The sequence below is a fragment of the Thalassobacterium maritimum genome (assembly GCF_031127805.1).
GTDB lineage: Bacteria > Verrucomicrobiota > Verrucomicrobiia > Opitutales > Coraliomargaritaceae > Thalassobacterium > Thalassobacterium maritimum.
In genome coordinates, this window is the sequence record NZ_JARXHW010000039.1 from 1 (window position 1) to 41,837 (window position 41,837).

Annotated in this window: 33 protein-coding genes and 1 tRNA gene; 17 read left to right on the forward strand and 17 right to left on the reverse strand. The window is 53.0% G+C overall.

From position 1 onward, the window contains the following. Positions 1 to 173: 173 nt before the first annotated feature. On the forward strand, positions 174 to 947 hold the full coding sequence (locus tag QEH52_RS14440) for a M90 family metallopeptidase (RefSeq protein ID WP_308951377.1): 774 nt from the start codon (positions 174 to 176) through the stop codon (positions 945 to 947). Between the two features lie 135 nt (positions 948 to 1,082). Here the strand turns inward: QEH52_RS14440 and QEH52_RS14445 are convergent, their stop codons facing one another. After that, positions 1,083 to 1,520 (reverse strand): YHS domain-containing (seleno)protein, encoded by a 438-nt coding sequence (locus QEH52_RS14445; RefSeq protein ID WP_308951378.1) that lies wholly within the window; start codon positions 1,518 to 1,520, stop codon positions 1,083 to 1,085. Between the two features lie 159 nt (positions 1,521 to 1,679). On the opposite strand from QEH52_RS14445, the gene QEH52_RS14450 reads away from it, so the two are divergent. Together QEH52_RS14450 and glsA are read left to right on the forward strand one after the other, a co-directional pair. Further along, positions 1,680 to 2,246, forward strand: coding sequence for a TetR/AcrR family transcriptional regulator (locus tag QEH52_RS14450; protein WP_308951380.1), 567 nt, complete (start codon positions 1,680 to 1,682; stop codon positions 2,244 to 2,246). 83 nt (positions 2,247 to 2,329) lie between these two features. After that, positions 2,330 to 3,436: a glutaminase A gene (gene glsA, locus QEH52_RS14455; protein ID WP_308951381.1), complete on the forward strand. Its 1,107-nt coding sequence runs from the start codon at positions 2,330 to 2,332 to the stop codon at positions 3,434 to 3,436. Positions 3,437 to 3,587: 151 nt separating this feature from the next. Here glsA and QEH52_RS14460 read toward each other — a convergent pair whose 3' ends face one another. Beyond that, entirely contained in the window at positions 3,588 to 4,082 is a 495-nt protein-coding gene (locus tag QEH52_RS14460) for a GAF domain-containing protein (RefSeq protein ID WP_308951382.1), read from the reverse strand. 68 nt (positions 4,083 to 4,150) lie between these two features. After that, positions 4,151 to 5,059 carry a helix-turn-helix transcriptional regulator gene (locus QEH52_RS14465; RefSeq protein ID WP_308951384.1) on the reverse strand — a complete coding sequence of 303 codons (909 nt, stop codon included), beginning with the start codon at positions 5,057 to 5,059 and terminating at the stop codon, positions 4,151 to 4,153. A gap of 70 nt (positions 5,060 to 5,129) precedes the next feature. Between QEH52_RS14465 and nagB the strand changes: the two genes are divergently transcribed. From nagB to QEH52_RS14485, 4 genes are all read left to right on the forward strand, one after another. Beyond that, positions 5,130 to 7,040 carry a glucosamine-6-phosphate deaminase gene (gene nagB, locus QEH52_RS14470; RefSeq protein WP_308951385.1) on the forward strand — a complete coding sequence of 637 codons (1,911 nt, stop codon included), beginning with the start codon at positions 5,130 to 5,132 and terminating at the stop codon, positions 7,038 to 7,040. Continuing rightward, entirely contained in the window at positions 7,016 to 8,443 is a 1,428-nt protein-coding gene (locus tag QEH52_RS14475) for a hypothetical protein (protein ID WP_308951387.1), read from the forward strand. The genes nagB and QEH52_RS14475 overlap by 25 nt, the downstream gene beginning before the upstream one ends. Positions 8,444 to 8,493: 50 nt before the next feature. After that, positions 8,494 to 9,342: a PIG-L deacetylase family protein gene (locus tag QEH52_RS14480; protein ID WP_308951389.1), complete on the forward strand. Its 849-nt coding sequence runs from the start codon at positions 8,494 to 8,496 to the stop codon at positions 9,340 to 9,342. 86 nt (positions 9,343 to 9,428) lie between these two features. Then, positions 9,429 to 10,499 (forward strand): hypothetical protein, encoded by a 1,071-nt coding sequence (locus tag QEH52_RS14485; RefSeq protein ID WP_308951390.1) that lies wholly within the window; start codon positions 9,429 to 9,431, stop codon positions 10,497 to 10,499. A gap of 4 nt (positions 10,500 to 10,503) precedes the next feature. On the opposite strand, the gene QEH52_RS14490 is transcribed toward QEH52_RS14485, so the two are convergent. Further along, on the reverse strand, positions 10,504 to 11,262 hold the full coding sequence (locus QEH52_RS14490; RefSeq protein ID WP_308951391.1) for an alpha/beta hydrolase: 759 nt from the start codon (positions 11,260 to 11,262) through the stop codon (positions 10,504 to 10,506). 164 nt (positions 11,263 to 11,426) lie between these two features. On the opposite strand from QEH52_RS14490, the gene QEH52_RS14495 reads away from it, so the two are divergent. From QEH52_RS14495 to QEH52_RS14505, 3 genes are all read left to right on the forward strand, one after another. Continuing rightward, positions 11,427 to 13,484: a sodium:solute symporter family protein gene (locus tag QEH52_RS14495; RefSeq protein WP_308951393.1), complete on the forward strand. Its 2,058-nt coding sequence runs from the start codon at positions 11,427 to 11,429 to the stop codon at positions 13,482 to 13,484. Between the two features lie 74 nt (positions 13,485 to 13,558). Beyond that, complete coding sequence (locus QEH52_RS14500; protein ID WP_308951394.1) at positions 13,559 to 14,191, forward strand: carbohydrate-binding family 9-like protein; 633 nt, start codon at positions 13,559 to 13,561, stop codon at positions 14,189 to 14,191. 8 nt (positions 14,192 to 14,199) lie between these two features. Next, a complete protein-coding gene (locus tag QEH52_RS14505) occupies positions 14,200 to 16,296 on the forward strand; it encodes a glycoside hydrolase family 52 protein (RefSeq protein ID WP_308951396.1) in 2,097 nt (698 codons plus the stop codon). Positions 16,297 to 16,470: 174 nt separating this feature from the next. Here QEH52_RS14505 and QEH52_RS14510 read toward each other — a convergent pair whose 3' ends face one another. Continuing rightward, a complete protein-coding gene (locus QEH52_RS14510) occupies positions 16,471 to 17,199 on the reverse strand; it encodes a PEP-CTERM sorting domain-containing protein (protein WP_308951397.1) in 729 nt (242 codons plus the stop codon). A gap of 130 nt (positions 17,200 to 17,329) precedes the next feature. Further along, positions 17,330 to 18,622 carry a Gfo/Idh/MocA family protein gene (locus QEH52_RS14515; protein ID WP_308951398.1) on the reverse strand — a complete coding sequence of 431 codons (1,293 nt, stop codon included), beginning with the start codon at positions 18,620 to 18,622 and terminating at the stop codon, positions 17,330 to 17,332. Positions 18,623 to 18,854: 232 nt separating this feature from the next. On the opposite strand from QEH52_RS14515, the gene QEH52_RS14520 reads away from it, so the two are divergent. Together QEH52_RS14520 and QEH52_RS14525 are read left to right on the forward strand one after the other, a co-directional pair. Next, positions 18,855 to 21,155 carry a sodium:solute symporter family transporter gene (locus tag QEH52_RS14520; RefSeq protein WP_308951399.1) on the forward strand — a complete coding sequence of 767 codons (2,301 nt, stop codon included), beginning with the start codon at positions 18,855 to 18,857 and terminating at the stop codon, positions 21,153 to 21,155. A gap of 12 nt (positions 21,156 to 21,167) precedes the next feature. After that, positions 21,168 to 22,784, forward strand: coding sequence for a beta-N-acetylhexosaminidase (locus QEH52_RS14525; RefSeq protein ID WP_308951400.1), 1,617 nt, complete (start codon positions 21,168 to 21,170; stop codon positions 22,782 to 22,784). 18 nt (positions 22,785 to 22,802) lie between these two features. On the opposite strand, the gene QEH52_RS14530 is transcribed toward QEH52_RS14525, so the two are convergent. The 3 genes from QEH52_RS14530 to QEH52_RS14540 all read right to left on the reverse strand — a co-directional run bounded on the left by QEH52_RS14530 (position 22,803) and on the right by QEH52_RS14540 (position 26,325). Continuing rightward, a complete protein-coding gene (locus tag QEH52_RS14530; RefSeq protein ID WP_308951401.1) occupies positions 22,803 to 24,449 on the reverse strand; it encodes a family 78 glycoside hydrolase catalytic domain in 1,647 nt (548 codons plus the stop codon). Positions 24,450 to 24,475: 26 nt separating this feature from the next. Further along, entirely contained in the window at positions 24,476 to 25,786 is a 1,311-nt protein-coding gene (locus tag QEH52_RS14535) for a sulfatase family protein (RefSeq protein ID WP_308951403.1), read from the reverse strand. 110 nt (positions 25,787 to 25,896) lie between these two features. After that, on the reverse strand, positions 25,897 to 26,325 hold the full coding sequence (locus tag QEH52_RS14540; protein WP_308951404.1) for a hypothetical protein: 429 nt from the start codon (positions 26,323 to 26,325) through the stop codon (positions 25,897 to 25,899). Positions 26,326 to 26,621: 296 nt separating this feature from the next. On the opposite strand from QEH52_RS14540, the gene QEH52_RS14545 reads away from it, so the two are divergent. The 4 genes from QEH52_RS14545 to ruvX all read left to right on the forward strand — a co-directional run bounded on the left by QEH52_RS14545 (position 26,622) and on the right by ruvX (position 30,187). Continuing rightward, the gene (locus QEH52_RS14545; RefSeq protein ID WP_308951405.1) at positions 26,622 to 27,437 is read left to right on the forward strand and encodes an alpha/beta hydrolase; all 816 of its coding nucleotides are present in this window, start codon (positions 26,622 to 26,624) and stop codon (positions 27,435 to 27,437) included. A 152-nt stretch (positions 27,438 to 27,589) separates the two neighbouring features. Then, positions 27,590 to 28,516, forward strand: a complete 927-nt coding sequence (locus tag QEH52_RS14550) for a nucleoside hydrolase (RefSeq protein WP_308951406.1) — start codon at positions 27,590 to 27,592, stop codon at positions 28,514 to 28,516. Positions 28,517 to 28,577: 61 nt separating this feature from the next. Continuing rightward, positions 28,578 to 29,669 (forward strand): mannose-1-phosphate guanylyltransferase, encoded by a 1,092-nt coding sequence (locus tag QEH52_RS14555; protein ID WP_308951408.1) that lies wholly within the window; start codon positions 28,578 to 28,580, stop codon positions 29,667 to 29,669. A 95-nt stretch (positions 29,670 to 29,764) separates the two neighbouring features. Next, a complete protein-coding gene (ruvX, locus tag QEH52_RS14560) occupies positions 29,765 to 30,187 on the forward strand; it encodes a Holliday junction resolvase RuvX (RefSeq protein WP_308951410.1) in 423 nt (140 codons plus the stop codon). 87 nt (positions 30,188 to 30,274) lie between these two features. On the opposite strand, the gene der is transcribed toward ruvX, so the two are convergent. The 8 genes from der to QEH52_RS14600 all read right to left on the reverse strand — a co-directional run bounded on the left by der (position 30,275) and on the right by QEH52_RS14600 (position 41,550). Continuing rightward, on the reverse strand, positions 30,275 to 31,849 hold the full coding sequence (der, locus tag QEH52_RS14565; RefSeq protein ID WP_308951412.1) for a ribosome biogenesis GTPase Der: 1,575 nt from the start codon (positions 31,847 to 31,849) through the stop codon (positions 30,275 to 30,277). 122 nt (positions 31,850 to 31,971) lie between these two features. Continuing rightward, positions 31,972 to 33,153, reverse strand: coding sequence for an aminotransferase class I/II-fold pyridoxal phosphate-dependent enzyme (locus tag QEH52_RS14570; RefSeq protein WP_308951413.1), 1,182 nt, complete (start codon positions 33,151 to 33,153; stop codon positions 31,972 to 31,974). Continuing rightward, complete coding sequence (locus tag QEH52_RS14575) at positions 33,153 to 33,635, reverse strand: Lrp/AsnC family transcriptional regulator (RefSeq protein ID WP_308951415.1); 483 nt, start codon at positions 33,633 to 33,635, stop codon at positions 33,153 to 33,155. The genes QEH52_RS14570 and QEH52_RS14575 overlap by 1 nt, the downstream gene beginning before the upstream one ends. Positions 33,636 to 33,792: 157 nt before the next feature. Further along, positions 33,793 to 36,477 (reverse strand): response regulator, encoded by a 2,685-nt coding sequence (locus QEH52_RS14580; protein WP_308951417.1) that lies wholly within the window; start codon positions 36,475 to 36,477, stop codon positions 33,793 to 33,795. A gap of 283 nt (positions 36,478 to 36,760) precedes the next feature. Further along, positions 36,761 to 37,651: an alpha/beta fold hydrolase gene (locus QEH52_RS14585; RefSeq protein ID WP_308951418.1), complete on the reverse strand. Its 891-nt coding sequence runs from the start codon at positions 37,649 to 37,651 to the stop codon at positions 36,761 to 36,763. Then, positions 37,648 to 38,688, reverse strand: coding sequence for a 3-oxoacyl-ACP synthase III (locus QEH52_RS14590; protein WP_308951420.1), 1,041 nt, complete (start codon positions 38,686 to 38,688; stop codon positions 37,648 to 37,650). The genes QEH52_RS14585 and QEH52_RS14590 overlap by 4 nt, the downstream gene beginning before the upstream one ends. A gap of 62 nt (positions 38,689 to 38,750) precedes the next feature. After that, complete coding sequence (locus tag QEH52_RS14595) at positions 38,751 to 39,632, reverse strand: YitT family protein (RefSeq protein WP_308951422.1); 882 nt, start codon at positions 39,630 to 39,632, stop codon at positions 38,751 to 38,753. 10 nt (positions 39,633 to 39,642) lie between these two features. Beyond that, the gene (locus QEH52_RS14600; RefSeq protein WP_308951423.1) at positions 39,643 to 41,550 is read right to left on the reverse strand and encodes a hypothetical protein; all 1,908 of its coding nucleotides are present in this window, start codon (positions 41,548 to 41,550) and stop codon (positions 39,643 to 39,645) included. A gap of 206 nt (positions 41,551 to 41,756) precedes the next feature. Here QEH52_RS14600 and QEH52_RS14605 point away from each other — a divergent pair. Continuing rightward, positions 41,757 to 41,837 (forward strand) — tRNA-Leu (locus QEH52_RS14605).

The following is a 41,837-nucleotide window of genomic DNA, read 5'->3' on the forward strand; positions in this document are numbered from 1 at the left end:
AATGCGGAAAGCCACCAAAGTGAATATATGAAAAAAAAACAAAAAACTCAAAAATATGACTTGACCAAATAATTACCATAGAAGCCTCGGTTCTTCGAACCGGGGTTCTGGCATTAAAACGAACGACTTTTTAATTCGCATTGGGCGGCAAAGTTTTATTCAGTCTGGCTCTCATGAGCCTGTTAGAAAAACTCCAAGACTTCTTCACCGACGCCCCAGCCGAAATCGTTTTTAAGGACGAGTGGATCGCCTACCTGCAAACGAATCTGCCACTCTACAACCAGCTTCCTCAGGAATTACGTGAACGCCTGCATCAAAAAATGGGTCAATTTGTAGCCAGCACTTTCTTCGAAGGCTGCAATGGACTGGAACTGGACGATGAAATGATCCTAACTGTGTCCGCACAAGCATGTATCCTGGTTCTCAACCACGAGGAGCGCCCTTACCCCGAGCTCAATACCGTGCTGCTCTATCCGAGCGCATTTACCACGACTTCAGAAACCGTGGGCCCGGGCGGCACCATCCTTAGCCGCGAGGTCAAATGCTTAGGCGAGTCCTGGGCCAATGGCACCGTTATACTGGCGTGGGACTCGGTCCGACGTGGAGCTGAAAATATCTACGACGGGCATAACGTCACTTTCCACGAATTTGCGCATCAACTCGACTCGCGCGATGGTGATACCGACGGCGTCCCTCTACTGCCGAGTCAAGAGGCCTACCAGACCTGGGCCAACGTCTTGGGCGAGCATTGTAATACATTCATCGACCGGGTCCGCCGCCGTAAAAAGACCCTACTCGATCCCTACGGCGCCACCAATCCTGCCGAGTATTTTGCGGTCGCCACGGAGACCTTTTTTGAAAAACCACGCCAACTAAAAAAGAAACAGCCCGAGCTCTACCAAGAATTGCAGTCTTTCTATCAACTGGATCCTGCTAGTTGGTTCTAAACAGTTGCCACGCTGTTAAAAAGAAAATCACCACCCCATCAACCGCAACTACACTTGCGATAGACGAGATGATGACCCAATTATAAGATGCTTGGTGGACGAATCATCCAAAGCATCTAGCTCACCTCAAACATGCTACATGAGCTTCGACCAATTAGCGTCGGCTTTCTCAATATTAGCCTGCTTATCGGCGGCCCACTTGACTTTCACTTCGCTGTTATAATTTAAGTAAAGTTGACCATCGACCACATCATATACGGTGGGGTCGGTTTCTAATTTCTTTCCAATCGCCACGCCGTATGCACAGTAGCCGTCGTAGGCGGGTAGATACTTTTCCGGGTTTGCCTCAAACATCGCGAGATTCGCCTCGTTCGCGAAGATATAAACGCTCCCGTGATACTTAGACATCAGCGATTTAGAGCCATGCACCGGACCACTCATTTGTTGATAACTCACAAGGTCGTAACCACCGACCGCGGGTGCGTGTTGGCTCGGACTTTTAGCGGCAAAACTAACTGTCGCGGTTGCGATTAAAAGGACTGCAAGTTGCAAGAGATTTTTGAATGATTTCATATGTGTTCTTTTTTCTATTTTTATAAATCAGAGCAGAAGTATACCGATCTGTATACATTGGAGCGGAGATGTAATTATTTATTCCGACGATTTTATATAAATTGGAACAAAACACTGCCATCGCCCCACAACACATTCTAAATAAACAAGTTAAAAAAAATGGAATTAATCGAAAAAAGAGATCAAATCCTCGCTGCGGCGAATCGCTTATTTGAAATGCATGGCTTTCATGCCACGGGCGTCGACCTCTTAGCATCCGAAGCGGGCGTCACTAAGCGCACACTGTATAAGCATTTCGGCTCTAAGGAGGGCCTGATCGAAGAAGTGCTGCGCTCTCATCACACTAAGATGATGGAACGTCTGCGCAGTGAAGTTCTAAACACCCCCTCCACCGGCGATGCCAAACTCTTGGCTTGCTTCGAGCTGTATCGAGACTGGTTTTCCAGCCTCAACTTCTCTGGATGTATCTTCATCAAGACTCTCAATGAGTTTAATGTTTGCGCCCCTCAGTTATCATTCATTGCCCGCGAGTCGAAAGAAGCGATGGGCCATTTCCTATTCGAACTCGCAGAACTCGCCGGCGCCAGCGAGCCCAGACAACTCGCGGACCAATTACAATTGTTGCTAGAAGGCAGTATTGTCCTCGCCCAAGCTGGCCGAGGTCCTGAAATCATCGATACGGCCAAAGCGATGGCTCAAACGCTGATAACAGAAGCCCAGTCGTAAGATTAGGCAGCCATCCAATGATGCACGAGCTCTTGTGCCAATTTTATCTTCGCCTCATGCAGCAAGTTTGTTTGAGTGCGGCTATGAAATGTCCCTCAAATACGCCGCCTCGCCCAGCACACAATTGGAAGTCATATTGGAAACAATTGAGCGCATGCATCCTCCTGCCTCTACTAAGTGCACAGACCAGTCTCGCGTTCGAGGGAATTGCCGCCACGACACAGACAACTCGCCCGAGTTCGGAAGTCAGCGAGCAACTCGAACTGCAAGAGGTGGTCGATGCTGCCTACGCCAAATACAAGGATCTAGAAGAAGGTGCCAACGCAGATTATATTCCGATCCTCGCCACAGTGCCCAGTGATTTGTTTGGCGTCGTGATTGCCACTAAGGACGGGCAAGTCTTTTCCGCTGGGGACATCGATTACAAATTCTCAATACAATCCGTATCCAAGCCATTTACTGCAGCCCTGGTCATGCAACAAATGGGCCCGCAAGCCCTATTGGATAAGATCGGCGTCGAGCCCACGGGCTTGCCCTTCAATTCTAAGATGGCGTTAGAGCTCTACGAGCAACGCTCCGCCAACCCCCTAGTCAACGCGGGTGCGATCGCAGCCGTAAGCCTCATTCAGGCCGATTCGGAAAGCGACCGCTGGGCTCAAATCAAAGAGAATCTCGAAGATTTCGCCGGCACGCAATTGTCCTTATTGGACGAAGTCTATCAATCCGAATATGAGACTGCATGGAGTAATCGTGGCATCGCCAATCTGCTCTATAATTATAATCGCCTCTATTCGGATCCCGAGGAAGCCTTGCGCGTCTATACCCAACAATGCTCAGTGGGAGTCAGTACCCAAGACCTCGCGATCATGGGCGCCACTTTGGCGAATGCAGGCACCCATCCTCTCACCGGAAAACTCGTCCTCGACCGTAAGCATGTGCCTGAACTGTTGGCACTAATGGCCACCGCAGGCTTTTACGATGAGTCGGGGGCATGGATGTATAGCGCAGGCCTGCCGGCCAAGACCGGAGTCGGCGGAGGCATCGTGGCCATCGTCCCTGGTAAACTTGCAATTGCTGCCTTTTCACCACGCGTCAACCAAGCGGGCAATTCGATTAAAGCGATGAAGGCGATCCGCTTTATCGCAGGCGAGCTGGGCGTGGGCCTCTATGGTGCGAATCCAGAAGATTAAGGCGTCTTTCGAATTAAGTAAATCTTCATGCACTCTCATCTGCATGCACACACAAAACACACAGATAAAGTTGCCCCACAATAAATGAGTCAGCCTCCTTCAGTGCGGTGTCCACAGAGTCTCCACAGGAAATTCACCAATCTAAAAACACCTAGGAATCTCTAGGGCCGAAAGGGGCAAATGTGTCACCGGTATCTCCAAGTTTTGGAGCATCCATCGCTGCCAGCCATTCACTTACGGTTGCTGCATAAGCTTCGACAAGCGCACGATCCCGATCTGTAAACGCGGCATGTAATTTAGAGGAACTAAAATTGACCGTGCCCCACACGCGTCCCTTATGCATGATAGGTGTGCCAAGGTATGCTTCCAGTGGAAGCTCTAAATACAGTGGGTGCAAACGCATACCAGCGATGCCATCGATACTCGTAATCGCTAGCGTTTCTTGAGACTCGTAGACTGCCCGGCAATAGGTCTTCTCCAGTGGAAAGATCGCGTTATCCACCAGTTCTCCCATCTCACTATTGATTGCAATGACTTTATAAAGACCGTTGTAAATATGACTCACAATCCCAACGGGCAAATCTAAGCGCTCCACCCCCTCGTCCAGTAGACTATGACAAGATTTCCGTAATTGTTGGTGCAGCATAATAACCTCCTAATACGCAGAAAGAATGAGCAATCATTTGCCGAATGGCGATACATTTCCGACTAGAATTAACTCAATTCAGTGCTCTGCTCATAGCGACCTTCACGCACCTGTCGACACAGCTCACGTGGTGTCCGGCCTGCCATGCGTCGAATGAAACGGGTAAATACTGGCTGCGAATTGAAACCACTCAACTCCGCCACATCTGCCAAACTGCATTTCGCATCACGCATCAGGGAAATCGCGGTTTGAAACTGATATTGACTACGATACGCACGCAGTGAAAGCCCCATCTGCCGCTCGAAGCGTTCACGTAAATGACGCTCCGAAAAACCTGCGCGCTGGGCGACTTCTTCAAAGGTCCACCCCTCTCGAACGGAACGTTTGATCAAGGACTCGACCTGCGCAATCCAGCCATGGCCCGTCGTCGCCCCCTCCAACTCCTGCTGAGGCAAGCGCAACGTAGTCACATGTAGACGAGCCAATAAACGATCTAAAGTAGGAATTAATTCGACCCGACTGGCGCCCTGCTCACTTGACCATAAATTGGCGACTTCCCCCCACAACTGATGCGTTTGCAAATCAGGCTGCAGACGACGGTAACTCAAATCAGCCAAGGCGGGCTGTCCTTGCTCTAATTCAAAGGTGATGAATAACCAGCGTAAGGGATCCGACTCGATCTCAATATAGTGGTGGAATTGGTACGGCGTCACTAACAAGGCATCTCCCACATCGAGTTGATAATTTTGTCCATCCACACTCACTATACCCGAGCTCTTTAAGACCCGCATCAACACATAGCGGTGGTGCATACGATTGGCCACATGCTGTTGCTGTAAGGATTTCCAAGTCAATCGCTCAAACACGATCACATTGCTGCAAATGATGCGGTTCGGCAGATCCGTCCCTTCGTAGTAATTTTTGGGATCACTAATTTGTGACGGGAATACATCCGAAATCTGTCCAATAAAGGCCATCGCCGAAATAGTCAAAAATTACTCCGATTTAAGCAAGTATTTTAAATAATAAAAATCATACTATAGCCCCATGACACAGCTTGTATCTGAACTCACCCAACTCGAACGCATCCCCACCCAAATCTACGAAAATGCAGACGCGGCCTGCCAGACGGTCGCCAACGCGATCACCGACCTGATCAACGAGCGCAACGCCGCAGGCAAGCCGACCGTGCTGGGGCTTGCGACTGGCTCCACTCCAGTGCGTCTCTATCGCGAACTGATTCGCCGCCACCAACAGGAGGGGCTCTCTTTTGCCAATGTGATCACCTTTAACTTAGATGAATATTACGGCCTAGCCGGCGATCATCCTGAGAGCTACCGCAAGTTCATGCAAGACCAGCTCTTCGACCATGTCGACCTCAAGCCGGAGAACACTCATGTGCCCGACGGCCTCGTCGATCGCGACGCAGTGTTCCAATCCTGCAAAGAGTATGAAGCCGCCATCGCCGACGCTGGCGGCATCGATATCCAAATCCTCGGCATCGGACGCACGGGCCACATCGGTTTTAATGAGCCGGGTTCCGGCCCCGAAACTTTGACCCGCTTAGTCACGCTCGATAATTTAACCCGCCGCGACGCCGCACGCGACTTCCTGGGCGAAGAAAATGTGCCACGTCACGCCATCACCATGGGCGTCGGCACGATCTTAGCCGCCCACCAGCTATTCTTACTGGCATGGGGCGAAGGCAAAGCCTCCATTATGGCGCAAACCGTCGAAGGTGAGCAGACCGAAACCATTCCAGCCACCTTCCTGCAACAACACGATAACTGTACCTTTTGCATCGATCGCTCCGCCGCGAGCCAACTTACGCGTCAATGCCACCCTTGGCTGGTCGGCCGCATCGAATGGACCGAAGAGACGACTCGCAAAGCGGTGCTCTGGCTGGCCCAAAAGACTGGCAAATCACTGCTCAAACTCGTCGACGAAGACTATACTGAAAACGGCATGTCCGACCTACTGGTCGAACAAGGCCCCGCTTACGATTTAAATATCCGTCTCTTTAACGTCACCCAACACACCATTACTGGCTGGCCGGGTGGCAAACCCAACGCCGACGACAGCCACCGCCCCGAACGCGCGACTCCGTATCCCAAGCGTTCTTTGATCTTAAGTCCCGAGCCTCTCGACGATGTTTACTGCCTGGGCGGCACTATTAATCGCCTCAAACAACACGGCAATCAAGTTACCATCGCATACCAAACTTCAGGTAACTTAGCGGTGCCCGATACAGAGGTCCGCAGTGCCATTGAGCTGATGATTGAACTCGGCACAGACCGCATAGGCGAAGCCGATCTGAGTTACGCCACCACCGTGGAAACGCAGCTGAATGAGAAAGGAAGCTTCGGAGCCGACACCAGCGAGATACGTCAATTGAAGGGGCTCATTCGCCGCAGCGAAGCGCGCTCTTCGGCTCGCACTTTAAGTATCGACACCGACAACCTACACTTCATGGACCTGCCCTTCTATGAGCAAGGCCGCTACCGCCGCTTCGTCGCGAGCGAGGCAGACGTCAACAAAATGTGCGAATTGCTCAACAAAGTGCAACCACACCAAATCTTCGCAACTGGCTTTGGACACGATCCACTCTCTGTGCCTGCCTTGTGTTTTGAAATTCTGCGTGCAGCGCTCAAGCAATGCGCCGATACCGAATGGTTTAAGGACTGCAATGTCTGGCTTTACAAGGGACCGGCCGATGAGTGGGAAGCACACGAAATCGATATGGCTGTGCCCCTCTCGCCCGATGAATTCGAAAATAAGATTCAAGGCATCTACCAACACCAGACACAACGCAGCCAAAGCCCTGGCCGCTCCAGTAAGAAGAGCAGCAACACTTGGGACCTCGCTCGCGAGATCAACTGCGGCACCGCCGAGGTTTACGATGCGCTGGGACTCGCTGAATACGAAGCCATCGAATGCTTCAAACGTTACACACACTAGAAAACCATCCGATGATCGAAATCAATCCACTTTGTAAGCCGCCACTCGACCCAGAATTTGCACCCGCGGTGCTGTGGAATCGCGCCTATTTAAAGGCCGCCGACGCAGCAGCCGATAGCCGCCCAGTGCGCATCGCAATCGACCGCCCGGAAGGACACACCTGGGTCTACACAACGACCCTGCTGCCCGCCACCGAAGCGCATGCAGCCGACACACTTAAATACTGCGAGCGCACCGTCAAATTTCTACTCTGGGCCTGGGGAGGCTCACAGGTGCGCATCAGCAACGCCCCCGAAGTGGTCGAGAAGCTGCAAGCAATTTATTCCGCTGACGGCGCACGACAGTTTGATTACGATTTCATGGGCAAGACCTGTTTCGATCAAGACTTCTGTATCCAAAATGCTGATGCATCCGAAATACAAGAAGCGCTCCCTCCCGCCACCGGAGGAGTCGGTTCACTCAAAGGCAATCGGCTAGGATTCGACCTCGGCGGCAGCGACCGTAAATGCGCGGCCATGATCAATGGCGAAGTTGTCTTCTCTGAAGAGATTAAATGGAGCCCTTACTTTGAGAGCGATCCCGCCTATCATCGCGCAGGCATTCAGGACAGCCTCAAGCGCGCGGCAGCGCACCTTCCCTCTGTCGATGCCATCGGCGGCAGCGCCGCAGGCATTTATATCAACAACGTGCCCCGCGTCGGCTCGCTCTACCGTGGCATCAGCGCAAAAGACTTCAAGGAGTCTATTCGCCCACTCTTCTACGAGCTTAAGGCCGAATGGAACGACATCCCTTTCGAACTGGCCAACGATGGCGACGTCACGGCGATGGCCGGCGCCATGGCGATCGACGATAGCGCCGTGCTCGGCATTTCCATGGGCACCAGCCTCGCGGCGGGTTACATCAATCCACAAGGCTCCGTCACCGGCTGGATCAACGAGCTCGCCTTCGTGCCCGTCGATTACCGCGAAGGCGTGGCCACCGATGAATGGAGCGGCGACGACGGCTGTGGCGTGCAGTATTTCTCACAGCAAGCAGTCGGTCGTCTGCTACCACTCTCCGGCATCACTGTCAGCCCAGATCTAGGCCTGCCCGAGCAGCTCGAAGTAGTGCAAACTAAAATGACTGCAGGCGACGAGCGCGCCCTCGCCATCTATCAAAGCATTGGCATCTATTTCGGCTATACCATCGCGCACTTTGCCGATTTTTACAGTTTCCGCCACCTACTTTTCCTCGGACGCGTCAGTTCCGGGCAGGGCGGCGACATCATTATGCAAGAAGCACGCCGCGTGCTGGACCTCGAATTCCCCGAGCTGTCCAAGACGCTCCAATTTCAAACACCCGACGAAAAGACCAAGCGCCACGGCCAAGCCATTGCAGCGGCCACTTTACCCAAAATCGACTAGGCCGGCCGCGCCCTTCACATAAAAAAACCACCCAAATATCGCAAGCAGACATGAAGCTACAGTTCTCCCAGCAAGGATCCGATCTCTACATCCCCGACGCCAACGACGACGCACTCGCCCGCACCACGCACCTCGGTGTCGGCGCTCACCAAGACGACTTGGAGTTTATGGCCATGCACGGCATCATTGAATGCTACGAAAAGAACGACCAATGGTTCGGCGGGGTCACTTGCACCAATGGTGCCGGCAGCGCGCGCACGGGTGAGTTTGCCCACGTGACCGACGAAGAGATGCAGGCCATTCGCGCCGAAGAACAACGCGAGGCCGCACGCGTCGGGCAATATAGCTTCATGGCACAACTCCACCTATCGAGTGCCGGCATCAAAGATCCCGACAACCACGACATCGAAAACGATCTGGTAAAAATCCTCAGCGCCGCACAGCCCGAAGTCGTTTACACCCACAACTTAGCAGACAAACACAGCACTCACATCGCCGTGGCGGCCTCTTTAATCAAAGCCATCCGCCGCCTGCCACAAGAGCTGCGCCCCAAGCAATTAATCGGCTGCGAAGTTTGGCGCAACCTCGACTGGTTGCCCGATGACAAGAAGCTCATCATGGACCTCAGCGCACGCACCGAACTCGCCGCTCAATTAAACGGCCTCTTCGTATCTCAAATCAGCGGCGGCAAGCGCTACGATCTGGCGGTCGAAGGACGACGCCGTGCCAACGCCACCTTCTTCGACAGCCACTCCATCGACGCCTCTCAGAGCGTCGCCTTCGGAGTCGACCTGACTCCTCTAATTGAAGACGACAGCCTCTCCCCCGAAGCCTACATTTTGAGCTTCCTAGAAGACTTCAAACAAGACGTACAAAAACAAGTCAGCACATACTTCTAGGCCGTCAGCGGTCGCGTGAACCGTATATAAAAAATGTGTGAAATGAGTATCTGGCACTAAAACCGCTAGGTTGTTGATCATATTCAATGACCAGCGACCCTCATCCACTCTACTGCCTAATACTCACCTTACTATTTGGACAGGTTTCACTGACAAGTCAGCTCACGGCAGGACAAGCGCAAGCGCCGCAAGTGCCGCAAGCGCCGCAAGTGCCGCAAGCGCCGCAATTATTGTCATCGTCGCAATGGCCTAAATCCGTCAGCTACGCCTCAGACATATACGTCGAAATCGTCCAGCAAGCTCCAGGCCCCGGGGGCAGTCTCTATCGCAGCAACCACTTCGAACTCATTTCGGATCATCCCTTGTCTATACCTGCGCTCTGCGATGTGCTGCGCGTTTTGGAAGCTAGCTATGCCAGCTACCAGCAACTACCACTTGGATTCGGCTATACTACTAGCGGCGAACGCCATCGCGTGAAATTGATCGAGCGCGCACACCATTATATCCAGCACGGGGGCATCATGGGCTCGGGCGGCGTCTACCTCTCTGACAGCCGAGAGGCACTCGTTCACATCGATAGCTTGGGTATCAAACAATCGGCCGACGGAAGCATACAATCCATCGAAAACTTAGGCATTATTACGCACGAGGTCATCCATCAATTACAACACGACTGGTTGGAGATATTACCAACTTGGCTAATCGAAGGCATGGCGGTCTATATGGAGTCGGTCCCCTGTCAGGATGGCACTTTTCAATTTCAAGACATGCACTTCCGAGCGGAAAAACACCTCCGCCGCTGCAGCGAAAACCACTATTGGATTACAGACATCGAGCATTTGATGACCATCACGCGCGATGAATGGAACCAAAACTTTGAAGCCTCGGCCTCTTCCAATGAGCAGTATTACGTATCCGCATTTCTGCTAACCTATTACTTCTTACACCTAAGCGATGATGTCAGCGGCCAACATTTGCGTCGCTATATCGAGTCATGGCAACAGGATCGCAATCATGCTGCAAACTCGCAAAGGGCCCTGACGCAACTGATGCAGGGCCAAAGCTACCAAGAACTACAGGCAAGTCTCATCGCAGCTTACGCGCGGCAGGGCCTTGAACTCACGCCCTACCATGGAATGTCGCTGCAGGAGCTATAAGCGACTAGCTAGCCGTGCGTGGCAACCAGTCCAGCACTTCACGAATCATACGGTCCCAATAGGACCATTCGTGGTCACCCGGACCCTCCACATACTTGAGTGGAATTTCGTTCTCTGAGCACTGCCGGGCAAAGGCGCGGCTTTGCTCTAGTATAAAGTCATCGTATCCACAACAAGCAAACAAGCGTGGCAGATCGACGCCTGCTTGCTTGGCACGCTGCAATTGCGTCAACAAATCCACATCAGTGCCGCGTAAATTTTTATACGCCTCGCCAAACACCCAGCGCATCCAGCTAATTCTCTCAGGCTCTGTAGAACTAGAGAAAGCCGCCGCATCCAGCGAGCCCGAAAGGCTGGCTGCCGCTGCATAACGCTCGGGGTAACGCAGCGCACTGCGCATGGCACCATAGCCCCCCATCGAAAGGCCTGCAATAAAGTTATCCTCGCGGGCCTCGGACAAAGGAAAGAACGAGCGCATGACTTGTGGCAGCTCATGATCTATATAGTCCGCGTAGCGCAGGCCTTCGTGCATATTTTGATAGTAGCTCAGCCCTGCTGCAGGCATGACTACAGCCAGACTATGCTCGGCAGCATAGCGCTCGATCGCTGTTTGTCGCATCCATGCGCTATGATCATCGGTGCGCCCGTGTAAGAGCCACAAAGTGGAGTGCAACTGCTTGTTTGCCGTTTGAGGCAGCAACACATTCACGCTGACACCCATGCTTAAAGTTTCGGAGGCGAAGTCACATTGAATAAAGGCCATAATCAAGATCAGGTTTAAGCCCACAACTGCGACGACCTAGAGCAATCGAGTCAAGCGACGATCTAAGTAATCGCTCACGATACAGCAGCGCCACAACGCCAGAGCCCTATTTGCAACAGTATAAGATTTGCGCTTACAGGGGGCTCAAAGGCAACATGTTAGCAATGTTACCTTTAGCCCTGACTAACTTAAGTGCAATCGACCTCGGTATCGTAGGCGTCATCCTCGCCGTAGTGGTCGGCGCTGCCATTTATACCCGTCGCTATACCCGCAGCGTCGCCGACTTCTTGTCAGCCAATCGCTGCGCCGGGCGCTACTTACTCACTTTGGCCTCTGGCATGTCGGGACTCGGAGCTATCACCATCGTCGCGCAATGGGAACAGGTCTATCAGGCAGGCTTCTCGGCAGGCTTCTGGGGGCAAATGATGGCGCCACTCGGACTGATCCTCGCGCTCTCTGGCTGGATCATCTACCGCTACCGAGAAACTCGCTCCATGACATTGGCGCAGCTGATGGAAAAGCGCTACAGCCGCAAGTTTCGCGTCTTCTCTGGTTCACTTTGCTGGATCAGCGGTATCTTAAACTTCGGGATCTTCCCTGCAGTGACTGCGCGCTTCTTCATCTACTTCCTGGACCTGCCGGTGCACACGTTCGATGTGCCGGGGCTCGGCTTGAGCTTAAACCTAACCCTGGGAGTGGTCATGGCCATCGAACTGCTGTTTGCAGTGATGATCGCCTTAAGTGGCGGACAAATTTCCGTGATGGTGACCGACTTTATTCAAGGTCAGTTGAGCAATATCATCTTCCTCGCGCTTCTGGTCACCATGCTGGTGCTCTTCCCTTGGGAGGTGATTGTAGAAACTCTTAAACAAGCACCCGAGGGACAGTCGAAGCTCAATCCTTTCGATATCGGTCGCCTGCCCGACTTTAATATCGGCTTCTTCATGATGATGCTCTTCATCACGATTTACAACTTCATGGTGTGGCAAGGCACACAGGGCTATAATAGCTCTGCCATTAATCCACACGAAGCCAAAATGGCCGGCATCCTGGCCCAATTCCGCTCCGGGGTTACTTATTTGCTCATCCCACTCGCCGCGATCTGCGCCTACGTGCTGATGAATGCGCCGATTCACGAAGCTGCCACACTAGCCACTCAAGCGACCTTAGATGGCTTGGGCGACCCTCAACTGGCCAAGCAATTGACCACCACTGTCGCGCTTTCAAATGTATTACCGGTCGGCATCATGGGCTTATTTGCTTCGGTCATGATCATGGCCGCCGTGAGCACAGACACCACTTACCTCCACTCTTGGGGCAGCATTTTCATCCAAGATGTATTGATGCCGTGGCGCAGTTTACGAGGCCACCAAGACCGCTTAACACCAGAACTGCACTTACGCTGGCTCAAGCGCTCCATCATCGGAGTCGCCATCTTTGGCTGGTGCTTCAGCATGCTATTCCCACTCAAGGAATTCATCCTAATGTATTTCCAAGTCACGGGCGCAATCTTCCTCGGCGGCGGCGGCGCAGTGCTAATCGGCGCGCTCTACTGGAAGCGCGGCACCACCTCGGGCGCCTGGGCTGCAATGATCACTGGCTCCTCACTGGCAGTGAGTGGCGTGTTGATCAACAATGTGCTCTGGCCCAAAGTCCTGCCCTCTATCAAGGAAAGCTACGCGGGCACGGAATGGATCACCAACCTACCGGAAACTTTTTGGCTCAATGGTATGCAACTCGGCTTCTTGTCTTCGCTGACTGCGATCGCAGCCTACATTATTGTATCTCTGATGGCCCCGGATCCTGAGATCGAGATGGACGAGTTGCTACACCGCGGAAAATTCTCCGGCGTGGATCCAGAAGGGCCCGACCACGTAGCGCCCCCACGCACAGGCTTAGCGGCGCTGGGCTTTACCAAAGAATTCACTAAGAGCGACAAATTCGTCTACGTGCTGCAACTGGCCTGGGTGGCCTTCTTCTTCCTGTCATTCGTCATCATCTGCATCTGGCAACTGTTTGACAAATGGTCGGAAGATTGGTGGGCCAACTGGTGGTATTTCAATCTAATCTTTACCGGCATCGCGGGTGCCATCACCACGGTATGGTTCCTCATCTGCGGCACGCTCGACCTCAAGCGCTTATTTCACCGTCTCAAGACCATCCAACGCGATGCAAACGATGACGGCACCGTTGACAATCACCTAACCGAAAAATCCTCATGAGCCAAATGAAACGCCCGCTATGCTCCTTAATAGCGCTCAGCGCTTGCTCACTTTTCACAGCCTGCACAAAGACGATGACAGATTCATCCCCCGCCACCACGAGCACTCTCTTACTGCCCGCCAAACATGTCGAACGCTTCGAACTGGCACAGCCTTGGTTTGAAGAAAACGAAAGCCAATTCCGCCAGGGCTCCGTCGAACTGCAGTGGACACCGCACGCACTGCTCGTGCATGCCAAACTCGAGGACGAACAAATCTACACCAGCTCCGACGCCGACAATCAGCATATGTGGGAGCTCGGCGACGTATTTGAAGTCTTCCTACAAATCGAAGGACACGAAGACTACTTTGAGCTCCACATCACGCCCGCGAACACACGCTTCCATGCGCACAAACCAAATGTGCCGGGCAACGACCCCAGCAGCGGCGAATGGAAGCCGATCGACCACTGGCTCGTCAGCCCGATCGGCTTTGATGCGCAAGCAAGTCCGATCGAAGGTGGCTGGCAGGCCGCCCTACAAATCCCGCCCAGCGTACTCGGGCTCGAGAGCTTTGCGCCGGGCACCGAAATTCGGATCGCCTTTGCTCGCTACGACGGCGCCCCTCAGCGCCAACCGACACTCTCCGCCAGTGCACCGCATGCGCTGAGTGACACCATTACTTTTCATATTCCAGCAGACTGGCACCGCATCGTGCTCAACAAATAAAATCTCTCATGATTCTACCGAACGAGAAAAACTCCTTCCACGCCCAGCACAGCGCGATTGGCGCCCACAGCTCTTTCACCCTCGGCATGCACGGGGCTCCAGGCGGGCTTGCACTTGAAAAAGGTCAACCTGCCGACGGCGCAGTCTACGTCGGCACCATTGTGGATGAGCACATCACTGTGCTACCCTTTTTCGAGCACATGAACAACTCGGAGATCGCACGCTTCGATCACCAAAACCAGCCCGAGACCTGTCACGACGCCTTAACAGTGATCGAGGGCAAAGACATCACACGCGACTACCGCTTTGCTAGTGATCACTTCATCACCGAAGACCTGCGGCTGGAAATCATTTCCCCCTTCGGCGATTTGCCCGACCCGGCTACGACCGACCGCGCCGAAAATAAGCGCGCCGCCTGCCCTGTCGTTTTTGCGAAACTCACCGTCGACAACCGACAGGGCACGCAAACTAAGACCGCACTCTTCGCACTGGGCGAGCATGGCTGCCCCATGCCTGTTCACGAGCCTGGCAAGTTCACCGGCTTCCTCTTTGGCAATGGAAATCTGGGCTTCGCCACCGATGCCGAAGTGGAACCACTCCAAACCTTCGATCTCTCCAAAGCGAAAAAACCAGATGGCACCCAACTCGTGCCCCGCTTCGGCGGTAGCTATGGCTTTATGATGGATGTGCCCGCAGGTGAACAGCGCGAAATGCACATCAGCCTAGCCACTTATCGCGCAGGCACCGCCACACTGGGGCTGGAAATGCCCTATTGGTATACACGCTACTTCTCAAGTCTGCGGGATGTACTCGAATACGGACTCGAACATAAGGATTGGTATTATCAGCAAGCCGCACAACGTGATGCGGAGCTCGAGGCCGCCTCGCTCAACGATGCGCAAAAATTCCTCATCGCACACGCCTCCCACTCTTACTACGGTTCGACTCAGTGGTTTGACGATTCCGGCAAGCCATTCTGGAATGTCAACGAGGGCGAATACCGCATGCATAACACCTTCGATCTCACCGTCGACATGCTCTTCTACGAGATGCGCTACTCGCCGTGGACAGTTAAAAACGTATTAGAAACCTTCATACACCGCTACTCCTATTACGATCAAGTGCGCCTGCCTGGCAGTGACAACACCTACCCTGGCGGCATCAGTTTCACCCACGACCAAGGCAATCACAACAACTTCTCTCCCGAAGGTTACTCTAGCTACGAAATCAGCGGCATTGACCGACGCTGTTTCTCTTACATGACTCACGAGCAACTGGTCAATTGGGTCTGTTGCACCGGTGTCTACGTGAGCCAAAGTCAAGACCAAGCCTTTTTGACTCGTCACTTAAAGACGGTCAAAGACTGCTACCAATCGATGCTCAACCGCGACCACCCCGCCCCGGCGCAACGCAACGGTGTGATGGGCTGCGAATCCAGCCGCTGTAATGGTGGCGGCGAAATCACCACCTACGACTCGCTCGACACATCCCTCGGTCAAGCACGCAACAATCTCTACCTCGCGGTGAAATCATGGGCGGCCTACTTGGCCCTGGCCGAACTGTTCCAGCAAGCGGGCGAGCACACACTAGCAGCCGAAGCCACTGCATCTGCACAACTCTGTGCCCGCACCATCAGCGGCAAATGGGACGACACACTCGGCTATATACCTGCAGTCTTCGAAGACGACAATCGGAGCGCCATCATTCCCGCCATCGAAGGCCTGGTCTTCCCGCAAGTGATGGGCCTGCAAGACGCCCTCGCCCTCGACGGGCCCTACGCCGAATTCATTGGTATTTTAAAGCGTCACTTCGAATCGATCTTCAAGCCCGGCGTCTGCCTCTACCCCGACAACGGATGGAAGCTCTCCAGCACTGCCGACAACTCATGGATGAGCAAGATCTGCCTAAGTCAATACGTAGCCCGCAGCGTGCTGGGCATCGATTTCGGTGAGCAGCAAGTCGCCCACGATCAGGCTCACATGGACTGGCAAATCTTCGGCTCCACCTTCAATGCTTGTTCGGACCAATTCAGCAGTGGCAAGGCCATGGCCAGCCTCTACTATCCACGCATCGTCACCAACATTCTGTGGCTGACGGAGGCCTAACTAACTCAAGCGCCCGCTTCGACTTGTTTGAAACAGCGGGTCTAAGGAATTTTTCCCATCGACTTGCTTACTCGGGTAGAGTCAGGCCGGCCAGCCGTGTAGACATAAAAAAACGCTCACACGCCGGATGGCGCGTGAGCGTTTTGAAAAATAAAACCTAGGCTAGAGCCATTCCTAGCGACGACGGCGAACGAATGCGAGCGATAGTCCAACTAGACCAAGCAAAGCAGCTGTGGTCGCAGGCTCGGGAATCACAGTCGCACTCACTGTAATATTGTCATAGTCCACAAAACGACCACTCGGCAAACTAGAGCCTGTGCCTGGGTTTGTATAGATGGTAAAAGTCACTGGTCCGGCAACATTCTGCAATTCCGCCACACTCGATAGATCAAGCGAGCCAGAGCTAGCAGTCATCGTCTCAAAAGCGTCAGAACGAGCTGATCCAATGCTCGAATCAGCAGCAAGATCTGTAGTCCCGGTCAAAGAAGACTGCAGCAACCATCCACGTGTTGAGCTATAAGCAGATCTGCGAACCAATCCATCAAAACTAGTAAAACTTAAGGTCTTACCCGCCTCAGGAGTCAGAGTGAAACTGAAGGAAACGTCATGATCTACAGCGTCTGCTAGATTATTCACCTGATCGATGCTCGAATTCGAATAGACTTCCAATACAGACGTGCCATTCGCGGCGACCAAGAATTCAGTGCCACGATCTAACGTCGCGCCAGCTCCAGCTGTAATTAACGATGCGACACTGTTAGCATCAGTATCTGAAGAGCCAAGAAACACTGGATCACTTGCAGAGTTAAACTGATAATCGGCGACGATCACTGCGTGAGCTGAACCAGCAGCAAGGCAAGCAGCTACAAGGACAACGCTAGAAGGGAATTTTTTTATATTCATAGATCAGAGGGTTGGAATGTAATTCAACAGATGCCCACGTAAGAAAGCTCACTTTGAGGCATTCTACGCATTGCACTGTAAAAGAAATCATAACTTCACGTGACTTTGTCAAGGGGATTAGCAAAAAAGTCTAGCTCAAGCCCACACGCTGAGGAAAGTAATCGTAAGCAGTATTTGTGCTAGTCAAAGCTCCTGCTTGCGCCCAGGGAACATCCATCTCCGAGAAGAGCACTTCCTGCTCAAAGGCACGATGAATCAAATCATCCAAGCCCGAGACTGTCGTTTTCACACCTCCATCCACTGACTCATGACTGATCAAATCGGCCGGAATATCATGCACAGGCGAAGATTCATGCGCACCATTTACACTCAGAGTGTGCGCTGCAGCCACCTCTAGGTCACAAATAAAAACATCAGAATTCTCCATACGGTTCAGTAGGCGATCCAGCAATTGACTACGCACGGAGACGTCCGCCTCACAGGCTCTGGTCTCGACCGTTCCCTCATCGCTCGTCAACGTCACATCAGTAAAGGTCCAGCGAATCTCCCCCGACTCTCCCCGAATCACGATCTCCGGATCCAAGTGGGCCTCCGAGCAATGCGTCGCATAGAAATACAAAGGCAGCCCAGTCTTGGTTTGCACACGTAGGCAAGCCGTATCTGCACTCTCAATACGGTGTGCCCGATAGAGCTCAGCCTCTACCGTGTCAATATCGGCAGCCCGCTCACGCGACTCTCCCGCAAGGAAACAGATCATATTCAACTGGTGGCTGACCGCATTGTTAAAGGGCGAATCTAAAACCCAATCGTCCCCAACGCGCAGGCGCCCCGCCCAATCGTTACGCGTATAATAGGTATCCAAACGAGGCCACAAGCAGCGGCACTTGATCGACTGCACCGCGCCAATGCGCCCCGACAGGATCGCATCCTTCATCCACAGAGTCTCCGATGCAAACATCGTCTGAAAGCCAACCGCAACAAAACGGCCGGTTTCACGCTCCGCCGCCTGCATTGCACGAACATCTTGAATCGTCGCCGCAGCGGGTTTCTCAACAAACACATTGGCACCCGCCTGCAGCGCTGCAATCGTCATCGGAGCATGCAAGTGAATGCCGACCGGGATGAAACATAGATCTATATCCCCCTTAAATGCTTCTAGCATCGAATAGACATCATCGTAAAGCGCACCACCAACTTCGCGGATCTGCTGACACTCTAAAGGCACCTCCTCTTGGTTAATGACAGCCGCCGCAACGAGCTGAAGACTCGCGCCTTCCTGAATCGCCCCCATGACCATCTCATAGTGCACGCGCGCAAAGCCCGTGACCCCGATCAGGGCGACCTTCAGTATACTGGGACGCAGCCCACTCGACGTGCCCAACGAACTAGGCACAGAATCAGTTTCACTTACAATAGAAGACATATCCTCAAGCGGCTAAAATTTAATAAATCACAGGCCACAACCAAAGACAGTCCTAGGCAATGACCGACAAGCCCGAGCCAAAAACAGGCATGCAAGGAAAACCAATAGTCAATCCACTGTGACTATGTCAAAGGATTTATAAAAATTGATTACCCTTGACATAGTCACAGAGCAGCGAATACCTAAACTTTTTTAAAGTCACATAATAAAACGGCTTCCGCTTCAATATACTATGCACCTCATCGACTGGCTCATCGTCATCATCCCCGTCACCTTCATTCTGTCTGCAGCTGTGTACGCCAAAAAGTATGTAACAGGCGTGGTGGACTTTTTAGCCGCAGGTCGCGTAGCGGGACGCTATGTGATATCTGTGGGTGACCTCACCTCGGGACTAGGCGTCATCACACTAGTCGCTTTGGTAGAAGCGAAATATCAGGTCGGCTACGCCCTCACCTTTTGGGACTATATGATCATTCCGGTTGGCATCATCATGGGGCTGACAGGATTTTGCGTGTATCGCTTTCGCGAAACGAAAGCGCTCTCGATTGGGCAATTTTTAGAAATGCGCTACAGTCGCAACTTCCGGATCATAGCAGCCAGCATCCGCACCATCGCGGAGATGCTCACTAACGCGATCGGTCCGGCAATCGCAGCGAACTTTTTCATCTATTTCCTAAACCTGCCTCACAACGTCACTGTGCTTGGGATGAACATTCCAACCTTCTCCATTGTGGTGGCAAGTGTGCTTTGTATGGCCATCCTAGTGATGTGGCCGGGTGGACGGATCTCGCTATTGATCACGGACTCCTTTCAAGGAATTATCTCCTACCCTATTTTTGTCGTAATCGGCGGATACGTACTGCTGACCTTTTCATGGAATGGGGAAATTGCGCCCACCATGCTGGACCGTGTGCCGGGCGAGAGTTTCCTCAACCCCTTTGACATCGCTGAACTTCGTGACTTCAATCTATTCGCACTAGCGGTCTTCGTCTTAGGCAGCATCCTGAATCGTGCCAGCTGGATTGGAAACGACACCACCAATTGCGGACGTACTCCACACGAGCAAAAAATGGCTGGCATCTTAGGCTCTTGGCGTGGCGGTTTCAGTGGCCTAATGATTATTTTGGTGGCCGTCACTATCATCACGGTTATGACGCACCGTAATCACGCAGAGCAAGCCTACGGCATTCGCCAGCAACTCTCGCAAAAAGTCACAGAAGAAACAGTAGTGGAACCTGAGCTACGAGCGACCCTGAATCAGCGAATCGCCGCACTGCCTGTCACCGCACATGAAATCGGCGTCGATGCACCACTCTCACGCGACAACAACATCGACACCCCCTTTATGGAAACCGCGCAAGCAACACTCGGCAGCGACGGCGAGGGCAACCTAACATTTCAGAAATACCGCACGCTCTACAATCAGATGATGATGCCGGTAGCGCTGCGTAATATGCTGCCCGTGGGCGTGATGGGCTTATTCTGCCTATTGATGGTGATGTTGATGCTCTCCACCGATGACTCACGCATATTCAATGCATCTTCGACCATCGTGCAGGACATCATCCAGCCATTCCTCAAAAATCCGCTCAGTCCCGAACGACACCTATTGGTGCTACGCCTCGCATCGGTGGTCATCGCGATCTTCTTCTTTTTCTGTTCCATCTTTTTCGTCCATCTGGATTACATCAACATGTTCATCACCATCATGTCAGCCGTCTGGCTGGGCGGTGCGGGCCCCATCATGATCTTTGGTCTATATAGTCGCTTTGGTACGACATTTGGTGCCTATTGCGCCCTTTGTTTTGGTTCTGGTATTTCCGTGGCCACACTCATTCTACAACGTAACTGGGCCGAGCACATCTACCCCTTCTTAGTCAATCAAGGCTGGGAAGGCCCAATTGGCAAATTTCTCGAAAGCGCATCGTCTCCCTTCAATCCCTACATTGTTTGGAAGATGGACGCGGTTAAGTTTCCGATCAATTCCTACGAAAGTTACTTCATCGCAATGGTGACCGGCGTGGCGGCCTACGTCATCGGCTCCTTAATCACGCGCAAGGAACCCTACAATTTGGACCGTTTGCTGCATCGCGGCGAATACAACATCGACGGCAAGCAACCCGCTAAAATCAAGTGGACCCCGCGCAACGCATTCAGTAAATTAATCGGCATCACATCGGACTATACTACAGGGGACAAGGTGATTGCCTGGTCGGTCTTCAGCTATGCCATTATTTACAAGCTGATCTTTTGCTTCATCGTCGTACTGATATGGAATTTAATTTCCCCTTGGCCCGCCAGCTGGTGGGGCGATTATTTCTTCTATACCACGATCGCAGTCAGTGGAGTCCTCGCGATCATCTCAACGGTATGGTTCTTAATTGGGGGCATAATAGATACCCGCCGCCTGTTTAAGGACCTCGCCATGCGAGTAGACAATCCTCTCGACGACGGTCGTGTGGTCGGCCATATTTCGCTAGCCGACAAGGAAGCTTTCGAAGCCAAACAACAAAAGTCTAAAGACGAAGAATAGCCTGCCCCCAGTATGACAATGAAGCCCCAAGCCTGCGAACAGCGAGTCGCATCCATCATACCACGCCCCGTCCATATAGTAACAGGGCAAGGCGTCTTCCATCTAACTGCCGAAACAATTGTTCGCTCCAACAGTGCAGTCAGCAAGGAAGCGAGATGGCTACAATCAGACCTGAGCGCCCGCTGCCGCGTAGCACCAACGCGTTCGCGCGAGGACTCGGCAGCCAACCAGCGTCCACATATTTCATTAGAGCTGGCGCCTGAGACTCCACTGCCCGCCGCAGGCTACTGCTTAGACATCACACCAACCGTCATAAAAATCACCGCTAAGGATGCGGCCGGCGTCTTTTACGGCACGCGTACGCTGCTGCAATTACTGCCTACAACGACCGACTTCGAAAGTGCGGAAATCCCAGCAATGACGATCACGGATCATCCGCGCTTCGCATGGCGCGGCATGATGATCGACTCAGCACGCCACTTCATAGAAGTGGATCATATTAAATCGTTCCTAGACTGGATGGCTTTTCATAAGCTCAACAACCTGCACTGGCACTTGAGCGATGACCAAGGTTGGCGCATCGAAATCAAGAAGTACCCAAAACTCACTGAGGTCGGCGCTTATCGCGAGTCGACGCCGCCCTACGGAGATCGCAAAGGCAGCGATCACACCCGCTACGGCGCATTCTACACACAGCAGCAAATCCAAGAAGTCGTCCGCTACGCAGCGGAGCGACACATCACAGTGCTGCCGGAGATCGACATGCCGGGTCATATGGCCGCCGCCACTGCGGCTTACCCTTATCTCGGCAATAGTGACCTCCCGGACTATGCCCCCAAAGTTCAGAACCATTGGGGCATCCATCCTTATACTTTAGCGCCTACGGAAGCGGTCTTTGAATTCGTCGATGACATATTCACCGAAGTATGCGCCCTCTTCCCCTCGACCTACATTCACATGGGAGGCGATGAAGCACCCAAAACGCAATGGGAAGCCTCCCCACGCGTGCAGGCACTCATGCAAGCCAAGGGCCTTAAGGACGGCCACGAGGTGCAAAGCTATTTCGTAAAACGGGTCGAAAAAATCCTTGCGAGCAAGGGGCGTAAACTAATCGGCTGGGATGAAATCCGCGAAGGCGGCCTCTCTCCTCAGGCCAGCGTTATGTCTTGGCGCGGCGAAGCCGGCGGCATCGCATCAGCCCAAGAAGGCCACGACGTCGTGATGTGCCCCCAGTCCCACATGTATTTTGATTACTATCAGGCACCCGCGGCGCAAGAACTCGCAAAAGGCGCAGAATTTCAAGCTTTCGAGAATTTCCTACCACTGCAACAGGTCTATCAGTATGATCCCGTTCCCGCGCAACTCAGCCCACAAGAGGCCACTCACATTTTGGGCGTGCAAGCCAATTTGTGGTCCGAGTTCATAAAGGACTTCAAAAAGATGCAATACCAAGCCTTCCCGCGCATCGCTGCTTTAGCCGAAGTCGCTTGGTCCCCGGCAGCAGACAAAGACTATGCTAATTTCCTCGAGCGACTAGAGGGTATCTTAGCTCATTACCAACTCGCTCAAATTAACTGCGGGCCCATCTACACACCAGCACCACAAGACGAAACGCCAGCGAAAAGCTAGCCTCCCATAGCATTGATATCACACTCTTTCTATTCCATCAGGCAAGGTGCACTCGATCACTGGCTTGCCCGAGGCTGTATGTGTGACTTCGATTTCAATTGATCCGTGCGCGGTGGGCACCTTCGCCCTGGCCCACTCCAGATCTCCCAGTTGAGGCTGGATGATTGCCTGTCGAAAGCCCGGTGCCGCAGGGCGCACACCCATCAGACGCCGGATTATAATGTTACTCGGCGCCGCGCCCCATGCATGATTCCAATCAAGGTTCGGTTTGTAGCGAGCATCCCAGGCTTCGAGTGTCATGGTGCTACCGACACGGTGAATCATATGCCACCAGGAGCGATCACTCTTCGATGTCATCAGACTCAGGGCGTGATCGGGGGCTCCGCATTTGTAGAGCGCGTCTAGCAGATGTTGCACACCATACACACTACAGGCCATCGCTCGACTTTTCACGAAAGCAAGCACGCCCGCCTGACGCGCCGCCGGAACGATGCCCGCTAACAATGGATAAAAATTTGCATGCAGCGAGGCATGCTCGGTCGCATTGCCGTCCACATAGCTCCCACGCTTGGTATCAAACAGCTGCTGGTTGATACTCGCCGCCACCTGTCGCGCGCGCGATTCGAAGAACAGTTGATCCTGCACCTCTCCCAAGTGCCCAGCGATCCGAGCCATCAATATCAGACTGCGATGATGTAAGGCATTGATGGCCGTGTTCACAGGTGAAAAGACATAACCATCCGCCTCTCCCATCAATCCATCTTGCGCAAAATCATGCCGCGGCCAATCGACCATGTCCTGCAGGCCTTCATTAAAGAATCCATCCAAGCCCAGTTGCTCCATTAGGGCGTCTTTGGCAGGACAATCGGCAGCACTGATTAAGCCGTCACTCCCTGCCAGCGCGTGCAAAGTCTTCAGCTTGAGCATAACATAGTGTGCCCGCATACGCCCCTCATCGCCGCTGTAAAGAAAGTCATACCAGGCAATCAAGGGCATGTGCAGATGCCAGTCTGACGGCCACGTGGGGTGCTCGATTAAATAATCAATCGTCTGCTGCGCCATCCCGTAACTCGCATCTAGGCAATAGTGCGAAAGTTGGTTGATATAGGCATCCCCCTCGTAAGGAATGCGCTCACGGTCGCCGTCGACATAAAGCCCGCAAAAAGTCGTCGCCTTAATGGTATGCCGGCACAACTCCCAAACCTCATTGAGCACCGGGTCCGCACACTCAAACTCAGCCGCGACATCATCGAAGGGCGCATGCACAAAGCGTTGCCGAACATCCAACAGTTCAATCCCCTCAACCAGCGCATCAATTTCGCAATAACGGAAGGGCATGACTTCACCGATCGCGGGCGGCATTTTAATCGCACGCGCACCCGTATTCCTAGCATCAGCCGGAATGACTAACCGATAACGATGCCTGCCAGCTTTCAGCTTGAGTGGAATCTCCCGATAGCGAACCGTACAGCCGGGCGCCCGATCCAAGCGCCCATCCGCGGCAAGTTTTTCCCCGAGATGAAGCTGTAACACATGTCCGGCGCAGGCACAGTTGAGTTCAAGTTCCACTGTGCCAAATACCGCACGCCCAAAATCAATAAAGCGCAACGAAGCACCCACTTGGCGTTGATGGGCAGGAGCGATGGGGGTATCGACAAGTTGCATACAAATAACAGAGTTTCAAATTTGGCTTAACAGCGGCTCCAGGGATCCTGCCATTCACGATGACAAGAACGATTGACTTCCTGATAGTGACTAAGTCCGTCTCGCTCCAAGTAGGCCTGCCCGTCTAGGAACTCGTCGCCAAGTGCTGCGAGCCGATGCTGCAAGCGAGACTCCAGCGCACTTTGAACATCCACGTGTTCGGCGGATCCAAGCAGATTGCGCATCTGATACGGGTCTGCCTCGTTATCAAACAACAGCCACGGACCATCTGTATTTCGAACATAAGTATAGCGCTGCGTACGTAACCCGCGATAGGCTTTGAACCCGTGTTCCAGCACATTGGCGAAAGCCGCCGGTAGATTGAGCAGCGCCGCTTCATCACCCGACAATGCTTGCTCGCCACGCAGGACCGCCGAATAGTCCTGCCCCTGAACCGTCGCTGGGATCTCAAGCTCACAAAGCCCCAACAGTGTGGGCATGATGTCGGGCGCATCCATGGGCAAGGGCAAGGCCCCCCGCGGCAAGCCTGCCGGCCAGCGCAGCAGAAAAGGAACGCGAATCGATTCGTCCCACGGCACGCTTTTGCGGTTGATGCCCTGGCTGCCGAACATATCGCCATGGTCCGAGGTGAACACGACTATGGTATTGTCGCGCTGACCGGAGGCGTCGATCGCATCGAGCACCGTGGCCAGACAATCATCCAGAGCCGCGATATGCGCGTAATTGCCCCGCAGCTCTTCCCTCGCCTCTGCCTGCTTGTCGGCAGGTACGTTGGGGCGCAACTCGATGTCAACATGAGCAAAGCGATCCTGGTATTCCTGTGGCGCCGTGTGCAGCGGAAAGTGAGGAGGCCCCCAGGAAAGCATCATCATGTAAGGCTTCTCCGCCTCAGCATGATCTCGTATATATTGTGCAGCGTCCTTACTTTGCGCACGCGCATCGTAGTCCCCCCACGGCTGCAGCCTGTCGTCATCATTGAAGTAATAATGCGAGTCGTTGTAGTCGTGGGTGCATTCGAAGGCCTTCCAATAATCGAAGCCAAGTTGGTAGTCGTGCGGAACGTAGGCCTGCCGACGCCCATACGCGCCGTCGGGGCTGCCATAGAGATGCCACTTGCCGATATAGGCAGTCTCGTAGCCACCTCGCTTAAAGGCGCGCGCAATTGTATTGCAGTTCGGGTTCAATTCCACGTCGTTGATGTAAACACCATGCGTCAGCGGATACTGCCCCGTCATTAGACTTCCACGATACGGACAACATACCGGACAGCCGGACACCGCATGCGTCAGGTTGAGGCCCTCACCCCGCCAAACGATCCATCGTCGGCGTATGGACATCCTGGTTCCCTGCATAAGCAACGTCCTGCATGCGCATCTCATCGGCAAAAATATAGACTACATTCGGAGGCTTCTTCATAATTCTCTTCGTAGGTTTAAATGAGTGCAGATTAGTGATTCACGATCATTTGGTGGGCTTGTTTGAGTCGATCGTCATGCTTTTTAACCTTCATTGCAAAAAAGATACAGACTCCTCCAAAGATAATTGGTAACACTAAAAAGAATGACAGAAACGAGACGACTGCCATACATATTAGCACGGCAAAAGCAACTTTCTGCTGCCTAAGAGGACTGATCCAATTTGCCGTTAAATTCTTACATGCTAAGGCATGGAATTGTCCGTTCGAAAGTGTGCCGGCAAGCTCTACTTGGTCTCCATTCGAGATGACGCTGGGAGTTGCTGTTCTTAGCAGAACGCGCTGCCCGTCTACAACAAACATGGACAAATGAGTCGTCGAAGTGCGCTGACTGGTTCCTTGAACCTCAGTAGACCGTTCTAAACCCTCAGCAATACCATTAATTATCGTTAGGTCATTCATATGTTCTTTTTTCTTAGCGACCTTCGTGGGTATAAACGATTTCGATTTCGCTAGTAAAGTAGTAGCAGGTGACGTCTGAAATTTCGCTCTTCTGCAGGTGCTGTGTGAAAGTTTTGTAGTCTACGATGTCCATGTTTGAGAGGTATTGTCGCTTAGGTAATCCTCGTAAGGTAAATTGACGGCTAATTAAAGTGCAAGTTTTTTAGCCAAACTCCAGTCCTACTGACGCCTGAAAGAAGCGATTAGGCACAGTCTCCCATTGACTCATTAAATGGAAGCATCTGAATGCTGCAGGTATGTTCAAAGAGCCCTCCCAAGCACTCCACCCCAGCGACCCTGTCTTATCTTTGGCAAGATTGTATCCGTATTTACTAGAGGATGGGGAAAATTTCGCCTGCATGTTGATCCTCCCCGGTGGTGGTTTCAGCCAGGTCAGCCACCAAGAAGGCCCTCCCGTGGCGGCTTGGCTCAACTCGATCGGTATATCTGCTGTCGTGCTGGAATACTCGGTCAGCAGCGACGAAGGCCCGGGCACTTACCCGAGACCACAGCAACAAGCTAATTATGCCATGCGTTGGCTGCGCGCGCATGCGCCCGAGCTAAACATCGACCCTAAGAAAATCGGCGTGATGGGATTCTCCGCAGGTGGCAATATCGCAGCAGGGGTATCACATGGCTTTGAGCGTAGCGAGTGGCAACTCGATCCGGACCAATGCTTAGCATATGTGTCCGCACGGCCTGATGCCTCGATTCTGGCCTATGGAATCCTCAGCTCATTTTCGCTCTACCAGCCCCGAGCCTCGATGGGGAATTTGTTTGGCGCCCAGCAAGTAGGCACAGAGTTACAACGTAGCATCTGCTGGGACGACTATGTGCACCCGGAAGCACCGCCGACCTTCCTATGGCACACTGTGGCCGACCCCACGGTGCCGGTCGAAAATAGCTACCATATGGCGATCGCGCTGCAGCAGGCTCAAATCCCACATGAACTGCACGTCTTCCCCTGTGGCGAACATGGCATCGGCCTAGGAACGATCCACTCACGCCGTCAAGGCTCTGCCGATCAGTGGCGTGGTTTAGCTGAGCGCTGGTTGCGTGAATTGAACTTTTAAGACAAGCCCGCAGCGCTCCACTGCGGGCCCGGCTTGAATCGACACGCGTGTGGCCACTCACACGCTCCGTGATTTATTAGCTTGAAAACTCGTGACTACGTCAGAAGGCTAGCAAAAACAGCTTTTTAATCCTGCAAAACACCCAAGCAAGTATGCACACACCGGTCCAAATCCTCCTCGACACAGATATGCTCACCGACTGCGACGACGCAGGGGCACTCGCGATGCTCCACGTCCTAGCGGACCGGGGTGAAGCCAAGATTTTGGGCGTCGCGGTCAACGGCATCGATAGCCACGGCCTGCACGGATCCGTCGTGAGTGCAATCAACTACCACTTTGGCCGACCTGAAATTCCCGTCGCGATGAGCCCTCGCGGAGAGGAGCAGACTCCAGTCAAGCCTTCCAGCTACTCCAGCTCGATTTATGAAAACTATCCGCACGACGGGCTGCGCGATGCTGAGCGCCCCAATGCGGTGGAACTCTATCATCGTCTGTTGAGCGAGGCCGAAGACCACTCCGTCACCATCGTCAGTATCGGCTTTCTCTCGAACATCGCGGACTTGCTCGCGATGGACTCGGGCCCCGCACTGGTCGCTCGCAAAGTAAAGGGCATCACGATCATGGGAGGCGCCTACCCCTCCGGCAACGAGTATAACTTCGATTTCAGTGGCACTGGCCCCACGACTCAAGCGGCGCTCGAAGCTTGGCCTGAGACCGTGCCGATCACATTTATCGGCTACGAACTCGGCGAACGCGTGATCACCGGCACCGATTATCAGGCCGCCCCAGACAGCCCGATGCGACGTGCGTATGAGCTCGCCTACGACTCGATCAATCGTGGGCGCCCCAGCTGGGACCAGGTCGCTGTCTTTCACGCCGTGCGCGGCTTACACAGCAATGGCTGCACTTGGTTTAATGCCATCGCGGGCAAAAACCGCATTTCCGCCACAGGCCAAAACAGCTGGCAGGCCGATCCGAGTGGCCCCGACGCCTATCTCGAACTCGCAGTATCTGCGGACGAACTAGCCAGCACCATCGAGCAGCTGATGGTGACGCCTCCCGCGACACTCAGTCTATAAATCGTGATCATCTCGCAAAATCCAAACTTGCCATTTGCGGGCGTGAATAGAGTCTGCGGGCATGTCTAAACGATTTGTAGTTATCATGGCAGGTGGACGGGGCGAACGCTTCTGGCCAGAAAGCCGTATCGCACGCCCCAAGCAACTCCTCCCCATCGTGGGTGAAAAGGCGATGCTCGCACAAACGATCGACCGCCTAGCGGGACTCGTGTCACCACAGGACGTGTTTGTGATTACAAATGCCGAGCAACGTGATGCCGTGCTGGAAGTCTGCCCGGAGCTGGACCCCAACAAGGTGATCGGCGAACCAGTCGGCCGCGACACCGCCGCGGCCGTGGGGCTCGCCACCGTGCTGGTTCGACGCGAAGATCCCAACGCCAGCTTTGCCATGCTCCCTGCGGATGCGGTCATTCACGATGCTGCCGGCCTACGCGACACACTCGAGAGCGCCTTTGCCGCGGCTGAAGCGCAGCCAGTGCTCGCGACGATCGGCATTACCGCCAGCTTTCCTGCCACAGGTTACGGCTATATCCAACAAGCAGATGCGATGGGTGAATTCGCGGCGCGCAGTGTCTATCACGTGCAGCGCTTTGTGGAAAAGCCCGATTTAGCCACTGCGGAAAGCTACTTAGCCGATGGCAATTATTTTTGGAATGCTGGCATGTTTATATGGTCGGTGCCCTCGATCGTCGCTGAACTTGAAAAGAGCACTCCAACACTGTGGCAAGCACTGCAAGCGATCGACCAAGGCCTAGCTGCAGGCCAAGACATCGACGCCCTACTAGCCACACACTACCCGACTCTTGAAAAGATTTCGGTGGATTATGCCATCATTGAAAAAGCAAGCAATGTGGTGATGGTGGAATCTGGCTTCGACTGGGACGATGTTGGCGAATGGCCAGCTGTGGCGCGTCACTACCCTGCCGATGATAATGGCAATGTAGTACGCGGACAAGCGGAACTCAGCGACTCGCAAGATAACATTGTTTACTCGCGCGATGACACACATTTGGTGGCACTGCTCGGCGTGAAGGATCTGATCGTGGTCAAAACCGGCGATGCCACATTGGTATGCCACAAAGACAAAGCCCAAGAGATCAAGGCTCTAGTCAATAAGATCGGCGCACAGGAAGCTTACAAGCGCCTAATGTAATCGGTGTAATCGGTGTAATCGGTGTAATCGTGTAATCGGCCAGATTCACAGATTTAAATTACCAATCCTAAACACTCTAGTCCTAACTTTTTACAGTGAACTATCTCGGCATCGATTGGGGAGAAAAGCGTATCGGCTTGGCTTTTGCCGACGAGATCGGCATTGCCATGCCCCTACAGGCGGCGGTGGCGGCTTCCAAGAAAGAGCGCATGCGACATATCGAAGATATGATCGCGCAGCGACGTGCTCAGGAACTAGTCGTCGGCTACCCGCTCAATATGGATGGCTCCGTCGGCTTTAAAGCCAAAGAAGTGGATGTATTTATCGAGGAACTGGAAAAGCGCTTTCGACTTCCGATACACCGTGTCGACGAGCGCCTCTCCAGCCACTCAGTCGAACAAGGCCTGCGCGGCCAAAAGAAAAAGCCGACGCGTCAAAGCGGCGAAATCGACTCACGTGCGGCAGCCCTAATCCTGCAGGACTTCATCGAAGAACGCAGCATTCGCTCAGGGCTATAATGCGAATGCTACGAAGTGCGATGCCAGCCAGAGCTGTTTTGCATCGCACTTCGAAACATTCAAAAGGCGGAACATTAAAAGGACGCGCTAGCGTTTCTTCCGGCCCTTGCCGCCCTTGCCTTCACTGGCATTGTGCGCGGCCTTGGATTGCGTGATACGCTTGCGGCGCTCAGGGTGCTTGGTGTCGAGCTTCGCCGCATCAGGGCCCATCTTTTTAAGACGTGCCTTGTTTTGTAAGGTATCATTATGGCGAGGCGCATGTTCGCCCTCACCTTCTTCATAGCGACGCTCTTTACCCACTAGATCAAAGCGCACGGGACAGCCATTCAGCCGGAACTCGTGAATGATCGCTTTTTCCAGATATCGACGATAGCTCGGATCCAGTCGCTCGATACGATTGCAGAAGAAACGAATGCGCAGTGGACGCGAGCCCGTTTGCACAGCGTAAAATACTTTGAAGCGCTTGGTGCCCACGATCTTGGGTGCGCGAGCCTCGAAGAGCTCCTGAATCACACTATTAAGCTTACCAGTCGACAGCTTCATATCCAGCGTGGCTTGGATGGACGCTGCCGCGTTGAGCATCGACTCAATTTCAAAACCGGTGGCCGCAGATACGAATAACACCGGAGGATTGGGCAAGAAGAACATCTCTTTGCGCAGCGACTCTTCGTAGCTCTTCAAAAAGTGTTTCAGGTTCTTAAAACCTTCAATCGGATCGTGCGTCCAACGGTCAATAATCAAGTCCCACTTGTTAACCACAATCACCAGAGCCCGCCCGGCATCGAGCACTTCCCCCGCGAGGGCTTGATCCTGCTTGGTCACACCATCAACGGCGTCAATGACTAAGAATACCACATCGGAGCGCTCCATCGCGGCTTGTGTGCGCACGCTGGAGAAATATTCGACAGGACTATCGACTTTGCGTTTCATGCGTAGACCCGCGGTATCAGCGAGACGGAACTTGAGCAGTTCGCCATCCTTATGCTGGTAATCCAGGTCGAGCTCCACGGAATCGCGCGTAGTGCCTGGCACGTCGCTCACGATCAAACGGGTGGATTTCAAGAGCCGGTTACCAATGGAAGACTTGCCCACATTAGGACGACCCAGCAACGAAATACGAATACGCTCCGACTGGTCGGCTCCACTGCCTTCGGGCTTGGGGCCTAGTTTCTCATCGATCACAGCTTCGAGTTCAGTAATCCCACGGCCATGTTCAGCGGAAACCAGCAAGGGCTCTCCGAGGCCAAGGCGAATGAATTCGTCAGCGGCCGATTCGTGTTCTTCCAAGTCAACTTTGTTGGTGACCAAAACCACTTGCTTGCCATAACGACGCAACTTCTGCGCCACGATTTCATCAAGTGAGGTAATTCCTTCGCGAATATCGACAACAAAAAGAATAATAGAGGCTGCTTGTATCGCAAACTCTACTTGTTCCTCGGCAGCTACCGAAATCTTCTTCGGCGTCATATCGAGCTCCATGCCGATGCCGCCAGTGTCGAGCAGCACATAGTCGTCGCGCACTTCGGTGGAAATTAGGTCGCGAGTGACTCCGGGCATATCATGCACGATAGACATGCGTTTACCGCAAAGCCGATTAAAGAGACGGCTTTTCCCGACATTAGGGCGCCCCACGAGGGCGACGGTTCTGGATGGATCGATCATATTTATTAGGGAGCGAGAGCCGAGTAGGCTCTCGCTCGTTATTTTGAATTAATACAGTAAATTGCGCCGCTGGCCAGCCTAGGTTGAGACAGCTGAGCGGGGCCATGGCGCGGATAGAAAGATTAAGCCCGTTTGCTTAATTTTTCAACATAGCGTTCGACACGGTCGGTGGCTTCGATGATGCGTTCGTAACTGGTAGAGAAGCTAGCGCGGGCAAAACCTGCGCCACTGGGACCAAAAGCAGTGCCTGGCACCACTGCGACTTCCTCTTCATCTAGCAAGCCCTTGCAGAAGCTCAAGGAATCCAGACCGGTGGACTGGATCGACGGGAAGGCGTAAAAAGAGCCCTTGGGCGAGTGACAGTCCAAGCCTGCTTCATTAAAACGCCGCACGATAAGGTCGCGACGGCGGTGATATTGCTCTTTCATCTTCGCCACCGCAGGTGCGCCGTTTTTGAGTGCTTCAATGGCAGCCTCTTGCGAAAGAATGGGCGCACAGAGCATGCTATACTGGTGCACCTTCATCATGGCCTCAATCAATGGCTTTGGACCACATGCATAACCAATGCGGAAGCCCGTCATCGCAAATGCCTTAGAAAAGCCATGTAAGAAGATGGTGCGCTCTTGCATGCCTGGCAGCGAGGCGATGCTGGTGTGCTCGCCTTCAAAAGTCAGCTCCGAATAGATTTCGTCGCTGATGACCAGCAAGTCTTTTTCGATCGCAAACTTTGCGAGGCGCTCCAATTTGGCGCGCTCCGTCACCCCACCGGTAGGGTTGGTGGGGAAATTGAGCATCAGTACCTTACATCCGGGCTCCCAAGCAGCTTCGACTCGCTCGGGATCGATCCCGAACTGATCCTCGGCAGAAGTGCCAACCGCAATGGGCTGAGCATGCGCCAACACGATGCTCGGGCTATAGGAAACATAGCACGGCTCGTGATAGAGCACTTTATCACCGGGATTGAGCACCGCACGCAGCGCAATATCCAAGGCTTCCGAGACTCCAACCGCCACCAAAACATCCGTTTCGGGATGATAGCTTATGCCGAAATTATTCTCAACGTAGCTGCTGATCTCACGACGCAAACGAATCAGGCCGAGATTATCCGTGTAACTCGTCTTCCCCTTCTCGAGTGCAAAAATAGCAGCCTCTCGGATGTGCCAAGGCGTCACAAAATCGGGCTCGCCGATACCAAGTGAGATCGCCTGCGGCATGGCCGCAACAATCGAAAAGAAATCGCGAATACCCGAACGCGGCAGACCCGCTACGTGGTCGGCTACAAAATGTTGACCATTATCACTCATTATGGGCTGACAGCTGGTTTATCTTCGCGCTCGCTGGGCGAAAGTAATAAATAGCCCTGCTCCTTATACGCACGCAGCATGAAGTGCGTGGCCGTAGAAAGCACACCTTCCACGGTAGAGAGACGCTCGGACACAAAAGAGGCAACTTCGCGTAAGTCCTTACCTGCCGCAAATACTAGCAGATCGTAGCCGCCTGACATCAGGAAGCAGGACTCAACCGCATCAAAACGAGCAATACGAGTCGCAAGGCGATCAAAGCCACCATCGCGCTCGGGGCTAATCTTCACCTCGATCACCGCGCGTACGACATTTTCTTGCGCTCGATCAGGATTGAGCACGGGGCGCCAGCCGAGGAAAATTTCTTCGGCTTTTAGGCGTGTTAATTCGGCTTCGATCTCAGACTCGGACATGCCGAGCACCTGCGCCATTTGGGCAGTATTGAGATGCTCACCTTCGAGGAGCAATTGCAGGACGGAACTCATAAGCGCGCGAGTAAAGCGGGATTCTCACAAAAAGCAATTGTGCAAACGAGCGAATTTTTGCCCCCCTTTCGCAGCCACCTTGCGCGGCTCCGAAAAACAAGCAGAACGTTTCCCAGCCTCCACTCACCTACGCTCATCTACGCTCATCTACGCTCACCTACGCTAAGCAGCTCTCAATTTCTGAAGCTAGCGTCTGCACTGCATCGAGTAGCGCAGCGGCATCGCCCTCTAATTGATCAATGTCCTCGGCACGACAAGTGACCTCTAAGTTTTCGGCGAGATTCATACAGTTCTCGCAAGCAAAAATTCCAGCCACTCCTTTTAGACTGTGCGCGACAAAAAAACAGTCTTTAAACGATTTTGCTTTAACCGCCTCTTTCAATTTCTCCATGTCCTTGGGCAAGGAGTTTAAAAATATCGGCGCCGTCGCAATAACGTCCTCTCGATCCTCATCCTGCATTGCTTGCAGCCGAAGTTTGAAGGCACTTGGCTCACTTGGCTCATTTGAGGCGCTAGATTGAGCTTTTGAGTGATTGAACTCAAAGTCGTCACTCGCGGAGCAGCATTCAGGATGAGCCAAGCTGGCATCTTCCAAAACTTGCTTGAGCACCTCCACACGAAAGGGCTTCGGAATATAATTATCCATGCCTGCATCGATACAAAGCTCTCGATCTCCTTTCATGGCATGTGCCGTCATTGCAATAATATACTGCCGCGGCAAACGACTCGCAGCTTCATGAGAACGGATCACACGCGTGGCCTCATAGCCATCCATCCCGGGCATTTGAATATCCATCAAAATGCAATCAAAAGCCTCTTGCTGCACCATTTCGACTGCTTTATGTCCGTTTTCAGCTAAGGCGACAGTATGCCCCAGCTTCTTCAAACGACGAAAAGCCAGATCTTGATTGATCGGATTATCCTCCACTAGCAGGATGTGTAAGGACTTATTCGTTTTTGCGACTTCGTAGGGAGGGCGCGTCGGCAAGCGCCCACTCGCCCCCGCCACTTCGAAGGTTTCGAGAATGACCTCTTGTAAAGTCGCCCGCTTGACGGGTTTCGACAAAGCACGCGACACACCAATCTCCTTAGCGCGCTCCGACTCCTGCTGATTCAACGAGGAAGACAGTAAAATCACTTCAGTCGTACGCAAATCCGAGCGTGAACGCACTAAGCTCGCAAAGTCCAAACCACTCAAGCCGGGCATTTGCTGATCGAGTAAGATCAGGCGATAGGCATCGTCCACCCGTATTGCTTCTTCCAACGCAGCGAGGCCGGATAAGCCATCGTGCACAACGTGGCTGCGATACCCCCAAGCGGCACACATTTGTTGATAAAGATCACAATTGGTATGATTGTCGTCAACGATCAACACCCGCAAGCCAGCCAACTCGGCATTGAAAGGAACCACTTGTGCACCCGAGTTCCTCGTAAGTTGGAATGGAACTTCAAACTGAAAACATGCACCCTGCCCGAGCTCACTGCTAACATTGACAGTCCCCTCCATCAAACGAACCAATTCGCGACAAATCGAAAGCCCCAAACCGCTACCTCCGTATTTACGGGTGGTTGACATATCCGCTTGGGTGAAGCTGTTAAAAATCGCATCTTGACGATCTTTGGAAATACCGATGCCAGTGTCGCTCACTGAAAACAAGACACGCACTTGCTCCTCTTGTAAGTCAATCACCTGCGCACGCAGCACAATTTCACCCGTATCCGTGAACTTCACAGCATTGCCTACTAAATTATAGAAGACCTGCTTCACACGAGTTGGATCTCCTAACATATACTCGGGTAGCTCGGCATCATAACTCACGACCAGCTCCAAGCCCTTCGCGCGCGTAGCAGGCGTAAACTCCTCAGCGACAGACTCGATCAAATTACGTGGGCTGAAATTGAGACTCTCCAGATTGAGTTGACCGGCCTCTATTTTAGAAAAATCGAGCACATCATTCACCAAGCTCAATAGAGTCGTGCCACACTGCAGAACGGTATCGAGGTAGCCACGCTGCTCGATATCCAGAGCAGTTTCACCACACAGCTCAGAAGCCCCAATAATACCATTGATCGGCGTACGAATCTCGTGACTCATGGCCGCTAAGAAATCGCCCTTAGCACGGCTGGCCTCATGGGCTTCAGCAATCGCACTGCGTAATTCTGACTCGGTGCGTTTCAAATCACTAATATCGCGCGCGACACTGAGCGAGCCAATAATGACACCTTCATCGCTGCGCACAGGCACAGTCGTCAACTGCAACCAATGTTTAGTACCATTTTGAAAAACAAAAAGTGACACCTCGTTGACGACCGGTTTCCCGGTCTCGATCATCCGCATATCAAGCGACTTCATCCAGGCCGCACTTTTAACAGAGACGAAATCTTCAATCTTGGTATCCACGCTGGGGCTGTATCCACTCACGGCCACCGCCGAACGAAACGCCTTATTCGCGAGAATAAAGTTCCCCTTCAAGTCGCGAAAGAACACATACTCCAAGGTATTATCCAACAGTACGCGCAACATATTCAACTCGCTGCGACTACTGAAGCGCACCTCTTTATTTACCAAGGGGTGCTCCAACACATAAAGCCAAACTTGGTCCGAGTCGTTCGACAAGCGCTCCAAAACAACTTCTACAGAACTAATCCCGTGTTTATTCGTTTGCGGATAGATACGCCCCGTCCACTTTCCCCCGGGTTTCAAAGACACGATCTTGACCTGAAAAGGTTCTTCAACCGAAAGAGTAAACAACTCTCCAGCAGCCAGCCCCTCGCGACAGCCATATACCACCCCCATCGTATCGTTCGCAGCGACAACTCGACCTGTGCTATACGAAAACACAGCGATGCCCCACGGACAATGAGCCGGTAATGAAATAAGGGGCTTTGAAGCTGCTGGCATTTAAGTAGGAGTAAATCAACGTAGTTTCCCAATACTAGGACACATGGCCAATAAGGATATTACCTTAGCTAAATCAAGTCTAGATCTAGATTAGGAACGATGCATATGGCATTCTAGGGACAATAAATCAACATAGAAGATCCATTAATAGGGCAAATAAGCAAAGCGCTCACTCAAAACTTCATCCGAACAAGCGAAGCACAAGCGCTAAGACTAAATAAAATTAAGCCTGCAAAAAGTGCGCAATATTTTGCCACACTCCATCGCCGCCATCTTCAAGAATGTAGTGCCCATGCTTCGAGTAAACGCACGACTCCGCCTGAGGAAAGAATTCCTTAAAACGCTCATGGAAGCGCATACTAAAACAAAAATCGCGCTTGCCCCAAACCAACTGGATCGGCTTACCTGCGAGTTTCGCCAAGCCCGTCTCCACATCGACTAAGCTCTGGTAAGAACGATGAGACGCACTCAATGGAATGTCTTTCACAAAGTTCCAAACTGCCACCCTATCACGCCAGTTACGATACGGCCACAATAAGCCGCGCTTCGCCGTGGGAGTAAGTGGTGTCTTGGCCGCCATCGTCGCGGCGGGCCCGGCAAACCCATTCAGCGCACGAATCACAAACTCTCCCACGAAGGGCACTTTAATCGCCGCGATTCGAAAAGGTATGCGCTTAGAACGAAATGCACCGGTATTCAGCAGCACCAACTTCTCGAGTGCATCGGGTCGGCGCCCCGCGACGCCGCAACCAATCGCACCGCCCCAGTCGTGCACGACTAGACTGAATTGCTCAATCGCCAAATGGTCGAGCAGTTCTTCGACATCCTCAATGCGCTGCTGCAAAGTGTATTTATAATCCTGCGGCTTATCCGAAAGGCCACAACCGATATGGTCCGGCACAATACAGCGATAGCCAGCGGCCTGCATAGTCTTCACCAAGTTGCGGTAGTAAAACGACCAAGTGGGATTGCCATGCAACATGAGCACCACAGGGCCAGTGCCCTCATCCAAGTAGTGCATGGTCGCACCAGACTTAAGATCGAACTCGTTACTCGCAAAAGGGTACTCTAAGCGTACATCAGCGGGAAGTTGGGTTGCGCGTGCGACAGTCATGATTGGGGCCACTCCACGGCCATCATTATACTACTTAAACCACTGCCAATTCCTAGCAGTGCGGCCTTTTGACCTGGGCTGTAAGCGCCCTGCTCCATTGCAGTCGCTAGCGTGATCGGACACGAAACCGAGCCGACATTGCCCAGCGTTTCAAAAGTGGTAAAATCTTTACTGAGGTCCAGCTCCAACGCCTTGAATAATTCACGCGTGTGCGCTTTGCCCACTTGGTGGGTAATCACTCGGTCCGGGGTGTCTGCGGTCCAGCCCGTGGCGGCCACAAATTGCGCCCAAGCACGAGTCGCCACGGCAATGCCCGCGACTAGCAGCTCCTCCGAATCAGTCAACATCTCCAAAGCATCGCCCGCGCTGTCCCCCTGACAGAGAGCATTGTGCGATGTATCCGTCTCCACCACAGCTGCCGTCATTAATGGACAGGACTTAGGCGCGAGCTCCTTGCGGCAAAGCACCGCTGCCACCGAACCGGCCCCAATCGTTAAATTGGCAAAATACGGCTTAATCGACTGACGTGTCAGCTCGGGATTGAGCAACTGCTGCAAGGTGTTCTCCACTAAAGGACGCCCATTCTCGCCGGAGCAAATCAAAGCGCGCTCAATCTGCCCACTCTCAATCATGCTGCCGGCCACCACCATGGCATTCAGAAAACCAAGACAGGCATTGGACACATCAAAAATTTGAGTATGACCCGGCAATTTCAGCAAGCCGTGCACATAGGCCGCCGTGGCAGGCTCCAGACGGTCGCGGCATACTGCGGAATGAATCAAAAGGTCGATTTGCTCGCGTCCAAATGAGGACTGCGCCAAGGCCGCTTCACCAGCTTGCGCCGAAGCGACGGATGCCGGCGTACCGGCCGGATAAAAACGGCGCTCCTTGATGCCTGTCATCAGCTCCAAGCGCCCTTCGGGCAGGCGTAAGCGCTGATAGACGGGGGCCAGCTTCGCCTCCACATCCGCCGAGGTCCAAACCTCATCCGGGAGCGCATACGCGATTGATTCGATGGCTACATGTTTAAAATTCACAATATAGGAGATACGCCAAGCGGGATAGGCGTTGCGAGTGAAAAGTTAGGAAACCATGCGTGTCAGGCAATCGGCGCGATATAATAGCGTCCGGAAATGCCTTCGATATCGTGATGATAATAAAAACTACCTGGGTCTGCTGCCTGTATACTCGCGACCATTTGCGGCAGCTCCTCATGCGTAATAATAGTCCGCACAATATGGCGCATTTCCCCGCGGTGCCCCCCAGTGCCCTCATGCACCGTATAGGTGCGGTGTGCCGATGCAGCAGTGATCGCATCTCCCACCGACTTAAGCTCGTTGGTGATGATCACAAGCATAGTGATCTTAAATTTCTTATAGAGATTATTCAGCGTTTCTGCCGACGCGAAGATATAGATGCAGGTATACATCAATGTGTTCACTACCAACTCAAACTCACCATTCTTGATGAGGTCCATATTCAGACCAAAGGTCGTAGAGATCACCGCCGCAATAATCGCGATCGAGCCAACAGGTTTCAAATATTTGGAAGCATAATACGCGCCCAAAATATCTTCGTCCCCAGTAGAGCCACGATGGGTAAAAGCCATCGCTTTAGCCACACCAGCCAGCAAGCCACCAAAAAGCACTAATATAATGCGCTCATTTGATGGATCGGGATCCGCAAATCGCAGTTCCGGCAAACAGGCTAGAGCCAACACCACCACCGACACCACCACCAAAGACCTTAGCGCAAAGACTCGACTCACGTGCGCAAAAGCAAAGCTCAGTAGTGCAGCTTGAAACACCATATAAAGAATGATGAACAGCCAATAGCTATCGTAGTAGTAGGAAAGCGCAGTCGCGATGCCCTCCGTGCCCGTCAAAATGACTTTTGACGGTAACACGAAATACTTCAAGGCGACTGCATACAGCACCCCTGCCAACACAAGAATGCCGTAGTCAGTCAATAAACGCCGCATGGAAGACAAACTAAGACGTCGCGCTTGGATCTACATCGGCCCCTGAAGAAGCGGATGACTGCTGTGAGGCATCCGAAACTTCCGTAGACTCCTTTTTCGCTACGGCCGGAGCCTGAGCTGCTGGCTTCGGCTTACGCACCCGCGCTTCCTTAGGCTTCGCCTCCGGCATTGGCGGCGCAGCAAAAAGACGACCATCCCCGTATTCGGTCACATAGCCTTCGGTAATCAACCAGCGCAAATCCAGCATCAACTGCCCAAGCTTCTTCTCGTCCTCAGCGCTCAAAGCAACCTTAGGAGTGGCATCTGTCGAAGCGGTGGCACCTTCAGCTAAGGCGGGCGCAGACTGCTCTGCCTCTGCCCCTGCAGACTGCTCTGCCTCTACAGACTGCGACTTAAGCTCGGCCGACTCAGTAGAATCGGCTGCGACAGCCGATTCCGCAGCTTGGGCAGTTTCAGCTGACTGGGCGGCCTGAGCCTCGGCTTCGCTTTTAGCCTTTGCAGCCGCTTCCACCTCCGCCTCGGTCATCTTAAGCGCTTCTGGCTTCTGCTTTTCTGTATCGATGCCAATGTATTCTTTCGGCAACTTAGATGCAGGCATGTCCGGATGCTTTTCAATAAACTCGATCAAATCACGTATCGAAATAGTAAATGATGTTTGGCTATCACGGAATTTACGTTTCACCGCGCAGACATAAGAAACTCCCTTGGAGCCCTTCTTATACACTGCGAACTTGTGGCGACGTAAGCGTCCACGAATATTATTCGCCGAATCCAGCGGGAAGTGCTTTTGACTTTCGACATACGCTTCCACCGAGCGACGGATGTCTCCCTGCGGTAAACGCTCAATATCGCGCCCCGCAAAGCGAATCGTCTCCCCCGAGCCGACGACTTTATCTTTACGATGCTGTAATAGGAAGTGGCGTGCCGCCTCTAAGCTCTCAAACGCTTCAGGCTCGCCTTCTTGACGATCCTTGACCGTATAACGCGCCCCCTTCTTCATCGATTCGAGCCATGCATCAATTTGCTCCTGCTCTTTGACCCCCTCCAACTTGGAAGTAAAGCGCTCAAACGACATGCCAGTGATGCGTGCGGCATAGTGACGTTGTAAAAACTCCTGATATCGGTGATAATTTGGCGGCCCGATCAGCTCACCCGTAATCGTGCAGCGACTGATCATTTGAAAATTCCCCTTAGGCGGATCTATTTCGATTTCTTCGATATCAAAGAAAAGATCGAGGTGATTCGAAATCACATAATTGATCGCTTCTTCTTCGCTTTCGAAAGGCAGGTGCCCCGGCACTGAATAATAGAGCTGTGGCGCTTCGCCGCTCTTTGTGGGCTTAGGCGAAATGACTACAATGTAACGATCTGGCTTCTCCAACAACAAATGCGCGATATCGAAAAGCTGATAGGTACGCGCACTGGAGCGTAGGCGATTAATTAAAGCCTCAAACGCCTCGTCCTGCGGATAGAGGTCGACCTTCACAGTAGGCTCAAAAGGAGCTGGCGCGCCATAACGAGCACCACGTCCCTCGCGTCCCCCACGTTCCCCACGAGCATCGCGCCCACGGCCGCCCTCGCGGTCGTCTCGGCGTCCACGAGCGCCACCGCCACCGGAACCACGGCGATCAAAACCACCACGCTCGCCCGATCCACCAGAACCACCAGAACCACCAGCTGCACCGGAACCACCAGGTCCACCCGAGCGTCCCCGAGGCGCACCACCTGAACGACGATCCCGTGAGCCACCGCCGCGCTTAGCTTTGCCCCCCTTGCCCGAAGAATCGTAATTCTTTTGACGAGTTGGTTTAGCATTTTCATCGGCCCAGTTGGGTCCGAAATCAAGGCCGGAGAGTGCGTTTAGGTCGAGTGCTTGTTTAGGAGCCTCTGGTTTGTTTTTTACTGGTTTTTCAGCCATAACGGTCTGGGATAAACGCGCCAATTGAAGCTTGGGCACGTGAGTTAGTTTGATGAATGCAGAGTTGATAGGGGAAAATTTTTCAAGATACAAGCATGTGAACTGTCTTTTTTGTAAGAAAAATTCTATTTTTTTGAAATTTGTGATTGATCTACAAAAAAACACACGTATCACCTTCGAACTTCGCTACGAAAACGTAGTCCATCGGTCGAGTGGTGGAATTGGCAGACACGCATGATTAAGGGTCATGTGCCGCGAGGCGTGAGGGTTCAAGTCCCTCCTCGACC

What these genes read in the sequence shown, in the direction of transcription:
- QEH52_RS14440 (WP_308951377.1), top strand. Translation starts at nt 174, where the DNA reads ATGAGCCTGTTAGAAAAACTCCAAGACTTCTTCACCGACGCCCCAGCC.
- QEH52_RS14445 (WP_308951378.1), bottom strand. Translation starts at nt 1,520, where the DNA reads ATGAAATCATTCAAAAATCTCTTGCAACTTGCAGTCCTTTTAATCGCA.
- QEH52_RS14450 (WP_308951380.1), top strand. Translation starts at nt 1,680, where the DNA reads ATGGAATTAATCGAAAAAAGAGATCAAATCCTCGCTGCGGCGAATCGC.
- glsA (WP_308951381.1), top strand. Translation starts at nt 2,330, where the DNA reads ATGAAATGTCCCTCAAATACGCCGCCTCGCCCAGCACACAATTGGAAG.
- QEH52_RS14460 (WP_308951382.1), bottom strand. Translation starts at nt 4,082, where the DNA reads ATGCTGCACCAACAATTACGGAAATCTTGTCATAGTCTACTGGACGAG.
- QEH52_RS14465 (WP_308951384.1), bottom strand. Translation starts at nt 5,059, where the DNA reads ATGGCCTTTATTGGACAGATTTCGGATGTATTCCCGTCACAAATTAGT.
- nagB (WP_308951385.1), top strand. Translation starts at nt 5,130, where the DNA reads ATGACACAGCTTGTATCTGAACTCACCCAACTCGAACGCATCCCCACC.
- QEH52_RS14475 (WP_308951387.1), top strand. Translation starts at nt 7,016, where the DNA reads ATGCTTCAAACGTTACACACACTAGAAAACCATCCGATGATCGAAATC.
- QEH52_RS14480 (WP_308951389.1), top strand. Translation starts at nt 8,494, where the DNA reads ATGAAGCTACAGTTCTCCCAGCAAGGATCCGATCTCTACATCCCCGAC.
- QEH52_RS14485 (WP_308951390.1), top strand. Translation starts at nt 9,429, where the DNA reads ATGACCAGCGACCCTCATCCACTCTACTGCCTAATACTCACCTTACTA.
- QEH52_RS14490 (WP_308951391.1), bottom strand. Translation starts at nt 11,262, where the DNA reads ATGGCCTTTATTCAATGTGACTTCGCCTCCGAAACTTTAAGCATGGGT.
- QEH52_RS14495 (WP_308951393.1), top strand. Translation starts at nt 11,427, where the DNA reads ATGTTACCTTTAGCCCTGACTAACTTAAGTGCAATCGACCTCGGTATC.
- QEH52_RS14500 (WP_308951394.1), top strand. Translation starts at nt 13,559, where the DNA reads ATGACAGATTCATCCCCCGCCACCACGAGCACTCTCTTACTGCCCGCC.
- QEH52_RS14505 (WP_308951396.1), top strand. Translation starts at nt 14,200, where the DNA reads ATGATTCTACCGAACGAGAAAAACTCCTTCCACGCCCAGCACAGCGCG.
- QEH52_RS14510 (WP_308951397.1), bottom strand. Translation starts at nt 17,199, where the DNA reads ATGAATATAAAAAAATTCCCTTCTAGCGTTGTCCTTGTAGCTGCTTGC.
- QEH52_RS14515 (WP_308951398.1), bottom strand. Translation starts at nt 18,622, where the DNA reads ATGTCTTCTATTGTAAGTGAAACTGATTCTGTGCCTAGTTCGTTGGGC.
- QEH52_RS14520 (WP_308951399.1), top strand. Translation starts at nt 18,855, where the DNA reads ATGCACCTCATCGACTGGCTCATCGTCATCATCCCCGTCACCTTCATT.
- QEH52_RS14525 (WP_308951400.1), top strand. Translation starts at nt 21,168, where the DNA reads ATGACAATGAAGCCCCAAGCCTGCGAACAGCGAGTCGCATCCATCATA.
- QEH52_RS14530 (WP_308951401.1), bottom strand. Translation starts at nt 24,449, where the DNA reads ATGCAACTTGTCGATACCCCCATCGCTCCTGCCCATCAACGCCAAGTG.
- QEH52_RS14535 (WP_308951403.1), bottom strand. Translation starts at nt 25,786, where the DNA reads ATGTCCATACGCCGACGATGGATCGTTTGGCGGGGTGAGGGCCTCAAC.
- QEH52_RS14540 (WP_308951404.1), bottom strand. Translation starts at nt 26,325, where the DNA reads ATGAATGACCTAACGATAATTAATGGTATTGCTGAGGGTTTAGAACGG.
- QEH52_RS14545 (WP_308951405.1), top strand. Translation starts at nt 26,622, where the DNA reads ATGTTCAAAGAGCCCTCCCAAGCACTCCACCCCAGCGACCCTGTCTTA.
- QEH52_RS14550 (WP_308951406.1), top strand. Translation starts at nt 27,590, where the DNA reads ATGCACACACCGGTCCAAATCCTCCTCGACACAGATATGCTCACCGAC.
- QEH52_RS14555 (WP_308951408.1), top strand. Translation starts at nt 28,578, where the DNA reads ATGTCTAAACGATTTGTAGTTATCATGGCAGGTGGACGGGGCGAACGC.
- der (WP_308951412.1), bottom strand. Translation starts at nt 31,849, where the DNA reads ATGATCGATCCATCCAGAACCGTCGCCCTCGTGGGGCGCCCTAATGTC.
- QEH52_RS14570 (WP_308951413.1), bottom strand. Translation starts at nt 33,153, where the DNA reads ATGAGTGATAATGGTCAACATTTTGTAGCCGACCACGTAGCGGGTCTG.
- QEH52_RS14575 (WP_308951415.1), bottom strand. Translation starts at nt 33,635, where the DNA reads ATGAGTTCCGTCCTGCAATTGCTCCTCGAAGGTGAGCATCTCAATACT.
- QEH52_RS14585 (WP_308951418.1), bottom strand. Translation starts at nt 37,651, where the DNA reads ATGACTGTCGCACGCGCAACCCAACTTCCCGCTGATGTACGCTTAGAG.
- QEH52_RS14595 (WP_308951422.1), bottom strand. Translation starts at nt 39,632, where the DNA reads ATGCGGCGTTTATTGACTGACTACGGCATTCTTGTGTTGGCAGGGGTG.
- QEH52_RS14600 (WP_308951423.1), bottom strand. Translation starts at nt 41,550, where the DNA reads ATGGCTGAAAAACCAGTAAAAAACAAACCAGAGGCTCCTAAACAAGCA.